Source organism: Pseudomonas sp. 6D_7.1_Bac1, from assembly GCF_025465945.1.
Taxonomy (GTDB): Bacteria; Pseudomonadota; Gammaproteobacteria; order Pseudomonadales; family Pseudomonadaceae; genus Aquipseudomonas.
Map to the genome: position 1 here is coordinate 1 of NZ_JANLNW010000020.1, position 55392 is coordinate 55392.

At 56.7% G+C, this 55392-nt stretch carries 55 protein-coding genes, 2 tRNA genes and 2 pseudogenes (1 of these 59 only partly in view); 20 read left to right on the top strand and 39 right to left on the bottom strand.

The annotated features are described in order from the left end of the window. Positions 1-431 precede the first annotated feature (431 nt). Positions 432-713, bottom strand: a complete 282-nt coding sequence (locus NTD87_RS05410; protein WP_262112418.1) for a DUF3077 domain-containing protein — start codon at positions 711-713, stop codon at positions 432-434. A 727-nt stretch (positions 714-1440) separates the two neighbouring features. On the opposite strand from NTD87_RS05410, the gene NTD87_RS05415 reads away from it, so the two are divergent. Together NTD87_RS05415 and NTD87_RS05420 are read left to right on the top strand one after the other, a co-directional pair. After that, positions 1441-1839 (top strand): carboxymuconolactone decarboxylase family protein, encoded by a 399-nt coding sequence (locus tag NTD87_RS05415; RefSeq protein ID WP_262112420.1) that lies wholly within the window; start codon positions 1441-1443, stop codon positions 1837-1839. 121 nt (positions 1840-1960) lie between these two features. Beyond that, positions 1961-2161, top strand: a complete 201-nt coding sequence (locus tag NTD87_RS05420; protein ID WP_262112421.1) for a hypothetical protein — start codon at positions 1961-1963, stop codon at positions 2159-2161. A gap of 77 nt (positions 2162-2238) precedes the next feature. Here NTD87_RS05420 and NTD87_RS05425 read toward each other — a convergent pair whose 3' ends face one another. Beyond that, positions 2239-2727 carry a SixA phosphatase family protein gene (locus NTD87_RS05425; protein ID WP_262112422.1) on the bottom strand — a complete coding sequence of 163 codons (489 nt, stop codon included), beginning with the start codon at positions 2725-2727 and terminating at the stop codon, positions 2239-2241. A 135-nt stretch (positions 2728-2862) separates the two neighbouring features. Next, a pseudogene (locus tag NTD87_RS05430) lies at positions 2863-3067 on the bottom strand (Arm DNA-binding domain-containing protein); the annotation flags it as partial. Positions 3068-3224: 157 nt separating this feature from the next. On the opposite strand from NTD87_RS05430, the gene NTD87_RS05435 reads away from it, so the two are divergent. The 4 genes and pseudogenes from NTD87_RS05435 to NTD87_RS05450 all read left to right on the top strand — a co-directional run. Beyond that, complete coding sequence (locus tag NTD87_RS05435; protein WP_262112423.1) at positions 3225-4958, top strand: hypothetical protein; 1734 nt, start codon at positions 3225-3227, stop codon at positions 4956-4958. 15 nt (positions 4959-4973) lie between these two features. After that, a complete protein-coding gene (locus NTD87_RS05440; RefSeq protein ID WP_262112424.1) occupies positions 4974-6170 on the top strand; it encodes a glycosyltransferase family 4 protein in 1197 nt (398 codons plus the stop codon). 154 nt (positions 6171-6324) lie between these two features. Next, entirely contained in the window at positions 6325-7344 is a 1020-nt protein-coding gene (locus NTD87_RS05445) for a hypothetical protein (protein WP_262112425.1), read from the top strand. Positions 7345-7651: 307 nt separating this feature from the next. Further along, positions 7652-7861, top strand: a pseudogene (locus NTD87_RS05450) (SDR family oxidoreductase); the annotation flags it as partial. 365 nt (positions 7862-8226) lie between these two features. Here the strand turns inward: NTD87_RS05450 and NTD87_RS05455 are convergent. After that, the gene (locus NTD87_RS05455; protein WP_030129314.1) at positions 8227-9105 is read right to left on the bottom strand and encodes a DUF5677 domain-containing protein; all 879 of its coding nucleotides are present in this window, start codon (positions 9103-9105) and stop codon (positions 8227-8229) included. A gap of 884 nt (positions 9106-9989) precedes the next feature. Here NTD87_RS05455 and NTD87_RS05460 point away from each other — a divergent pair. Then, complete coding sequence (locus tag NTD87_RS05460; RefSeq protein WP_262112427.1) at positions 9990-10547, top strand: sce7726 family protein; 558 nt, start codon at positions 9990-9992, stop codon at positions 10545-10547. Here NTD87_RS05460 and NTD87_RS05465 read toward each other — a convergent pair. From NTD87_RS05465 to NTD87_RS05535, 15 genes are all read right to left on the bottom strand, one after another. Continuing rightward, the gene (locus NTD87_RS05465) at positions 10533-11597 is read right to left on the bottom strand and encodes a beta family protein (RefSeq protein ID WP_262112428.1); all 1065 of its coding nucleotides are present in this window, start codon (positions 11595-11597) and stop codon (positions 10533-10535) included. The two genes, NTD87_RS05460 and NTD87_RS05465, sit on opposite strands and share 15 nt — an antisense overlap. Further along, the gene (locus NTD87_RS05470; protein ID WP_262112429.1) at positions 11590-12450 is read right to left on the bottom strand and encodes an ImmA/IrrE family metallo-endopeptidase; all 861 of its coding nucleotides are present in this window, start codon (positions 12448-12450) and stop codon (positions 11590-11592) included. The genes NTD87_RS05465 and NTD87_RS05470 overlap by 8 nt, the downstream gene beginning before the upstream one ends. Next, complete coding sequence (locus tag NTD87_RS05475; RefSeq protein ID WP_262112431.1) at positions 12447-13124, bottom strand: GNAT family N-acetyltransferase; 678 nt, start codon at positions 13122-13124, stop codon at positions 12447-12449. The genes NTD87_RS05470 and NTD87_RS05475 overlap by 4 nt, the downstream gene beginning before the upstream one ends. A gap of 458 nt (positions 13125-13582) precedes the next feature. After that, positions 13583-13858, bottom strand: a complete 276-nt coding sequence (locus NTD87_RS05480; protein ID WP_262112433.1) for a hypothetical protein — start codon at positions 13856-13858, stop codon at positions 13583-13585. After that, positions 13855-14835, bottom strand: coding sequence for an integrase domain-containing protein (locus NTD87_RS05485; RefSeq protein ID WP_262112434.1), 981 nt, complete (start codon positions 14833-14835; stop codon positions 13855-13857). The genes NTD87_RS05480 and NTD87_RS05485 overlap by 4 nt, the downstream gene beginning before the upstream one ends. Positions 14836-15735: 900 nt before the next feature. Further along, positions 15736-17064, bottom strand: a complete 1329-nt coding sequence (locus NTD87_RS05490) for a tyrosine-type recombinase/integrase (protein WP_024645034.1) — start codon at positions 17062-17064, stop codon at positions 15736-15738. A 164-nt stretch (positions 17065-17228) separates the two neighbouring features. Further along, a tRNA-Thr gene (locus NTD87_RS05495) sits at positions 17229-17304 on the bottom strand. Positions 17305-17442: 138 nt separating this feature from the next. Continuing rightward, on the bottom strand, positions 17443-17970 hold the full coding sequence (locus NTD87_RS05500) for a serine acetyltransferase (protein ID WP_262112437.1): 528 nt from the start codon (positions 17968-17970) through the stop codon (positions 17443-17445). A gap of 34 nt (positions 17971-18004) precedes the next feature. Then, positions 18005-18826: an FkbM family methyltransferase gene (locus NTD87_RS05505; RefSeq protein WP_262112439.1), complete on the bottom strand. Its 822-nt coding sequence runs from the start codon at positions 18824-18826 to the stop codon at positions 18005-18007. Positions 18827-19014: 188 nt separating this feature from the next. After that, positions 19015-20256 (bottom strand): nucleoside deaminase, encoded by a 1242-nt coding sequence (locus NTD87_RS05510; RefSeq protein ID WP_262112441.1) that lies wholly within the window; start codon positions 20254-20256, stop codon positions 19015-19017. Positions 20257-20568: 312 nt separating this feature from the next. Next, positions 20569-21798 (bottom strand): SAM-dependent methyltransferase, encoded by a 1230-nt coding sequence (locus NTD87_RS05515; protein WP_262112443.1) that lies wholly within the window; start codon positions 21796-21798, stop codon positions 20569-20571. Continuing rightward, positions 21779-22468: an ABC transporter permease gene (locus NTD87_RS05520; protein WP_262112445.1), complete on the bottom strand. Its 690-nt coding sequence runs from the start codon at positions 22466-22468 to the stop codon at positions 21779-21781. The genes NTD87_RS05515 and NTD87_RS05520 overlap by 20 nt, the downstream gene beginning before the upstream one ends. After that, a complete protein-coding gene (locus tag NTD87_RS05525; RefSeq protein ID WP_262112447.1) occupies positions 22465-23160 on the bottom strand; it encodes an ABC transporter permease in 696 nt (231 codons plus the stop codon). The genes NTD87_RS05520 and NTD87_RS05525 overlap by 4 nt, the downstream gene beginning before the upstream one ends. Positions 23161-23237: 77 nt before the next feature. After that, a complete protein-coding gene (locus tag NTD87_RS05530; protein WP_262112449.1) occupies positions 23238-23993 on the bottom strand; it encodes an ABC transporter substrate-binding protein in 756 nt (251 codons plus the stop codon). A gap of 13 nt (positions 23994-24006) precedes the next feature. After that, complete coding sequence (locus NTD87_RS05535; RefSeq protein WP_262112451.1) at positions 24007-24780, bottom strand: ABC transporter ATP-binding protein; 774 nt, start codon at positions 24778-24780, stop codon at positions 24007-24009. Positions 24781-25335: 555 nt separating this feature from the next. Here NTD87_RS05535 and gabP point away from each other — a divergent pair. Further along, complete coding sequence (gene gabP, locus NTD87_RS05540) at positions 25336-26727, top strand: GABA permease (RefSeq protein WP_262112452.1); 1392 nt, start codon at positions 25336-25338, stop codon at positions 26725-26727. A 72-nt stretch (positions 26728-26799) separates the two neighbouring features. Here the strand turns inward: gabP and NTD87_RS05545 are convergent, their stop codons facing one another. The 3 genes from NTD87_RS05545 to NTD87_RS05555 form a co-directional block, all read right to left on the bottom strand. Then, positions 26800-27252: a hypothetical protein gene (locus NTD87_RS05545; protein WP_262112455.1), complete on the bottom strand. Its 453-nt coding sequence runs from the start codon at positions 27250-27252 to the stop codon at positions 26800-26802. Positions 27253-27286: 34 nt separating this feature from the next. After that, positions 27287-28279: an alpha/beta fold hydrolase gene (locus tag NTD87_RS05550; protein ID WP_262112456.1), complete on the bottom strand. Its 993-nt coding sequence runs from the start codon at positions 28277-28279 to the stop codon at positions 27287-27289. A gap of 145 nt (positions 28280-28424) precedes the next feature. After that, positions 28425-28829, bottom strand: coding sequence for a hypothetical protein (locus NTD87_RS05555; protein WP_262112458.1), 405 nt, complete (start codon positions 28827-28829; stop codon positions 28425-28427). Between the two features lie 333 nt (positions 28830-29162). Between NTD87_RS05555 and NTD87_RS05560 the strand changes: the two genes are divergently transcribed. After that, positions 29163-29621, top strand: a complete 459-nt coding sequence (locus tag NTD87_RS05560) for a carboxypeptidase-like regulatory domain-containing protein (protein ID WP_262112645.1) — start codon at positions 29163-29165, stop codon at positions 29619-29621. 108 nt (positions 29622-29729) lie between these two features. Here the strand turns inward: NTD87_RS05560 and NTD87_RS05565 are convergent. The 5 genes from NTD87_RS05565 to NTD87_RS05585 all read right to left on the bottom strand — a co-directional run bounded on the left by NTD87_RS05565 (position 29730) and on the right by NTD87_RS05585 (position 33952). Then, positions 29730-29805: transfer RNA gene (locus NTD87_RS05565), tRNA-Phe, on the bottom strand. A 103-nt stretch (positions 29806-29908) separates the two neighbouring features. Continuing rightward, entirely contained in the window at positions 29909-30181 is a 273-nt protein-coding gene (locus tag NTD87_RS05570; RefSeq protein ID WP_008024947.1) for an oxidative damage protection protein, read from the bottom strand. After that, positions 30178-31245 carry an A/G-specific adenine glycosylase gene (gene mutY, locus NTD87_RS05575; protein ID WP_262112460.1) on the bottom strand — a complete coding sequence of 356 codons (1068 nt, stop codon included), beginning with the start codon at positions 31243-31245 and terminating at the stop codon, positions 30178-30180. Before mutY ends, NTD87_RS05570 begins: the two co-directional genes overlap by 4 nt. Further along, on the bottom strand, positions 31242-33470 hold the full coding sequence (locus NTD87_RS05580; protein ID WP_262112461.1) for an AsmA family protein: 2229 nt from the start codon (positions 33468-33470) through the stop codon (positions 31242-31244). The genes mutY and NTD87_RS05580 overlap by 4 nt, the downstream gene beginning before the upstream one ends. Before the next feature lie 83 nt (positions 33471-33553). Continuing rightward, the gene (locus NTD87_RS05585; protein ID WP_262112462.1) at positions 33554-33952 is read right to left on the bottom strand and encodes a PanM family protein; all 399 of its coding nucleotides are present in this window, start codon (positions 33950-33952) and stop codon (positions 33554-33556) included. A 272-nt stretch (positions 33953-34224) separates the two neighbouring features. Here NTD87_RS05585 and NTD87_RS05590 point away from each other — a divergent pair, with 272 nt between their 5' ends. From NTD87_RS05590 to NTD87_RS05620, 7 genes are all read left to right on the top strand, one after another. Then, the gene (locus NTD87_RS05590; protein ID WP_262112464.1) at positions 34225-35886 is read left to right on the top strand and encodes an OFA family MFS transporter; all 1662 of its coding nucleotides are present in this window, start codon (positions 34225-34227) and stop codon (positions 35884-35886) included. 265 nt (positions 35887-36151) lie between these two features. After that, entirely contained in the window at positions 36152-36745 is a 594-nt protein-coding gene (gene hisB / locus NTD87_RS05595; protein WP_019691294.1) for an imidazoleglycerol-phosphate dehydratase HisB, read from the top strand. After that, the gene (gene hisH / locus NTD87_RS05600; RefSeq protein WP_262112466.1) at positions 36745-37383 is read left to right on the top strand and encodes an imidazole glycerol phosphate synthase subunit HisH; all 639 of its coding nucleotides are present in this window, start codon (positions 36745-36747) and stop codon (positions 37381-37383) included. The genes hisB and hisH overlap by 1 nt, the downstream gene beginning before the upstream one ends. Continuing rightward, positions 37383-37640 carry a DUF2164 domain-containing protein gene (locus NTD87_RS05605; protein ID WP_008024930.1) on the top strand — a complete coding sequence of 86 codons (258 nt, stop codon included), beginning with the start codon at positions 37383-37385 and terminating at the stop codon, positions 37638-37640. The genes hisH and NTD87_RS05605 overlap by 1 nt, the downstream gene beginning before the upstream one ends. Positions 37641-37682: 42 nt before the next feature. Further along, positions 37683-38420, top strand: a complete 738-nt coding sequence (hisA, locus tag NTD87_RS05610; RefSeq protein WP_262112468.1) for a 1-(5-phosphoribosyl)-5-[(5-phosphoribosylamino)methylideneamino]imidazole-4-carboxamide isomerase — start codon at positions 37683-37685, stop codon at positions 38418-38420. Between the two features lie 9 nt (positions 38421-38429). Continuing rightward, the gene (gene hisF / locus NTD87_RS05615; protein ID WP_123424013.1) at positions 38430-39200 is read left to right on the top strand and encodes an imidazole glycerol phosphate synthase subunit HisF; all 771 of its coding nucleotides are present in this window, start codon (positions 38430-38432) and stop codon (positions 39198-39200) included. Positions 39201-39266: 66 nt separating this feature from the next. Further along, positions 39267-40022, top strand: coding sequence for a substrate-binding periplasmic protein (locus NTD87_RS05620; RefSeq protein ID WP_262112471.1), 756 nt, complete (start codon positions 39267-39269; stop codon positions 40020-40022). Here the strand turns inward: NTD87_RS05620 and NTD87_RS05625 are convergent. The 5 genes from NTD87_RS05625 to gpmI form a co-directional block, all read right to left on the bottom strand. Continuing rightward, on the bottom strand, positions 40003-41256 hold the full coding sequence (locus NTD87_RS05625) for a trypsin-like serine peptidase (RefSeq protein ID WP_262112472.1): 1254 nt from the start codon (positions 41254-41256) through the stop codon (positions 40003-40005). The genes NTD87_RS05620 and NTD87_RS05625 overlap by 20 nt on opposite strands. A gap of 106 nt (positions 41257-41362) precedes the next feature. Then, on the bottom strand, positions 41363-42163 hold the full coding sequence (locus tag NTD87_RS05630) for a divergent polysaccharide deacetylase family protein (protein ID WP_262112473.1): 801 nt from the start codon (positions 42161-42163) through the stop codon (positions 41363-41365). 1 nt (position 42164) lies between these two features. Continuing rightward, positions 42165-43484 carry a S41 family peptidase gene (locus NTD87_RS05635; RefSeq protein ID WP_262112475.1) on the bottom strand — a complete coding sequence of 440 codons (1320 nt, stop codon included), beginning with the start codon at positions 43482-43484 and terminating at the stop codon, positions 42165-42167. Between the two features lie 31 nt (positions 43485-43515). Beyond that, the gene (locus tag NTD87_RS05640) at positions 43516-44808 is read right to left on the bottom strand and encodes a murein hydrolase activator EnvC family protein (RefSeq protein WP_262112477.1); all 1293 of its coding nucleotides are present in this window, start codon (positions 44806-44808) and stop codon (positions 43516-43518) included. A gap of 231 nt (positions 44809-45039) precedes the next feature. Then, positions 45040-46569, bottom strand: coding sequence for a 2,3-bisphosphoglycerate-independent phosphoglycerate mutase (gene gpmI / locus NTD87_RS05645; RefSeq protein WP_262112479.1), 1530 nt, complete (start codon positions 46567-46569; stop codon positions 45040-45042). A gap of 151 nt (positions 46570-46720) precedes the next feature. On the opposite strand from gpmI, the gene NTD87_RS05650 reads away from it, so the two are divergent. The 3 genes from NTD87_RS05650 (at position 46721) to secB (ending at position 47939) form a co-directional block, all read left to right on the top strand. Further along, complete coding sequence (locus tag NTD87_RS05650) at positions 46721-47134, top strand: rhodanese-like domain-containing protein (RefSeq protein ID WP_262112480.1); 414 nt, start codon at positions 46721-46723, stop codon at positions 47132-47134. Between the two features lies 1 nt (position 47135). Further along, positions 47136-47390, top strand: a complete 255-nt coding sequence (grxC, locus tag NTD87_RS05655; protein ID WP_262112481.1) for a glutaredoxin 3 — start codon at positions 47136-47138, stop codon at positions 47388-47390. Positions 47391-47456: 66 nt separating this feature from the next. After that, entirely contained in the window at positions 47457-47939 is a 483-nt protein-coding gene (secB, locus tag NTD87_RS05660) for a protein-export chaperone SecB (protein WP_262112482.1), read from the top strand. A 224-nt stretch (positions 47940-48163) separates the two neighbouring features. On the opposite strand, the gene NTD87_RS05665 is transcribed toward secB, so the two are convergent. Next, the gene (locus tag NTD87_RS05665; RefSeq protein ID WP_019691309.1) at positions 48164-48619 is read right to left on the bottom strand and encodes a tRNA (cytidine(34)-2'-O)-methyltransferase; all 456 of its coding nucleotides are present in this window, start codon (positions 48617-48619) and stop codon (positions 48164-48166) included. Between NTD87_RS05665 and NTD87_RS05670 the strand changes: the two genes are divergently transcribed. Continuing rightward, on the top strand, positions 48618-49058 hold the full coding sequence (locus tag NTD87_RS05670) for a hypothetical protein (RefSeq protein ID WP_262112483.1): 441 nt from the start codon (positions 48618-48620) through the stop codon (positions 49056-49058). The two genes, NTD87_RS05665 and NTD87_RS05670, sit on opposite strands and share 2 nt — an antisense overlap. A 478-nt stretch (positions 49059-49536) precedes the next feature. Here the strand turns inward: NTD87_RS05670 and ntrC are convergent, their stop codons facing one another. From ntrC to glnA, 6 genes are all read right to left on the bottom strand, one after another. Then, the gene (gene ntrC / locus NTD87_RS05675; protein ID WP_262112484.1) at positions 49537-50973 is read right to left on the bottom strand and encodes a nitrogen regulation protein NR(I); all 1437 of its coding nucleotides are present in this window, start codon (positions 50971-50973) and stop codon (positions 49537-49539) included. Then, entirely contained in the window at positions 50970-52055 is a 1086-nt protein-coding gene (gene glnL / locus NTD87_RS05680) for a nitrogen regulation protein NR(II) (RefSeq protein ID WP_262112485.1), read from the bottom strand. The genes ntrC and glnL overlap by 4 nt, the downstream gene beginning before the upstream one ends. 253 nt (positions 52056-52308) lie before the next feature. Next, positions 52309-52935 carry a DUF4124 domain-containing protein gene (locus NTD87_RS05685; protein WP_262112486.1) on the bottom strand — a complete coding sequence of 209 codons (627 nt, stop codon included), beginning with the start codon at positions 52933-52935 and terminating at the stop codon, positions 52309-52311. After that, a complete protein-coding gene (locus tag NTD87_RS05690; protein WP_262112488.1) occupies positions 52932-53438 on the bottom strand; it encodes a DUF4124 domain-containing protein in 507 nt (168 codons plus the stop codon). The genes NTD87_RS05685 and NTD87_RS05690 overlap by 4 nt, the downstream gene beginning before the upstream one ends. A gap of 101 nt (positions 53439-53539) precedes the next feature. Then, a complete protein-coding gene (locus NTD87_RS05695) occupies positions 53540-54103 on the bottom strand; it encodes a chorismate mutase (protein ID WP_262112490.1) in 564 nt (187 codons plus the stop codon). A 132-nt stretch (positions 54104-54235) separates the two neighbouring features. Then, a protein-coding gene (gene glnA, locus NTD87_RS05700) for a glutamate--ammonia ligase (protein WP_262112492.1) crosses the window boundary here: on the bottom strand, positions 54236-55392 show its 3' portion. 250 nt of this gene lie beyond the right edge of the window; the window shows 1157 of its 1407 coding nt (coding positions 251-1407); the start codon falls outside the window, past its right edge; its stop codon occupies positions 54236-54238.

Sequence of the window (55392 nt, forward strand, 5' to 3'; positions counted from 1 at the left end):
GCAGCCTATAAGGCTGCTTTTTAAAAGAGGTCTCACCCGAGCGCTGATGTCCAGGTCATCAACGGGGTTCCTAACGCCGACTATTGCCACCTGAAGGCAGTCGGTTTCGCGCTCTTGGGCCGATTTTTTGCCACGGATGACGCTTGTGTCAACCTGAACGAGAGCCATGCGTCGGTAGCAATCAGAACGAGGAACGGCCACGCAGCGACATCCGATGTTTAACGAAGGGATCCTTACCAATGGAGTATTGATGAAAACCACTGACGTGCGTACTCCCAGCGCTCACCAGCGGAGTGCTGAAGAGCGCATCCTTTCGGAGTAAACCGCTCGTGCGATGCACGAGGCTCAAACTATTTGCAGGCAACGCAACTCAATTGACGAGTTTGTCGGGTCGCTTACTCGATTGCGCAGATCAGGTTCGGGTCACGACGTTACTGGCTGCGGTTGTGACCCGACGCGCCCAGCACCTTCAGCACGTCATCGATCACCGCCTTACTCATCTCCTGCAAATAATGCGACGCCCAGGCATAGCGGTCCGTACCGCGCACCATTGCCGCATATTCGGTCAGCAGTTTGGAGAGGTGGAGCAAGTCGGAAACGTGGGACAGAGCTTCGCGGATCGGGACGCCGCTGTTGACGCGGAATAGAGCTTGGTCGCAATGGATGGAGAAGGGCGTGAGGCCGGCGGTTGTCAGGTCTAGGGGGGTAGTCATTGGGCACCTCCGAGGGCTGGGAGGTGACTGGCGGCAGTGAATGTTTGAAAGTCGTGCGAGGGATTAGCACGGTGATTACAAATGCAGATTTTGGACGGATTTATGATGTGCATTGTCTAGCTCCTTGACTGTTGGGAGCCACTACCGTCCTTCCTACGGGATTGGGTGGCGGCCGTACGCGGGGTAGGAATACCGGGAATCAAGGCACCCGGCACACCCGAAGGTGTCCCGCGCACAGCCACCATTGCACGATATCGCGGACACAAAAAAAGCGCCTGCAATAGCTGATGGGGCGCTGTTGCGCCTTGATTAACTCGGGTTCCTACGCCCGTCCGCTGATTTGGCAGCGACGCCCAAAGGTTAGCGTGCGAGTGGAGGGTCCGCAAGCGTGGCGAAGTGCTGGCGGTGGCCGGCGAGTTTTAGGGATTTTTATGGCTTAGCAATAATTATTGGCCAGCCATAATTTTCATAATTTCGAAAAAGCCTGTTGGAGCAGGTGAAGGAGGCATCGGAAATGGGTGATGAGCCAACCCGCCAAGTTTGATAACCCCAGGTACTTAGCGGTACGTCATTGCGCCAAAAGAATCTAAATCCATCCTATTGTTTCTACGATGTTTAAGCATTCATTGCTGGCGTCGTCCTGCTGCCGGCTCTGGCATGGCCGCCAGCGAACTAAACTAGTTGTACCTTTGGAGCAGATGTCTCCAGAGAGGTAAGGAGGTGTCAAATGGCCATTCGTGATACCTATCGGGAAATTGAACAGACCCTGGGTCAGGTACCGGAGTGGATTAAGCAAATGCCGGAAGGCGGAGCGATCGGATTCTGGGCCGTGGCCCGGGATTTCTGGCTGGCAGATACCAAGATTCCTAATAAGTACAAGGAGCTGATAGGTCTGGCGGTGTCCGGGGCGACCCGTTGTAAGTATTGCGCCCTGTTCCATACCGAAGCCGCGCGCTTGTTTGGCGCGAGCGACGAGGAAATTTCCGAAGCCAGCTTTATGGGGTCGCTGACCATGATGGGCAGCACCTTTATAAACGCCCAGCAGATCGACTACGAGCAGTTCCGGCAGGAGACGTTGAGTATCGTCCGGTATGTCAAAGATCACTCACAATCCAAAGCCGCTTAAGCCGTTGCGCGAACCTGCCCTTCGCCAACTGACGAAGGATAAGTTGATTGCAATCACCGGCGATGGTCCGAGGACCACCGCTCGGTGGCAAGCGGCTGTACTGCGAGCCATCGGCGAACTCATGCAATACAGCGATACCGCCCGCGAAGAAAACCAGGACCTGCGTATTCCCTTCGCCAAAGCACTCCATGACCTCTATGCGGGACAGAAGTCCGACGCCGAGTTGACGGAAATGGTGTTGCTGATGCTGGAAGTGGAAAGCGCCCCCTTTCTCGACAAAGAGCCCCAGGCGGGAGCGGCATCCGGGAGCAATGACCCCTGAGAAGTGGATAGGGCCAAAGGAGTCGTAGCGATTGAATCACGACGCCCCCCTGATCTTGCGTCCATATAAGAATTTCCCTAGGACTTTTTTGGATAGTCGAGCGCGACTTGTGCGGGCTCGATCTCGCCGATTTCTGACCACGACTTCGTATCGAACCTGAACTCGGCGACGGCGCACGTTGGCATGTCGGTGATCTCGCTGGAGAGCTGCTGTGCGAGCTCGACCAACGCGGGATTATGGCCAAAGATCATCACTGATTTCAGCCGGTCGCCCAGCGTGCGGATGACCTCGAGCAGGTCATTCGCCTCGACGGCATACAGCCGGTCGTCCACGACGATGTCCTTGCGCCGGTAATCGAGCTTCCTGGCGATGATCTCCGCCGTCTCGAGCGCACGCACGGCCGGGCTCGACAGGATCAAATCGGGCTTCAGATCGCGCTTGGCCAAGCGCTCACCAATCTTGGGCGCGTCACGTCTGCCACGATCATTCAATGGGCGGTCTTTGTCGGGCTGCGCAGCGTCATCCCAACTCGACTTGGCATGGCGAATGAGAAATAACCTTTTCATACCGCCTCCGGTATCCGCGGAAAATCCGACCAAAGAGGTCGTAGTGATTAATCTAAATTAAATCACCACACCGCCTTATCGGGGGGCTCCCCCTGGTGTACTGACTCAGAAATATTGACTCGATGGCATGGACTCGTTGCCAATAATGAGCGTGCCTTCCTTGCCGCTGGGCATGGTGTACTTCAAGCGGCAGGTCTTCACGCCGTTGGGTTTGACGAAAAGGTACATGCCGCCGCCATCGAACAGTTTATAGGCGCGTTCGCGGGGTTTGGCCGTGGGGCATTTGCAGATCGGAGAGGGGGGATTTTGTTGGACCGCGATGGAGGGTCCTGGAACGAATAAAACCGCCAGACCGTTGCCGTTCCCATCGCTGGCAAACATACCTGCCGTCGTCTGTCACCCCTACTGAGGTACTTCACGTAAGCCGTTTCCATAAACTGGTCATCGTTGGGGGCTGACGTGGTCATCGATTCTGGTAACTGGAAGGATATCTCCTGATGCCGCAGATATCACAGAGAACGTCGGCAGTGTCTTCAGTTAGCTACAAGCTTTTGATTCTCATAGGGATGCCTCACCTGGCTTTTCCAAGCCCCAAGCAATCTACCAAACGTCACGATACGAAAGAAAATAATCTGTTCGACACTTTATTTAGTGGCGATTTGCCATATGCCTCGACGCCTACTACGCTCAGACTTCCACTAGGTAAAGGGTGCAATTTTATGAGCTTTTTCGATGACGCAATATCAACTATCGGCAGAGGACTTGCACAGACAGCAGCCCAATCTGTAAGCGACGCAACCGGCTTCGATGTAGGGGGGACTCTCAATGTTCTTTTTGGGAATGGTCAGACAGTTGGAGCTGAGACCCTCTCCCAGTTAGCTCAGGACATCCCAAGCAGTAATCTATCGCAGGCTGATATTGCGGTGCTGGAAAAAAGTGTAGATCAGCAAACTCAGATGATTAACGACTTGGGATTGCAAATCAGTTCCGTTGGAGCGGATATATCAAGCATCAAGGCGACAATTTCTGATCTGGAATCGAAAATCGCCAAGATAAACCAAGAACAGACATATCAAGAATGGCAGACTGTTGAAACAGCGCTCACTCCATTCATTGAACAGATTAATATTTCATATAAAGTATATGGCGAATACATTGCAAATGCTGTGGGTATGAAGACCACAGATGTCAGTGACCTCATTAATAACATTTTGGACGCGAACGTAGGGCCTCGTGACGCCTCGGCGACTATAAATGGGTACCTTTTGGACTCAAGTGGAGGGCGTGGTGCATTACAGCTCTGGTCCAATATGATCTCGGGGTTGGTTGCCGTCGGGCAACTCGACTATCGCGACGCAGTGGCTCGATATATGAACTACTACAAAAAGCTTGCCTACGCACAGCTTCAAGCGACTAACCTCTTAATGGAGGCTTACACGTTTCAGGGTAATACTCCGGAAGTCCAGAACGTCTGGAGCGAGTATCGGGGTTACTTGCAGGTGCAGGAGGCCGTCTTTATCCGCTGGCTGACTCCACTTATTGCAGCAGCGATCGCTGGCGGGTATTACCGTAGTCAAGGCGTGTCGTACTGGGGCTTCGGCGCTATCGACGCCATCAATCAATTGAATCCAAGTCTCCAGGCCCTTCCGGCTAACCCTCCCGGTACTCTCCATCCTGCAGTTTTTGGATATTATCAACCCTCCCCCGTTTTCAGGAAGGCGGAGGAGCTTCTTGCGTCCCTCTACGTGACCGAAACCACCGATAGGCGAGTGGTTGTCCATATGATGTATCAAGGTGATCCGGCGATTATGGGCGCCGTCGGGAATGTCACGTTGCATCTAACTCCGGTCAGCGGCGCGGATCCTGTATCGCCATCTCATAATCCTTCGTCGCCAGATCAAACGACGATACTTCCCGGATTAGCCATAGGCTCCGGCCCAGACCTTAACTATTATGACAATATCATATGTATGAAGCGTATTGTTTTTGAAAATAGTTCTGAGCAAGGTGTGCTAAATGACGATACTTATACAGTGCAAAACATAAACGGCATACCACCAACAGTAAATATTGAGACATATTATAGCGGCAGCCTAGACCTCCAGCCGCCACAATTCATTGATGCTGGACCGCTTAACTATGAAATGGCTATCAATGAACAGACCCCCTTCGCGTTCATGAACTTCCTTACCTACGTCATGCCGCAAGCGTTTGCTTCGATGGGCAATTGACACTTTAGGGGCGATATGAAAATTCTGATCGCTGGACTTTATATGCCAGGATCTGGGCTCACCTCGGTCATGATGCGGCTTGCGCTTCATATGGCCGAGCGGGCACATGTTTCGTTGTTGGGATTCGATCCAATCCTAGGCGATGCTCGAAACGTCAAGGTAGCAGGTATACCCGCACGGCTTGTAACCGCGAAAGCGGGTCGCATGATCGCCGAAGCTAGTTGGCTTGAAAGAACGATGTCGGAATGCCGACCAGATGTTTTCGTCGTCACGGGCCCCGCTAGCATGGCACGCAGTCTTCTTGACCAACTCTCGCGATATCGACCTCTTGTTCGAGTTGTTTATTACCTTCCGACCGAAGGTAGTATAGTATCAAGCGCGATCTTGAATGTTCTTACCCTGACAGATGACTGTGTCGTATTCACCGATAATGCGCGACGCGATCTTATTGCTCTTATGGAGTCAGCCGCACAAACCTCACTCCCGAGATTACATGTGGTTGGACACGGTGTAGACCATGACGCTTTTTGGGCTTCGGGACTTCGAGGCGATGTTGGTCCGCGTCATGTGGTACGACAATCATTCTGGTCTTCGCAGGATCCAGAGGAGTTTGTCGTTCTAAATGTTAATCGGCCTTACTATCGGAAGCGGCTGGATATCACCATCGCAGGCTTTGGCGATTTTGCGAAATTATACCCTCGATCGAGGCTGGTCTTGCACCCCGGCAGGCTTAACATCGCACAGCTGGACGAATTGGAGACGTGGAGGTCATCAAGCGGCGTACCGGATAGGATCACCGTTCTCCCGTACGAAGAGCCAATGTCCAGTGCACGTCTCAACGAACTGTACAATGTTTGCGATGTAGGCCTGACGACGGCAATGGGTGAAGGTTGGGGTTTGACGCCCTTCGAGCATGCCGCTACAGGCGCGCCACAGGTTGTTCCCGACCACACTAGCTTTTCTGAAAATTGGACGGGAGCAGCTTCAATGCTGCCGATTGAGGAGAAGCATGCAATCTTCTACGAATATGCGGATATGCATGCCACTTCGTCACACCATGTGTCTTGCGCTCTCGAGGCGCTAGCCGCCGACGGCGATAAGCGAAAGCTGATGGGCAGTCTAGCGAAGGCGAGGGCGCTCGATCCCAAGTTCTCCTGGGAACGGGTGGGCTCTCGTTTTTTCAGCATTCTAGAACAGGGAGTGGTTCAGTGAAATCTCGGAAACTGTTGAATGAACGCAACGAATATAGATAGCGGCCTTTGCAGAAGCATCACCGGGATGCTCCGTTGAACTTTCTGCGTTAGAGCACGAACGCTCGTAGAGTAAATACCGACGCAAATGATTGAACTAGGGAAGGAAGGACGAAATGGGACATGATGAGTATCCGTTTGACGCGCGTTCTGAACATTCGCGAGTACTGACTGTCGAATTGCCTCTGACGCGGTTCTTCCAGGATGGGAATATCAGCGTAATAGACCAAACCGTGACGGCGGTGCTGGATCTCAGCGCAGGGCCGGGCGTCTACAAAAGCGAACCGATCGAAGTTGGCACCTTCAAGGGCCTGCCAATGCAAGCAATGGTAAGGTTCAGCTACGACTACGACAAGGTCGAGGGCAAGCTCACGATCAGAGGTAATGACGACAAAACCACCGACCAGCTTAGCATCACTACTTTCCTGGGCGGGGCTTCCGGGCAAGTCCCCGGGGTCGACGCGTCTCTGGTTTATTTTCACACGCCGAACGACGTGGGGCAGAATCATCCGTTTCTTAATATGTGGGCGGATCATGTCGCTCGCCAGTTCAATTTCGCCGATGCCATGGTCGCGACGGCCCGGAGTTGCAATGACGCAATCACGAGTGCAGCTATCGAGGCCGGCTTGTCGAGCGTTCTCAAGATCGGTACTCCGCCGCTCGTAACTCTCGATAATATCGATGACTTTAAGCTCATGTTCGGCGAGCGGATCTCCGATGAGCTTCCAGCCGATCGGATCGCGCAAGTTATTCAGATACAGGCTATCGTCGATTCGACCTTTGTTGGCACCGTCGTTTGGCAACTCAACAAGACATTCGCTAATGTAGATGGAAGCACGCACGACCCGAAGCCTTCGGGGACGACATCTTGGATCGAATTATGGCGAAACAAATGTAACGGCGGCGCCAACACGTCAAAATGCTCGTCATATAACTCGTTCAGCTTGAATACGACATGGAAATGTACGAGCGAGCTTGTGGGCGGACATGTCATCACTGGCACAACGGCAGTTAAAAAGAAGAAAGGGGACACGGTTTATATTTTCCCGATTTGTTCTCGTCATAACGGGTCGGACCCAAATTATATGAAATCTCTTTACAACCCGGAGGGAGTGCAGCTGAATTACTGGCAATGATCAGTAATCCGGTCAGCGTCTGAGTGGCGTCGGCTGGAATACGGGGTTCTATCGGAGCAAGAAACTGCTTTGCAGTGAAGTAGCGATTTTTCTCGCGGAACTGGTCGATTCAGTGGCTGGTTCAGCCTGGTCCTCGTTCCAGAGTGGGGGGGCTTCAGAAGCGCGAATCCGCCACGTTCCAAGGAAAAAGGGGACACCCATTAGCCGGTCTCGAGTCAAGGCTAATGGGTGAGAATCATCTGGCCGGCCTCCCCACTTCCGTGAGGTGGGGAGGCCGGCCAGATGATTCTCAGATTTATTTTCCCCCAAGCGCGACAACCGTGTGAACGCGATCTCTCCCGGCTTCATCAAGTCCCCGATGCACGGTGAAGAAACCCATGAAGCGCTCGGGAGTTTGCACCTGGGCGGGCACATGGGCGAGATGAGCGATGTCGCCCAGGCAATCGTGCATCTGGACTTCGCCGGTTTCGTTACAGGCGAGATCCTGCACGTCGATGGCGGTCAGAGCACCGGTTACTTAGATCTGCTTTTCCAAACCCCAGAAACAACAAAGCCCTCGCATTTCTGCGAGGGCTTCGTTTTGTATGGTGCCGGCACCAGACGAACGGTATGTTTCGGCGAGACTAGGTTTTCCGGGCGTCTGGAGTTCGCTGGAAAATTCGGCGTACCCCAACTAGTAACTATAAATAAATCAGCTAGTTATGGCTTTCAGTGGAATCGAACTAGGGATTTTTTACGGTGTTAGCACATTGTCGACCGCACGTAAAATATCCAGAGCAGGATACGGCATGGTAAACCTCTAGAGTTTGAACGTTGCCGATTATTCCCATGGATAATCGGCAGGAGTTGACCCAAAGCAACCAGTCAGGTGCGTCTAATCAATCAGGGCGATTCACTCAGCGGTACACCTGCCTGTCGTGCAATTTTATGGATAGCGAGTTGTAGTTCGAGCCTGCATTGATATAGATCTTTATTGCTTTCACGCCCATAGGCCTTAACACATGCGAAAGCAGTGTCTACAAAAAATATACTTGCGATTCTGGTCATCATAGTTGAGTAAGCCCAAGCTTCCTTTCCTGCTTTTATTTTGTGCTCGGGTGAGGCTTGCATAAACATAAGCCACATAAGCGTGTCCTCACCAGTTATATGGCTTGCTCCGCTGAGGCGATGATAGCTTTCATAGTAATCAGTCTCGCGCCCAAGTATTTCAAATCTTTTATAAAGCGACTTAGGCCAGTCAGTCTCCGGGTTGGATATATCTATAGAACATTGAGTTTCGATTTCTTTAACGAATTCGTCTAATATGGTAATGACTTTTCTTCTTTCCTCTATCATGGTCGATATTTCTTCTGCGTCGGGTCCTTGTAGTATTTTCTGCTTCCATTCATTGAGTTTTCTATTGTGCTCATTCAGCCATGATTGAAAAAATTTGATCAATGTCGCTGAATCGCCTCTTTCGGCGAGGTACATAATGTTTATTGAGCCTTCTACAACAACCCTAGCTAATGCCTCCGCACTTGCTGGCGAACCTGTCGAAATAGCAACTAGCATTCCTTGGACGTGCTCGTATACACGACCAATCAGGTTTAAAAGCGAGTGAATCCGAAAGCCTTCATTGTTGTCTTTTGGCTCGTATTCTCCCAAGTAGTCATTAAGAATTTTATCTGCTTTGGCACACGACTCAATGGCTACTGCCGACTCAATAAGGTTTGCTTTTTTATCTATCTTAAAGGATTTTCTGAAGTTTGGTATGTAAGGCATTGTTGTGTGTAAATCCTGTAGGTTTAATTAATGCAGTTCTAAATGGAAGCGCTATCTAATTTTTGAGTGTAGCATTTTGTCGTCTGTCAGAAAATTTTGCACTAACTTTGAATCGTCTGCATCTTAATTCTTAGCTAACTCAGCGTCGTTAAGATTGGTTGCACAACTTATTAGTATTGGGGGGCTGAGGCTCAAGAAGAAAAAATGGGGACAGACCACGTGTTTCCTAAACAGGCATTGGCCCTAGAAGGGGCAGATTTATTTTCGATCTCTCATTCGTCGAATCATCAACGAGCGAGGTCGGCGAACGCCGTAGGGGATCAAGAAAGGCCCCCCGGGGAGGCCCGCGGCAAGCGCAATCACACCAAACCCCAGAAACAACAAAGGCCCGTATTTCTGCGAGTCTTTGTTTTGTATGGTGCGGCACCAGACGAACGGTATGTTTCGGGGAGGTTAGGTTTTCCGGGCGTCTGGATCTCGGTGAAAAACTTCGCGTACGCCAACTAGTAACTATTAATAAGTCAGCTGGTTACGGAATTGAGTGGAGTCGAATTCGGCTGTATTTTGTGTCACAAGATTTTATAATCTTCATAGATTATTAAATAGAAAAATTAATATCAGCTAGATCAAAAATTGTCTCCGAGAATCGCCAGGGAGGAAAGCGATCAAGCTCGCACGCTGTGCCGTTTTTTGAGAAAATATCGCTAAGCGTAACTCGTATAGCGCGATATAGAAGTTTTCTGGGGTTTTAGCTATATTTAGTTTAGCTCTGGACTTATATGTTCATATGCGTAAAGTCTATTTATTTGTTTTTAAAATTATCTAGGCTCTGCTATAGTAGACTGATTAAAGTGCTGTGTGCGCCAAAGTAAATTGAGGTGATTGTGCTGGGAGATATTCAAATTAGAACCGCCCTTTTGGCTAGGCTTGGTCGAATGTCGCACCGACCCAGCGCGCTAATTGAAGAGCTGAGAGTGCATAATGGAAGTGCGATAGCTGATGTGGTGGCTATTTACAAGGAGGCTCATTGTTATGAGATAAAAGGTGATGCCGATAAAATTGAGCGAGCAATAAGCCAAGCTGCCTATTATGATTTGGCGTTCAGGAAGATAACTTTAGTTACTACGGAGCGTCATGCGAATAAAGCTATAAGGATTATTCCAGCGCATTGGGGAGTGATGATTGCCAGGGAGGTAAGTGGTGTTGTGGTTCTGCGGGGGGCAAGATCTTCAAAAAATAGTCCTTTTTTTGATAAGAAGACTGCTCTCATGACTCTCTGGAGGACAGAACTTTCAGATGTCGCCGAAGGGCTGAATATACAGGTTGCTGCAAAGGCAAATAGGGATAATATTTCTAACTCCATTGCAGGAATTATGGGGAGAGAAGAGCTTAGCCTTGCAATTAGCGCTAAGCTCGCGCAGAGGAAGCTAGGGTTTTTGTAACATAAATGTGATGTGAGCATTTATAGTCGGATTCAGGATGCTGCTAGGCGTGACTAGGGTTCCATGTGAGTTGGCTTTATCGTTCAGATAATTGTCTCCCCAAGAGTATGGCGGTGTCCGATAGAAAGTTTTTGCCACCAGAATCTTCGCCATATCGTTATACTGCTGGTTCCCTCGCGGATGGTTTTTTAAGCCGTTACCTCTAATAACATATTGAAAGTCTTCAAAGGCATACAGGATTTTGGGCGCAGTAACGTTGCGCATGCTTTCTGGTGGAATGTCGATTTCCGAGAAATTAGGGCTTACGATAGTATAATCACCAAGTTCAATGTCACTTAGTTCGTGGTGGGCAATAACTTTTTTGTGTATGGCTAACTCACTTCTGGGTAAAGAGATCTCATGCCCGACTTCAAGTATTTCCTTGATTGATGCTGGTATTGAAGAACCGGTTATTATTATTTTTGAAAATGAATAATCGCGCTTTATAGCGACGATAAAGTTGATTAGCTCTCCCGCTCTTTTGGTCGTATCACATGTGCGGCAAATCCTATTGTCTAAAATAAGGATCATTGACGTGAAATGGGGAGGGCATTTTCTAACTAGTGTTTGTATTTCTAATTTGGTTGTAGCGTAGTGCTGAAAGTCTTCGGGCTGAACTCTTAGTGCTATAATATCTGATTTAATTTTGCCTGTGATTTTGGCGTTGAACACAGCATCATTTCGTTGTGGTGTTCTTTCGATGGCGATAACTGGGATGAACGTTGTGTCGGTAAATTTATCGATAATATAAATGTAGTTGTCTTGTCCCGAAATCGTTATTGCATCAGGGACATCGAAATTATCAAGGTAGAAGTTTCTATATTCTTTTAAGTGTGTTTTTATTTTTTTGTGCGTTCCGTCAATAGATTTTTTTAGGGACTGTTCATTCAGACCTTTTTTCATCGGGAAATCAAAGAAAGGAGCGATAAAAGGCTTCAGCGTAGGATGCAAAACCTTTAGGGCTCCGATCTCATTAGTTTTGGTTTTTAAGAATGGAGTATAGTTATTCATTTTTAAATATCAAATCCCTAGTGTTATATTCGGACACGATGTCGGAAAAGATTTCATATCGATTTAACTCGTGCCTAAGCATGCCTGCAATTATTGCTGGATGCAGTCCTTTTTCGTTTGCGTATTTTATTACGATCTCTCTGCGTAAATCATATTTTGGTTCACAGTTTCGCCATTCGTTTCTACTGACAAAAATTGTTTTGGTAAGTCGATCGGCTTCTAATTCAATTTCTTCGGTTGATGCTTCTTCAAAGTCATCTAGTATGGGTGTCTCTAGTTGATCTATGTGCAGGTGTATATGAGATAGCTCGTGCGTTAGTGTGAACCAGAAATTATCTAGCCTACTGTGTCTTAACGTCATGCCAATGACAGGATGGCCAGACTTTAATTTGAATACAGCTCCGTCAAGCTTCATTCCTTTAAGCTGCTCGTCAAATATAAGTATTATGCCGAGGCTTAATAGCGCGCTGGAGACTAAGCGGACATTTTCAGGGGCGGGACTCATTCGAGTGATTTGATAAATTTGGTCAGTGGAAATCGGCTGGTATTCAGGTACGGCTTGCAAGTTTAAAAGTAGCTGGGCTGTATGTTTTATGCGGGAAAGCCAATAGGAAGTGGTGGCGGTATTTGCATTGTTCGATTGTCTAAAGAAAGTTTCGCCTTTGTTGTCTGTGAGTAAATCGCGAAATAATGAGATGTTTTCACTACAAGGAGCATTTCTTTTAGTAGTTGATGATTTTACTAAGCGGATAACTTCGTCGTGGGCGTTTAGCGCGTTGATTAAAGCCTTTGGGTTTATTGTGCTTTCAGATGTTACTACAAAATCATCCTGTTCTTCATTTTTGTTGGTCATACTGCCCCCGCATATTGAGCGGCCTTGGCCTCTGCCATTTCAAAATAGTTTAGTTGATCTTTGTCTAGACTGGGGAAATGTTGCATTCCAATCCGTTCGTAATAGGTTTTTGCTTTTGGTAGTGAATGTAAGCTAAAACCGGGCCTGAGCCTCAATGCGTTACACGAGTAGGCTATCGCGGACTTTATTAAAATGCTGCCAATTCCGCTAAATTGTTTGTTGCTCATTGGGTTTTGCCGATTCCAGGGAGCTACGGCAAGATACTCGATGTAAAAAATATTTCCTTTGTCAAAAATACTTTGTTTGGGGTGGTAGATTAGACATGCCCCTTGAGGTTTCGAGTCAGCGGATAAGAAAAACCAATGATATTCGTCTGTCCGACATGCGATTGATTTTTTAAACCATTCCCAGTGGCTATCCTCAAGGCTTAGGTTGCTTATTTCAGTTTCTAATAGGTTCTCATCCTGACAATTGTCTCTAACGTGTCTGAGAAGTTTTATGTTGAACTCCCCCCATAATTTATCGCAAAGATTGCCGTGGGCGATGTCCCATCCATGATGGATTTTGAACTCTACTGAGCAGTTATTTAGATCAAGTAGATTACCCTTCTGTATGATCTCGTCTTCATTAGGCGGCATTGCGTCTAATAAACTTCTAATTTCATCTAGAGTCATTATAAATATCCGGCTGAGGAGCGTAGACTTTTGATTCTGCAGGGGGGTTGTAATTTTGAGGTGAATACAATTTTTCTGCTCTTCGTAAGAGGAGCATAGGTTTAGATGCAGAACGATTATGGCGGGATGTGAGTCGAATGTACTCTTTTTCGATAGCAACTAACGTATCGAAGTTTAATATTTGTTGTTGTATCGAGTTGATCATTTTTTAGCCTTTCCGTGGCAAACAATCGTTCAGGTGTTCCTGCTGTTCCTGCTGGGCGTTAGCTAGCATTCTAGGTCGAGCGTACTCCACATTTTAATTGCGTGCCATGTTTTGGCCATCATTTGATTCCGTTTTGCTGGCTAGGGAGGCATGCTTGCGTTTCTCAGAAGTGGGGGCGGATTGATTTTCTTTCGGTGTCCCGTCCTGAGTAAGATTTACACCCTCTGATCTATTGACAGGAGGACCCCTTCGCCTAGAGGTTGAACTGCCAGGATTTCCCTAAGCGAAAAGCGAGCAAATGCATGGTCAGCAGATAGTAATAGCGCGTCGATTCAGCGTGCGGGCTCAAGTGGTGGTTCAGAAACCATGCGAGATGCTTTTGCTGCCATGCCCATGGATTATCTTTGTGCCAGCGATCAGAGATCGCTGATTGAATGGCCTTCGCTTGACGAAGGTGACGCTGGCGCGTGGAGTGCGCCCCGGTCAGCACTCCTCTCAGAAACAGCTCCATATCGAATGCCGTGCTCATGTTCGACCACCAATATAAGCAGATACCACGTCGATACGACCGTGCCCCAGCTCATAGCTTATTTGTGCTCGAGCCTTCTGATCGAGGTTTCGGTCGAGTTGATAGCAATGGCCATCGTTGATGGGGGCGGGATGGTGGGTGATTTGCTCATAGCGTTCGCACGCATAGGCTGCCCGCAATTCGTGGAAGCCTTTGAGGTTTTGCTTATGGAGGATGTCCCGTGCGGGGCGGACGATTCTCTGCAAGAAATCGAGGTAGCTTTCGTTCGGCGCAAGCAGGTTGCAGCTACCGTCGGGCGAGACTTGATGGGCGAATGCTAGGACTTCGCGGATGTGATCGTTCATCATGATCCAGCGAGGTGCCGACGCGCCTGAGCGGCCACCTTTGGTGCCATCCTGAATATTGATCTTGCCGAAGTGTTCGGCTTCGCGCTTGAGACGCGGCAGGTCGGCCAGAATGGCCTCGCGCAAGCGCATGCCGGTGGTTCGCGCCAACTGCACGATGGCCGCGGCGCGCGGCTGCTGGTGTTCGCAAAGCACGTCGATGATCCGCTTCAGCTGTTTGCGGTCTTGGCCTTGCGGCACCGAGCGACGAACACTGGTGCGCTGCATTCCTAGCGCCTTGTTCGGACTCGGCACTTTCACATACTGATCACCGCGAAGCGCGGCCATGGTCCGATTCACACTGGATAACCGGTTTTGCGCGGTGGCGATGGCGAGCTCGCCTTGTTCAACTTGTTGGCGCAGATGTCCGGCATAGTCCAGTAAGGTCTGCCGATAAATCTGCCGCGCATCGTTAAGCCTGGGGCCATCCTCTGACCGACACCAGCGTACAAACGCCTGCCAACGATCACTGTGTGCCTTGACCGTGCCGTAATGCCCTCCGCCGAACATGTCTTTTAACGCCTGCGGCCCGGCATAACTCAATTGCCGGCCATAGCCAAAATTACGCCCATCACGTCTGCCCACCAATGCCATGATCAAACTCCTCTCGAGCCAACTCTTGAAACCATCCCCACGTCATCCCGCCAAGAATGTTGAGTGTTATCAGGGATCAAGGCCCCTGCGACCTGTGAGGGTTGTCCACTAACGCGGGACTGACGGCTCCTTACGACCAGGAGCTTGGGCATCTCATGATCTGGCCTCCTGGACACCGTTGCCGGTGGGCGGGTGGAGGTTGCGCTGGCTGACGAAACCAACGCCGCGAGATCCTGAGTCGGGTGAAGGCAGCTATGCGATGACCGGGGCATACCTGACTGTCAGTCAGGTGCAGTCCATTCCGTGGGCTGCGGCACCATCATCTGCATCGCTGTTGCTGGTGACTTCGGTGTTTGTCACGCCGATTGTCACGAGGGGAAATGCCGCAAAGCCTTGTACGAGGTGGGCTGCAGCAGCGGTAGGAGCGCCCGTCTCTTTCCGGAAGAAAGAGACGGGCGCAGGTTGGCGCAAGGAAATGGCCAAGCGGATAGGTTGCTGCAGGGCAGCTATGAAAGGGGATGAGTTGCCGCAGTGGGCACACTGGTAAAAGTAGGCATCCATCACATCGCTGTGACCGTGCGAGCCGCCGGACGCTAATCGCACTTTGGGAGAACCACCAGGTGTGGCGTAGCCTCAAAGGTTCTGGCTACCTGGGGTTGCTGTCGACGACAGCGCTTTGCCCGATCTTTTCTACGCCTGTGGATAATTCGGGTCAAGGCTCGAATTTTCGGGAGTTCTGCGGCTGTGGATGAAATTATCCACCGGTGGAAATCCGTGGTTTTCCACAGACAGTTGCGTGGGCTTTAGATTTTTTAAGTGAGGTCCATCCAAGCAGGGCGGCTTTGCAGCCCCGCTTGGATGGACCCGCGTGGAAGGGCGGACTGCGGTGATCTCATTGGCTTACCCACGTTTGGATGCGCCACGGCTATTTTGTAGGGCGGTGATGTTGTCGCCGACGGGGTGAGCGAATTCGTGAGGCGTCACATGCCCATGGCGGTTGGCGTCGATATAGTTGCTCCACCACGCCATGATCAGCCGACGCTGTTCGAGGAATTCGGCCTTGTGGATATACGCGGCGCGCACACGGTTGCGTTCCTTGTGGCTCATTTGTCTTTCGATGGCTGCGTCGGTCCATAACCCGGACTCTAGTAGGGCGCTACAGGCCATGGTCCTGAAGCCGTGGCCGCACACGTCCTTGCTGGTGTCATAGCCGACGTTGCGGAGCATGGTGTTCACCGTGTTCTCGGACATGGGCTTCCAGTACTTGTGGTCGCCCGGTAGCACCAACTCTGAGAAGCGACTGAGGCTGCGCAGGCGCTCCAGTATTTCGATGACCTGCGGCGATAGCGGAACCATTTGAATGTCGCCATTCATCTTGGTCCCACGTGTGGAGTTGCGTACCCCTTCAATGGGTGCGCGTGTATCGGGGATTTCCCACATGGCGCGTTGGAGGTCAAACTCACTCCATCGCGCGAAGCGCAGTTCGCTGGAGCGGACGAATACATGCAGTGTGAGCAGGACGGCGAGGCGCGTCAGCTCGCGGCCGTTGTAGTTGTCGATACGGTGTAGCAGTTCGGGTAGGCGGTTGAGGGAGAGGGCCGGGCGATGGACTGTGCGCGGCGCGTGAATCGAGCCTGCCAGATCCAGTGCAGGATTCATGGTGATCTGCCGAGCCCTTTTGGCCCCGCGCATGATGGTGGATAAGTAGTTCTGTACCCTTAACGCCACATCCATGGTGCCGCGTTCCTTGATGCGCTGGGTGATCTCTAGCAGGTCGTGGGTATCGAGTTCGGCGATGGGCCGTTGGCCGATCAGCGGGAAGACGTGGGTGCGCAGTCGGCTCATTACGGTTTTTGCGTGGCCTTCGGTCCAGCGACGGGACATGTCGGCGTGCCACTCCAGAGCAACGGTTTCGAAAAGCAGTGCCGCCCGCTGGGCTACGATCTTGGCCTTCTTCTTTTCTTCCATTGGGTCGAGGTTGTCGAGCAACAACGCCTTGGCTTCGTCTCGCTTACGTCGTGCGACGGAAAGGGTAACGATGGGGTAATTGCCGATGATGAGCGTACCTTCCTTGCCGCTGGGCTTGGTGTACTTCAAGCGCCAGGTCTTCACGCCATTGGGTTTGACGAAAAGGTACATGCCGCCGCCGTCGAACAGTTTGTAGGCGCGTTCGCGGGTTTTGGCCGTGCGGCATTGCAGGTCGCTGAGGGGGATCGCTAGACGTGGCATAGGGGTACGCGCTCCTGACCGGGAAATCGCAGTACCCCTAACATACCCTCGGGGAAGGGGGATTTTGTTGGATCCCGACGGAGGGTTCTGGAACGAACAAACCCGCCAAAGGGCGGGTTTTCGGGGCTTCCAGAGCATTCGGTGGAATGCAGTGGAGCCTAATGTGGTGCCGGCACCAGGAGTCGAACCCGGGACCTACTGATTACAAGTCAGTTGCTCTACCAACTGAGCTATACCGGCGTGTTGGGCGACGATTATAGCGATTGGCTGGGTTCTGTAAACCCCTGATTACTGACTATTTTTCAGCAGGCCTTGGCAAGGTTCTCGCCCTTGCGGGCGCGAGAGCGCGCAAGGGCGCTGCGGTCGACCAAACCACGGTTATCGCGCGTTATAAAAAGTGCTGTCCGCCGGGATGCTTTTGTTGACGAATGACATGGCCCCAATCGTGACGTTGTCACCGATTGAGAGGCTGTCGGCGATGATGCAGCTGTTCGCCCCAACGCTGACGTTGTCGCCAATCACCAGGTTGTACGCGTCCAGCCCCATAGTCTTTATGCCAATCGTTGTGTTTTGGCGAATGAAGAAATTTCGACCGATTTTAACGTAGCCGGTGATGACGACCCCAGGCAGGTGGCCGATACGGAAACCTGGCCCTATGTCGGCGTCGATGCTGATATCGACCCCGTACTTGAGATTGATTTTCCTCTCCATGCGCTTGGCATAGAGCCGCGAGAAACTATTTCCGCTATTCAGGTACTGGGCCAGCCTGAACCAGAATAAATACCGAAGGGTGTTGTTCCTTCTGATTCGTCTGAGGATATTGCTGATCAGCCCTATGCGGCTTCCCGGCTTTTTCTTGTTCGAGACTTCTGAGCGCCAGTGCTGGATCAAGGTGTCGAGAGTCATTGCGTTGTCTCCGCCCGATGTGGGGTCTGACGCGTCAGGCCCGCACCAGCACGTTCTTGAGTGTCTGAATCGCCCGCCACGTGCGGCTGTTGCGCAGTGCGTGGAGCTCGGCCTCGGCGCGGTCGGCGCGTTGGCGTGCGGCGTTGAGTTGATTTTCGATATCCATGACAGGGTGACTGAATTTGTGGCCTTGGCAGAACTGGAAGTTGTCCAGGTTGCACGGCGGGATGTCGAACGCAGGCTTGAGGTTCAGGTATTCCTCGGCCAGGTAGAAGGTGTTGAGACCGTCGAACATCACCGGGTGGTAACCGGCGTCGGTGACGATTTTTTCCCAGGTCTGGTCGCGGTTCCATGGGGTTTCGATGAGGATGATCCACGGTCGCCATTTGACGAAGTCCATGCCGCGCAGGACCGTTTCTTCGTGGCCTTCGACGTCGATTTTCAGGAAGTGGATCGGGCCTTTGACGTGTTCTTCGCAGATCGAGGCCAGGGTGCGGGACGCTACCGTCTGGGTCTGCACGTGCATGCCGGCGTCTTTGTGTTGCTGGGCGATGGCGGGGTCGAGGGTCGACAAACCGGTGTCGGCGACGCCGTAGAACGTCAGGGCCTCAGCGGTTTCGCCAGCGACGCATTGCAGGTTGATGTCTTTTGTCCGCTGTTGGCACAGAGCCTGGTGATACTCCTGAACGGGCTCGACGTTGATGCCGCTCCAGCCGTGGTCGTAGAACGCCCGGGTCACTGAGTCGTGGTTCGGATCATTGGCGCCGACATCGATGTAAAAGCCGTTCTCGATGATTTTCAGTGCGCGCCACAACCGGATGTCTTCGAAATTTTGTGCGTAAGAAATGAACGTCACGGTTTCTTCCTGATAGCTCGAAATACGTGGGAAATGGGCGTGCACGCTGTTTGTCGCAGCGGGGACCAGGTTCCGGAGTTTAGCGATCTTCGGTCAGAAAGTGTGCTGGCATAGCAGACAAATACGGGTGTGAGTGGCAGGCCCGTCGAGTGCTCGACGGGCCTGGTCTCGCGGATGGCGTCAGCCAGTTACACGCCGTTTTTAACGGCGTTGATCAAGGCCTGGCTCAGGACCTGCGCGGGAGCGACTTGCACGCTCTGGGTATAGAACGGCGGCAGGTTTTGGGCCAATTGCGACAGCTCTTGAGCCGTGGTGTTTCCTGGCAGCAACACGTATTGCAGGTTCGACGGGTAGCTTTGCGGCACTGGGCCTTCCATGGTCGAGCCGTATGCGCCGAAGGTCATCACCGCTTGGGGGGTGATGGGGTCTGGCGCGTAGAGGAAGACGAAGGTGCCGTATTTTGGGTGCGTCAGGTACTGCTCGGCCTGGGCACGTACCGCCGGGTCCGGGTCGTTCATCAGGGTCCAGCGCATGACCGCATAGCTGCGGGTGGTTTCCATGAATGCCGTGCGAATCGGTGACTGGTTTTCCACTCCACCCAGGCACACCAGCAGATTGCCGAAGGGATCAAGCAAGGCTACAGAGTTGAATACATTGGCTTGCTGGGCCGTTTTCAACAGGGGTGGCGCCAGTTCCGCGCCGGGGTCACGCGGGTTGGTTGAGGTTACGGTCAAGGCGTACGGACTCAATTTGGTCAATGCCTGGCGTACCGGACTGTTCGCTGGCAGCGTGGCCGGGTTTTTCAGCTGCGAAGGCTCAAGGCCGCTGTTGTTGCTCGCTTCGCGCACCGTGTTGACGCTGGCGGAGAAGATCGAACTGGTGAGGTAGTACGCCGCCGAGTCGATGGTCTGGCCGCCAAACACCGGGCTCATCGAGCCTTGATAAGGACGGCTGACAGGCGCGGCGACCGCGTAATAGGCCCAGGTTTTTTGCGCTTGTTGACGAATGTGCGGCGGCAACGACGGGAAGGTGAACTGGCTGTTGTAGTTGACCCCCGCGTAGTCATCGATCGCACTCACTGCGACGTTGAATCCGGCCGTGAGCAGAGCACCGGCGCACATGGCGCACGGGTCCAGTGTGGTCACGATGGTCAATTTGTCGGGCGACGGAAGCTTCAGCGATGCCGCTTTTTCATAGTACCAGTCCACCAATTGCCGCTCGCCATGGGCGGTCGGGTCATGAGGGAGGAAGTAGGTGGTTCCGCTCCCTGGAAAAGGCATTAACACGTTGTTGTGAAGTGCTGCGATGACTTCGCCCGTGGCGTTGTTGATGATGGCCCCGCCGACGGCGAAGGTTTTTTGAATGGCCGCGAGAATGGCCTGGTTGGCGACGGTATCGACTGCTTCCTGTGCACTGTTCAATGTGGTCATTTGTGTCCCAGCTCCTTGCTGTCCTGAGTGCCAGAGATTTCTGACGCCTGGCAACGATAGTTCAGGCAGAGGAGGTTGGTTATGACCTTTCGGTTTAACGCTTATGCACAACGGGGAGTTGTTTTGCCGCGTTTATGGCTGATTTTGTGGAGCAGTTCTCAATAAATCGCAACTGGCTGTTTTTTCGCCCGTTTTTTAACATGAACAAAAAATGACCAAGCGCTTTCATAGCCTAAAAGCCATGGATCCAAAGGCTCCTGGCAAGTTTCATCAACAGAGTTATCCACAGGCTGTTGATGGCTGTGGCGCAGGTTATGAGCGTTCGGCCAGCAGCATCAGGTTGCGCGGTGTCAGCGGGGTTTCGCAGAACACTCCCAAGCGAACCGCATAACCCTGTTCTTCGAGAAACAGCGCTCGGTCGAGTACCAGCCACAGCTCCAGCGGGCGCCGGAACAGACCGCGCAGCAGCTCCAGATTGCGCACCTGAGCCAGGCGTTGCCAACCTGCGGCTTCCAGTGCTGGCCAGTCTTGCTCGCCGACTGTGGATAAGTCTTTCAGTGCGGCCAGGTCGCGGCAGTAATCGACGAAGGGTTTATCCAGCCAGGCGCTGGGCAGCGATGGCGTTGGCAGGTAGTCGTCACAGTCGCGCAGTTGCCGTTGCAGCAGGTCGAAGGCCAGTCGGCGGGCCATGGACGTGTCGCGTTGACGTCGGACGCGGGCTCCGGCGGTGACGGTCTCGCTCAGTGGCAGCGCCAGATCGTCGAGGGACAGCTGTAGGCCAGAGCCTTTAGCCGCGTCGGACAGTGGCTGGTACTGGCGGGCGCTGATGCGGTTATAACAACAAGGCGCAATGGCCAGTTGTTTGCAGCCGGCCGCGCTGGCCAGTTGCATCAACCGCACATGCAAGTCACCGCAGGCGTGCAGGGCGACCGGCGTTTGATCGGCGTTCAGGCGCGCGGCCGCATCGGTGGCCATTACGTCTTGTTGAAGGTGATTGACCTCAAGGTGATGGTGTTGGCTCAGCGCCTGACCGCTGCTGATCAGCGCTGGGTCGTACTCCAGGCACGTCAGTTGTTGGCCGGCTTGCAGCAGGCGTCGTCCCAAATGACCTTTGCCTGAACACCAGTCCAGCCAGTGCCGGGGCTTTGCGGCAAATTGCAGGCAACCGGCGAAGGCTTCTATCTGCTGCCATTTGCGGCCCGGCACGTCGACGTTCAGCCGTCGGGTCGAAGGCTCCGTCATATGAGCCGGAAGCTCGCCTACAGCGCCGAGGGTGATGGCCTGCGCCGCCAGTCCTGGAAAAGGTGCGGGCGCCAGAAGCTGTTCGGGATGGTTGTGGCTGTTTTCCGCGTCTTCCAGTGAACGCTGGCGTAGCCAATCCGCCAGTTCTGGATATTCCGCTTCCCACGGCAGTTGCTGATGGGTAAACGGCCTCGGTCGCCAGAGCGCCTGGTATTTGGTCAGGAACTCGTCCAGCGCGTTGAAACGGGCGAGCAACTGCTCGCCCGCAAGCACCGGCCGATCAGCGGCCCTGGCAGGCATCGACGCGCAACCAGCGCTCCAGCAGCTTGAAGCCACGCACCAGGATGTAGGCCATCAACAGGTAGAACATGCCCGCCGCGAAGAAGATCTCCACCGGCAGGTAGGTTCGGGCAATGATGGTGCGGGCCATGCCGGTCAGTTCGAGCAAAGTCACGGTGCTGGCCAGGGCGCTGGCCTTGAGCATCAGGATCACTTCGTTGCTGTAGGCCGGCAGGCCGATGCGCGCGGCACGCGGCAGGATGATGTAGAGCAGCGCCTTGGGTCGCGACATGCCCAGCGCCCGAGCCGCTTCGATCTCGCCCGGCGGAATGGCCTGGATCGCCCCACGCAGGATCTCGGCGATGTAGGCCGCGGTGTGCAGGGTCATGGTGGCGGTGGCGCACCAAAACGGATCGCGCAGGTACGGCCACATCGCGCTCGCGCGGACCGCGTCGAACTGCGCCAGGCCGTAATAGACCAGGAACAACTGCACCAGCAAGGGTGTGCCACGGAAGAAAAAAATGTAGGCATACGGCAGAGAGCGCACGTACCAGAGCTTCGACGAACGGGCGATGCCCAGCGGAATCGCCAGCAACAAACCGAGGACGACGGCGATGGCCACCAGTTCCAGGGTCAGGGTCGCGCCCTGCGCCAGTTTCGGCAGCCATTTGAGGATGACTTCCCAGTTCATTGCGTGCTCCTCGCGAAGCCGCGAGCGGCGCGTTTTTCCAGCAGGTGCATACCGGTCATGGCCAGAATCGTCAGGCCCAGGTACATGAAGGCGGCGACCATGTAGAAGGTGAACGGCTGCTTGGTCATGGTCACGCCGTTTTGCGCGTGACGCATGATTTCTTCCAGGCCGATCACCGACACCAGCGCGGTGTCCTTCATCAGGATCATGAACAGGTTGCCCAGCCCTGGCAGGGCGATGCGCCACATCTGCGGCATGATCAGCCTGGTGAAAATCCGGAACTTCGACAGGCCCAAGGCTACGCCTGCTTCACGGTGACCTTTGGGGATCGCCAGGATCGCGCCACGGAAAACTTCTGTGGCATAGGCGCCGAAGCACAGGCCCAGGGCGATTACGCCGGCGGCGAAGGCATTGAGCGCGAGATCGGGGTTGCCGAAGAACTCGCCCAAGGCACGCATCAGGTTGACGGTGCCGAAGTAGATCAACAGCACCCAGAGCAATTCCGGGATACCGCGAACCAGGGTCGAGTAAGTGCCGCCAAGCCATTGCAAAGGCTTGTACGGGGAAGTCTTGGCCAAGGCGCCGAGCAGACCGAGCACCAGCCCCAGACACAACGCCGTGAGTGCCAGTTTGACGGTCATCAGCGCACCAGCGGCGAGCGCCGGGCCGAATCCGTAAAGATCGATAATCATGGATTTCTATTCAAGTTGCCGCAGGCATTGCCAAGGACCGGTACCGCTTCAGGCGGTGCCGGTCGGGCCAGTCAGAATCAATAGATGCTGAACGGGAAGTACTTGTCGTTGATTTTCTTGTACGTACCGTCAGAGACGATTTCTTTCAGCGCGGCATTCAGCTTGTTACGCAGTTCGTCCTGACCCTTGCGCACGGCAATGCCGATTTTGTCGCTTTCTACGACGGCGTCGCCTTTGAACTCGTAGTTTTTGCCTGCGTCGCTTTTCAGCCAATCGTAGTTGGCGTACTTGTCGGCGAGGATCGCATCGACACGACCGGAGGTCAGGTCCAGGTAGGCGTTTTCCTGCGTGTCATAGAGCTTGATGGTGACGTCGTCGCCGTAATTGTCCTCAAGCCAGGTGCCAGCCAGGGTGGCGCGCTGAGTGCCGATGATCTTGCCTTTGAGCGAGGCCTTGTCGGTTTTCAGGTCGACGTTTTTCGGTGCAATGAACTGTAGCTTGTTCGAGTAGTACGGGTCGGTGAAATCAACGGCCTGCTTGCGCTCCTCGGTGATCGACAGCGAGGAGACCAGGAAGTCGAACTTCTTGGCGTTCAGTGCCGGAATGATCCCGTCCCAGTCAGAGGTGACGACTTCGCACTCGACTTTCATCTTGGCGCACAGGGCGTCGCCGATGTCTTTGTCGAAGCCGACCACCTGACCGCTGGCATCTTTGTTGTTGAACGGTGGGTAAGCCGCTTCGATGCCCATTTTCAGCTTTTCGTCGGCCATCGCGTTGACCGAGAACACCAGTGTGGCGGCCGCGGCCAGGAGGATTTTTTTGTAAGTCTGCATGTAGGTAGCTCCGTTAGCGGTTGCTGGACATGAATTGTTTGCAGCGCGCCGAAAGCGGGTTTTCGAACACCTGCTGGGGCGATCCTTGCTCTTCTATGAGCCCCTGGTGCAAGAACACCACTTCACTGGACACCTGACGGGCGAAGCCCATTTCATGGGTGACCAACAGCATGGTGCGGCCTTCTTCGGCCAAGGCGCGGATCACGTTTAGTACTTCCTGAACCATTTCCGGGTCAAGCGCGGAAGTTGGCTCATCAAACAGAATCACTTTGGGTTGCATCGCCAGGGTGCGGGCAATCGCGGCACGTTGTTGCTGGCCGCCGGAGAGCTGCGCAGGGTAGGCATGGCGTTTGTCGGCGATGCCGACCTTGGCCAGCAAGGCTTCGGCGACTTCGATGGCCTCGGCTTTGCTCTGGCCGAGCACGCGGCGCGGCGCCTCGATGATGTTGTCGAGCACGCTCATGTGCGGCCACAGGTTAAAGTTTTGAAACACAAAACCGATTTCGCTGCGCAGGCGATTGATCTGTTTGCCGTCGGCGGCAACCAGTTCGCCGTTTTTTGCAGGCTTGAGCTTGAGCTCTTCGCCGGCCACCAGAATCTGACCCTGATTCGGGTTTTCCAACAGATTGATGCAACGAAGAAAAGTGGACTTGCCGGAACCGGAGGAACCCAGGATCGAGATCACATCGCCGTCGCGAGCGGTCAACGAGATGCCTTTAAGCACCTCAAGCTGGCCGTAGCGTTTGTGCAAGTTGCGGATTTCAAGCGCGGGCGCGGCCTCAGCCATGTGCGGTCCTCATTGTGTTCTGTTGTGCTTGTGCTGTTGGTCGGCGTTCCTGGCGAGGCGCCACGCTAGCATAGCGTTCGAATGGCGACCAACAGCCCCACGGGGCGTCGACGGGAAGTGTGTGAGCGGTTGTTGCATCAGCGCAGCAAACTGTCGCGCCATTAACAACCAAACACCCGTTTCAAGCCATGTCTGCGCGGGTGTCGCGTAAAAAAAGGCGCGATGGTGCCAGCTTTGGCCGGGTGTTGGAAGCGCTAACCGGACAAACGTTCCAGATCTGCACTTTTATTGTGCGTTATTGGTTTTTCGGTGTGTTTCTGGTGCGCGAATTCGTTCATGGAAGTGTGTGGCAGGGTAACGCTCTGGCTAAGTGCCATTAATTTCAATGACTTGCGATGACTGGTCAGTCGCCGTACAGCCCCCGGAAACGGGCGACGTGAAACATTTTGGCGCAATTATTGCGTGCAGAATCCAGAACGCCCCGTTGGCTTCTTTTTACGAGAAGGACGCCAAGCGGGATGGACGCAATCGCTTCTCCTTACAAAGGTAGTTTCAATGAGCAGTACCCAAAGCTCTAATGGCCTCGAACAGGGGCTCAAACCGCGCCATGTGACCATGTTGTCGATTGCCGGTGTTATTGGCGCCGGCCTGTTCGTTGGCTCGGGTCACGCCATCGCCGCCGCAGGCCCGGCCGTACTGTTGGCCTACGCTGCCGCCGGTATGCTGGTAGTGCTGGTCATGCGCATGCTTGGCGAAATGGCCGTTGCTTCTCCGGACACAGGCTCCTTCTCGACCTACGCCGATCGCGCTATCGGTCACTGGGCCGGTTTCACCATCGGCTGGCTCTACTGGTGGTTCTGGGTTCTGGTAATCCCGCTGGAGGCCAACGCCGCCGCGACTATCCTGCATGCCTGGTTCCCCAGCGTGGCCATCTGGGCATTTACCCTGATCATCACTTTGCTGCTGACAGTGACCAATCTGTTCAGCGTGAAGAACTACGGTGAGTTCGAATTCTGGTTCGCTCTGATCAAGGTCCTGGCGATCATCGGCTTCATTGTCCTCGGTGTCATGGCGGTCTTCGGCTTCCTGCCAAGCAGCCAGGTCAGCGGCGTTTCGCACCTGTTCGACACTCAGGGCTTCCTGCCAAACGGCATGGGCGCCGTATTGGGCGCCATCCTGACCACCATGTTTTCCTTCATGGGCACCGAGATCGTGACCATCGCGGCCGCGGAGTCGAAGAACCCTGGCCAGCAAATCTCCAAGGCCACCAATTCGGTGATCTGGCGGATTGGTTTGTTCTACCTCGTGTCGATCTTCATTGTTGTCGCACTGGTGCCGTGGAACGACCCGGTACTGGCGAGCGTCGGCTCCTATCAGACCGTGCTTGAGCGCATGGGCATCCCGAATGCCAAGCTGATCGTCGACATCGTGGTGCTGGTTGCTGTGACCAGCTGCCTGAACTCGGCGCTGTACACCTCATCCCGCATGATGTTCTCCCTGGGCAAGCGTGGTGATGCACCGGCCGTTTCCCAGCGCACCAACAAGAGCGGCACGCCGTACTGGGCCGTCATGTTGTCTACCTGCGCGGCGTTCCTCGCGGTGTTCGCCAACTACGTGGCCCCGGCTGCGGTGTTCGAATTCCTGCTGGCCAGCTCCGGCGCTATTGCGCTGTTGGTGTACCTGGTGATCGCGATTTCGCAACTGCGCATGCGCAAACAGCGCATGGCACGCGGCGAAAAAATCGCCTTCAGCATGTGGCTGTTCCCGGGCCTGACCTACGCGGTGATCGTATTCATCGTGGCGGCCCTGACCATCATGCTGTTTCAGGATGCCCATCGTGTGGAAATCCTTGCCACGGGGCTGTTGAGCCTTTTGGTGGTGGCTGCCGGTTTGTTTGTGGCTCGCCGTCGCAAACTGGAACAACGTGGCGCGGTCGTGTTGAGCTGATTCGCCCCGCGTAACGCAAAACGGCCGCTGTCAGGGATGACATGCGGCCGTTTTTGTTTTTGATGTAACGCTTTACGCGGATTTTTCGTCCTCGGCTTCCAGCGACTCGCGATAGCTGTCCAGCGCACTCCCGAAGTCGGTGATGAACTGCGGCTCTGTGAGCCAGGCCTGGGCGGCCTCGCGGTCCATGCCATCGGTCCACATGCGGTAGTCGATCAGCATGTCGGCGGCGAGGTGAGTGGCGGCCATGGCCTCGTTCTCGGCGTTTTCCATGTCCAGCAGTTCTGGATGGTCGTTGATGATCTCGCTGAGGTTCGACAGCAGGGTCAGCAGCATGTCGTTGCGGCTGATGGCCTCTGCTTCGCGCATTTTGCTGAACATCGCCAGGGTGTACTCAGGCATTTGCTCGCCTGGTGCGTTTGGGTCGTCATGCATGGCGATGGGTTTTCTGCCGCTGATGCGAATCTGCTTGGCTTTGATCTTGGCGCGTTTGGCGCGTTTCTGCTGCTTGTTCGTGGCGGCCATGTACTTCGTTCCGTATTCGTGTGGGAGAGCGCTGTCAGGTGGGTACGCTGCGTGGTACCAACCGTCCTGGCGTGTCGGGATGCAATTCGCCGTTCTGTAGCCAGGACAATGCAATGGGCCATAGTGTGGCTTGGTATGGGCTGCGAAAAAAGGCGAAATGTCCGACTTCCACTTCACCGATGTCTTCTGGGGCAATCCGTAGGTGCGTGTTGGCGCTGGCCTTGAAGTAGCCGAGCAGGCGCTCGATGGCGGCAACGGTGCCGTAGGGATCGTCGCTGAGGCTGATTGCTAGGGTTTGCGCGGTAACGGTGGCGAAGGGCAGCCCTTGGAGGGTTGCGGCGATTACGCGACCACTGGGGCGTTGTTCGTAGCGAGCGGCGGGAGTGCTCCAGTCGTGGACGACACCGGCTGGCGTATCTTCGAGCCAGCCGAGACGTTTACCGGGGAAGTAGCCGTAGAACCTCGTCATCAGCGGCATGACCAGGTGCCACTTGATGAACATCCGCCAGCGGCTGGCCGAGGCGTAATCTCGCCAGTAAGCGAACTGCGCGCCCACGGTGACCAGGCGCCGGATCACCTGCCCGGAAGCCGCCAGCCCTGCCGCGCAGCCACCGAAACTGTGACCGATCACATCGATAGGTTGACCGGGAAACTCTCGTGTCGCCCGCTGCAGCATGGCTTCGAAATCCAGCGCGCCCCAGTCCGACCAGGACGCCTTGAACCCGCGCAGTGAGGCGGGTCTGGATTCACCGATACCGCGGTAGTCGTAAGTAATGACGTCGAAGCCGTTGGCAAACAGGTAGTCGGCGAAACGAAAGTAATGCCGGCAGCGCACCGAGGTTGCTGCGTTGATGATCACGACCGGGCGGTTGGCATCCAGAAGGGCGTGTCGCCAGGTAAAACCAGCGAGGACAACGCCATCGGCCGCCGGTTCTTTGAATGATTCGCTGGGGCCGGTGGTTGGCAGCGGCAGTTCAATCTGGGTAGGTGACGACGGTGTCAGAATGGGCGTGTTCGACGGATCCATTGGATGAAGCCCTGGGCGCGGTTTGCTGCCAACGATAGTCTTCAAGTCGCGGAGGAACAATCTGCGGGCGGTTTTTAGTGGTGTAGCCACAACAAAGAACGGCCACTGTCATCGCTGACAGCGGCCGTTCCTTGGAGTCGCAGAATTACCGAGGCGATTTCACCAGCGCTTCGGAGGCGGCCACATAGTCAGCCTGGAACTGCGGGCTTTCGATCCATGCCAGAGCTTTGGCCTCGTCCGCTTCGGTCGACCACTGGCGATACTCGATCAGTGCCGCGAGGATGAAGTCGGTGGCGCCTTCTTCGCCTTCCTGTTCCAGCACCAGTTCCAGCAGCGGGTCTTCCAGGAAAGCAGTGCACAGCGCTTGCTGGCTGGTTTTCTCGGCGGTGCGCATTCTTTCGAACATTTCGGACAAGTCCACCGACTCAAAATCGATGCGCTCATCGTTCGGGTCCAGTTCGACCGGAGCAGTGGCGCGCTGCACGCGATTTTGTTTGGCCTTGGCTTTGGCGCGTTGGGTTCTTTTGTGCTGCTTGTTCGCCGATGCCATGGGCTTCGATCCTTAGTTCAGGAGCAAGGGGAGGGCGCTATTGAAGCGCAGGTCGGCGAATTTCCCAAGGGTGGATTGTTCGATTGTCCTTGATAGCGGCTTGACGGGCGAACTGGCTGACAACCGGCAGTTGTATCGGTGGCAGCTTTCACAACCAATTGATCTAAACGAACGGTCTGCAAGGGAAGTCTTAAAAGTGAAAGCAGTGCACTAACCTGTTTTCGGCTTGGGCCGTGATGCAGGGGATAGCACCGGGTGTCACCGTTTTATGGCATCGGCTTCATGGGTGGCATCGAATTCGTTGGACTCGCTACGGGTCCGGGAGTCGTCATCATGAGATCCTTGCGTTTACTTACGCTATCAGGCGTTGTTCTGGTCGGGCTTACCGGCTTGCTTGCCTCCAGTGTTCAGGCGGAGGTCTGCCGTGGCCCAATTGATCCGTCGGGCGTGCAACTGGAGCAGCAACAACAGAACGGAGTGAACTTCATGTTCGGTGGTATCGGTTGGGATGAATCGTGCGCAATTCAACGGATCGGGGGTTATAACCTGCACATGACTTTTTCAACTGGACGGGCCAATGAGTACGTGCCTGACGTCAAGGTGGCCATTCAGGGTCCAAAAGGTCATGAAGTGCTGACGCTGGATGAAGCGGGCCCTATTGTTTTGACTCGGTTACCCGCTGGCAAGTACGTCGTCGTGACAGAGCGTAATGGTCACGAAGTGCGTCACACGATTGATCTCAGGGACGGTGGCGTTCGTACCCTGAACATCCACTGGAGTGATGCGAGCTGACAATAGAGTTTGCAGGTCAATTAAAAAAACGCAGGCAACAAAAAACCCGCACGAGGCGGGTTTTTTGTGGGCTTTCACGTGATGTTGACACCACATGAAAGCTGAATGTGGTGCCCAGAGACGGAATCGAACCGCCGACACGGGGATTTTCAATCCCCTGCTCTACCGACTGAGCTATCTGGGCAACGGGGCGCATTAAACGGGTTTTTCAGGGGGTCGTCAAGCAAGTTTTCAAAAAATATTTAATTATTACCGTCGCTTACGATCCAACCCCCATTTTTACGGGATTACTCGGCAGGTGGAACGTAGCCTTCGGCCTTGGCGTATTCCTCGCCGGAGAAGTACTTGTCCATCTCGCCCTGAAGATACTTGCGGTCTTCGGCGTTCATCATGTTCAGGCGTTTTTCGTTGATCAGCAGGGTCTGGTGTTTTTGCCAGTCGGCCCAGGCCTTGGCCGAGACGTGGTCAAAAATGTCCTGGCCTTTGGCACCCGGGAATGGAGCGCGCTCCAGGGCGGGCAGTTCTTCTTTGTACTTGCGGCACATGATGGTGCGGGTCATGACGACTCTCCTGCGTTCAATACGTCGGCCGCGCGCTTCAGCAGCTTTTTCACCGGAGCGGCAAGACCCAGGCGCGGCGGGGTGGCGAGGTTATACCAGAGCCAGTCGGCCTCGGCCACGTGATGGCCGACCTCCTGGACCTGGACCAGCCAGGGTTCGATAGCCAGTTGGAAATGGCTGAAGGTGTGCACCAGGCTTTGCAGTTCTACGGGCTTGCCCAGTTCCAGCGAGTGTTGCAGCGCCAGATGTTCCAGATCGTCGAGGTCGTCGAGTTCCGGCAGGCTCCACAAACCGCCCCACAAGCCCGTGGAAGGGCGGCGGTAAAGCAGAATGGCGCCGTCGCGGTTGGCGAGCATCGGCATCAGCGTGCGCTTCTGTGGCACGGTTTTGCGCGGTTTGGGGATCGGGTAGCGCGTCTCCAGACCGAGCATGTGCGCTTCGCAGCCCTTTTCCAGTGGGCACAGCAGGCAACTCGGCTTGCTGCGGGTGCAGAGCGTGGCGCCCAGGTCCATCATCGCTTGGGTGTAGGCGTTGACCCGATCGTAAGGCGTGAAGCGCTCAGCGTTGGCCCACAGCTGTTTGGCAACCTTTGGCTCGCCGGGGTAACCCTCTTGCGCGGTAAAGCGTGCCAGCACCCGTTTGACGTTGCCGTCGAGGATCGGCGCGCGCAGGCCCATGCTCAGGCTGGCAATGGCGCCAGCGGTGGACAGGCCGATGCCTGGCAAGTCAGTCAGCTTTTCCACATCCCGAGGAAACTCGCCGCCGTACTCGGCAACGACGATCTTCGCGGTCTTTTGCAAGTTGCGAGCGCGGGTGTAGTAACCCAGCCCGGTCCACAGATGCAGCACTTCATCTTCCGGTGCGGCGGCCAGGGCTTCGACTGTTGGCAATGAAGCCATGAAGCGGTCGAAGTAGTTCAGCACGGTGCTGACCTGGGTCTGCTGCAGCATGATCTCCGAGACCCATACCCGATACGGGGTGATGCCCTGTTGCCAGGGCAGGTCGTGGCGGCCGTGGCGGTCGTACCAGTCCAGCACCGCCGTTGAAAACTGCTCGGCTCTCATCGTTTGAACAGCCCCTTGAGGGTATTTTTCAGTTCTGGACTGACTTTGTCGCCAAGCTTCTCTTCGAGTTTCTCACCGAGCTTGTCGCCAGCCAGTTTGCTCGCCACCTGACCGAGACGTTCACTGTCCAGGCGGCAGGCCTTGGCACCGAGTTCCAGCGGCCCACGGCAGCGCAATGGCCACTCGATACTGGCGTAGCGCTCGTTGACCTGGCAGGCAGGGTCCGGCATGTCGCTCTTGTCACCTTCGACGATGACGCCAACGCGGTAATCCATGCCCAGCACGCGCAGGTCGACGTCACCGCTACCGCTGACGATCATGCCCGGGATGCGTACTTTCAGGTCCGGATTACTGGCCACGCCATTACGCAACGTCAGGTTGCCCTTGAACTCCTGGAAGGGCGTGTCCTTGCCGCGCGGTTCGCTGCTGAGGGATTTGTGGTTCAGGGTGGCAATGCCTTTGCACAGTTGTTGCTCGAGGTTGGCGTTGAGTAGCACGCCGTTGTTGAGCACGAAGCTGGCAGTGCCGTTGAGGCTGTCGATCAGCGTTTTCTGGCTATTGCCGCTGGCGGTCAGGTTGCTGTTGAGCGTTACCAGGCCTTTGACCGGCGGGGTTTTCCCTTGGCTTTCGAGAATCTTTTCCGCCGGGACCCGGCTGATCTGCGTATGCATGCTCAGCAGCGGTACGGGCTGGCGTACATCCAACGTGCCCTTGGCGTCGAAGTTGCCGTTGTAGAGATCGCCACGCAGGTTTTCCAGGGTCAGCAGGCCACCTTGGGCAGTAGCTTTCAGCGCTGCGTTCTGGATCGGCAGCTTGCCGAGGGTCAGTTGGCCGAAGGTCAGGTCAGCGTCCAGATCCAGTTTGCTCAAGCGCTCCGCTGGAATCAGTTTGTCGCTGCTCCAGGCCCCTTTGGTGGGGGCGTTCGGCAACGGCGTGCTGCCGACGCCGGCCAGCGCGTCGGCCTCGGTGCTTTTGACTTCCGACTGGCGGGCCACTGTGGCGCTGTTGGCTTCGGCGGATGTTGGCGGCAGATAGCGATCAGCGTCGAAGGTGTCGCCCTTGAGCTGCACGCGCAACGATTGCTTGGCAAAATCCTCGACGGCGATACGCCCGCTGAAGCTGCTGTCGTCGACTTTCAGGTTGATGTTGTCCAACACCACGCTGGTCGGGGTGCCCGCCAAACGGCTGACCAGCTCGACTTTGCTCAGGCTGTCCTCGGCCATGGCCGGGAGTTTCTGACCGATGCTGTCGACAAATTTCGCCAGGTCGAATTGGGCGATCGACACGCCGCCGCTGATCTGCGGGGTTTTGTCCAGGTCGTTGACTTTCAGTTCGCCCAAGGCGCGCAACTGGTTGGCGGAGATCTTGATCCCGGTCCACTCGGCGACGTTCGCCGCTTTATCCAGCGACAGTTGACCTTGAGCTGAAAAGGTCACGGCTTTGCCTTGCAGCGGTTCACCGGTGATTTCGCCGGTGAGTTTCATGTCTTCGAACTTGTAGCGCTGGAGGGCGCGTTCGAAACGCAGATCGCCGTTGAGTTCGGTACGCACCCGCACATCCGGCTGGTTGCTGCTCAGGAACGCGGTGAGCTTGACCTGAATGTCGGTCGCGTCGTGCACCGGGCCGGTGCTCAGTTGGATGCTTTCGGCGCTGAACTGCCTGCCGGTGCGCTCATCGTTGTATTCAACCCGAGCGTTGTTCACGGTCAGGCTGTCGATGTCCAGACGAACCGGTTGGGCCGGTTTTTCCGGGGCGGCGGGTATTTCGGCGGTCGGTTCGCTGGTGCCGGTGACCGGCGCATCTGCCTTGGCGGCTACAGGTGGGACCTTGCCGATGTCTTCCCAGTTGCCGTGGCCATCCTTGTCGCGGTTGAGGCGCAGGTTCAGGCCCTCGACGCGGACATCGCTCATCTGCACTTCACGGCGCAGCAACGGCAGCACCCGCACGGACAGGCCGAGCATTTGCAGGTCGGCAAACGGTTGGGTCGGGTTGGCCAGGGTCGCGACGCTGGCTTCGTGCAGTTCAAGGCCGAGCCAGGGGAACAGGCTCCAGCCGATATCGCCATTGAGCGTCAGCTCGATGTGGGCCTTGTCGCGGGCAATCTGGCGAATCTCGTCTTTGTAGTCGTTGGGATCGAAGAGGTGGGTCAGGGCAAAGCCCAGCGCCACAATGATCAGCAACAGCCCGAGAAGCACCAGACCCAGGATTTTGCCGAACGCTTTCATGGGCGAGTCCTTGTAATGAGTCAATGTCGAAATTTAGCCAGGGAGTATAGCGCCCCGAAACCGACGACTGGTCACTGATCGCTCTAGAGCACGTCCAGCGGCAGTTTGAGCTTGGCGGCCAGTGCCTGGGCTTCGAGGTGCCCGGCCGGGGCCAGCAGGTGCAACGCCGCCCCCGCGAGCTCGGCCATTTTTTGCGCTTCGCTGACCAGTCGCTCAGCGACACCACGGCGACGGGTGATTTTTCGCACGCACAAATGGGACAGCTGCCAGATGTCCTGCTGCCGGTGCAGGCGTGCCGCACCGAGCAGTCGGTCATTGAAGCGTCCGGCGATCAACGAACCGTCGCGCAAGCCGTGTTCAATCAGTTGCCGCTCATCGTTGAACGGAGCAAACAGCCACTGCGGGGCGTCGTGGTAGATCTTCTGCAGATCCTGCTGATCCTGATAGCTGGGTTCGTTCAGCGACTCGACGACGATGGGCATAGGGTTTCCTGTGAAAGGGTGGCCGGGCATGACCCGCCAACGGGTGAAACGGTTTTTTAGTGCGTGATCGGAACAGATGTCACATAAAAGGCGGTATCAGTCTGGTTTTTCTGTCGCGAGCAAATGGTAATCTTCGCCGTTCGTCGGTCCCTCTGCGACCTGTTGTCGCGCCCGAACAGAGCTCCACTCAATAAAACGGCCATGCCTGCGTGCAATAAGGCCGTGGGTGAAGAGTGTCTGGCGAACGATACTAATAATTGGGGGAAACACAAATGAGCACGAGCACCGAGGCGGGTATTCTTCCCGTCCAGTCAGCGTTCCTGTCCAAGGAGCGGATCATCGCCAGGCCCGGTTTCAACCGTTGGCTGGTTCCACCGGCCGCGCTGGCCATCCACTTGTGCATTGGCATGGCCTACGGCTTTTCGGTGTTCTGGTTGCCGCTGTCCAAAGCCCTGGGCGTAACTGCCCCGGTGACCTGTTCGGCGGACATGAGCTTCATCGCGCAGATCTTTTCGTCCCAGTGTGACTGGCCGATCTCGATGCTCGGCTGGATCTACACCTTGTTCTTCATCTTCCTTGGCTGCTCGGCAGCGATCTGGGGCGGCTGGCTGGAACATGCCGGGCCGCGCAAGGCCGGTGTTGTCTCGGCGCTGTGCTGGTGCGGTGGTCTGCTGATTTCCGCGCTGGGGATTTATACCCACCAGATCTGGCTGATGTGGGTCGGCTCCGGCGTCATCGGTGGTATTGGCCTCGGTCTGGGTTACATCTCGCCGGTCTCGACCCTGATCAAGTGGTTTCCGGACAAGCGCGGTATGGCGACCGGTATGGCGATCATGGGTTTCGGTGGTGGTGCGATGGTCGGTGCTCCGCTGGCCGCTGCGTTGATGGGGCATTTCGCTTCGCCGACGGGCGTGGGTGTGTGGCAGAGCTTTCTGGTGATGGCCGCGATCTATTTCGTGTTCATGATCGGTGGTGCGCTGTCGTACCGTGTTCCGCCGACCGGCTGGAAGCCTGAAGGCTGGACCGCGCCGGCGAAAAAAACCGCAAATGCGATGATCACTCACCGTCACGTGCACGTGAACGTCGCATGGAAAACTCCGCAGTTCCGTCTGGTGTGGCTGGTGCTATGTCTGAACGTGTCGGCGGGTATCGGCATTCTTGGCATGGCTTCGCCGCTGTTGCAGGAAGTGTTCGCCGGTAAATTGCTCGGCAACGATCTGACCTTCGGCCAGTTGGACGCTTCGCAATTGGCGTCGATCGCGGCAATCGCAGCGGGTTTCACCGGTTTACTGAGCCTGTTCAACATCGGTGGCCGGTTCTTCTGGGCATCGTTCTCTGACTACCTGGGCCGCAAAAACACCTATTTCGTATTCTTCGCCCTGGGTTTTGCCCTGTACGCGCTGATCCCGAACCTCGGCCATCTGGGTAACGTTGCACTGTTCGTTGCGGCGTTCTGCATCATCCTGTCGATGTACGGCGGTGGTTTTGCAACGGTTCCGGCGTACCTGGCGGACCTGTTCGGCACGCAAATGGTCGGAGCGATTCACGGTCGGCTGCTGACTGCCTGGGCTGCTGCGGGCGTGCTCGGTCCGGTGTTGGTGAACTACTTGCGTGAGTATCAGTTGAGCATCGGCGTCGAGCGTGCTGCGGCTTACGACATCACCCTGTACATCCTCGCCGGCCTGCTGGTGCTGGGGTTCCTCTGCAACCTGCTGGTACGTCCGGTGGCAGACAAGTACTTCATGACGGATGCGCAACTGGCCGCCGAACAGGCGCTGGGCCACGACAAGGGCGCTGACAGCACCACCGTGCTGGAGTGGAAAGCTACCTCGGGTAGCGTGCCATTGGCCGTTGCTGCGTGGCTGGTGGTGGGTATTCCGCTGGCGTGGGGTGTCTGGGTGACGTTGCAGAAGACTGCCGTCCTGTTCCACTAACAAACGCAATACCCCTGTGGGAGCGAGCCTGCTCGCGATAGCGGCCTGACAGTCGACAGCGATGTTGAATGTGGAGGCCTCATCGCGAGCAGGCTCGCTCCCACTTTTGTTTTGCGGTTTTGCAACGAAACCGCTTGTACTGACATGTATATCCCCGGCGGCGTTGGGTTCAGCCCGTCAGGGATATCACCTCGCGTGTTTCTGTTTGGCGCCCGCGCCCCTATAATGGTTGCCTTTTTCGCCCAATGATTTTGCGGAGCTGGTGATGGCCGAACGTAAGGCGTCTGTCGAGCGCGACACTCTGGAAACCCAGATCAAAGCCTCGATCAACCTGGATGGCACCGGAAAGGCCCGATTCAATATCGGTGTTCCCTTCCTTGAGCACATGCTGGACCAGATCGCCCGTCACGGGCTGATCGACCTGGATATCGAGTGCAAGGGTGACCTGCATATCGACGACCACCACACGGTGGAAGACGTCGGCATTACGCTGGGTCAAGCCTTCACCAAAGCTATCGGCGACAAAAAAGGCATCCGTCGTTACGGCCACGCCTATGTGCCGCTCGATGAAGCGCTGTCGCGCGTGGTGATCGACTTCTCCGGCCGCCCGGGCCTGCAGATGCACGTGCCGTATACCCGCGCCACTGTCGGCGGCTTCGATGTCGACTTGTTCCAAGAGTTCTTCCAGGGCTTCGTCAACCACGCCAACGTGAGCTTGCACATCGACAACCTGCGTGGGCACAACACCCACCACCAGATCGAAACCGTGTTCAAGGCTTTCGGTCGCGCATTGCGCATGGCTGTCGAGCTGGATGAACGCATGGCCGGGCAAATGCCGTCGACCAAGGGCGTTCTGTAATGCAGACGGTCGCGGTTATCGATTACGGCATGGGCAACCTGCACTCGGTGGCCAAGGCCCTCGAGCACGTCGGTGCCGGCAAGGTGCTGATCACCAGCGATGCCAACGTGATTCGCGAAGCCGACCGGGTGGTTTTCCCCGGTGTGGGCGCGATTCGCGATTGCATGGCGGAGATCCGTCGCCTGGGCTTCGACTCGCTGGTGCGTGAAGTCAGCCAGGACCGTCCGTTCCTCGGCATCTGCGTGGGCATGCAAGCTTTGCTTGAGCGCAGTGAAGAAAACGACGGCGTCGACTGCATTGGCCTGTTTCCAGGCCAGGTGAAGTTCTTCGGCAAAGGTCTGATTGAGGACGGCGAACATCTCAAAGTCCCGCACATGGGCTGGAACGAAGTGAAGCAGACGGTGGATCACCCGCTGTGGCACAACATTCCGGACCTGGCGCGTTTTTACTTCGTGCACAGCTACTACATTGCCGCCGGTAACCCGCGGCAGGTGGTGGGGGGCGGTCACTACGGCGTCGACTTCGCCGCAGCGCTGGCCGATGGTTCGCGTTTCGCCGTGCAGTTCCACCCGGAGAAGAGCCATACCCATGGCCTGCAATTGCTGCAGAACTTCGCTGCGTGGGACGGTCGCTGGTAATGGCCGTCAAGAAGAAGCCGCCGATCCTTACGCTCACCCCTGAGCAAGAGAACGAGGCCAATCACAAGATCAAGCGTTTCATGGAAGACCGCTTCGAACTCGATCTGGGCTCATTCGAGGCGGCTGAAATTCTTGAGCTGTTTACCCGCGAAATTGCTCCGCACTATTACAACAGGGCGATTTTCGATGTGCAGACACACCTCAAAGAGAGGTTCGAAAGCATCGAAAGCGACTTGTGGGCGCTCGAGAAAAACTGATTTCCGAGCCAAGCTGAACATTCGAATTTGAAGGTTTGCCAGATGCTGATTATTCCCGCTATCGATCTTAAAGACGGTGCCTGCGTTCGTCTGCGCCAGGGCCGCATGGAAGATTCCACAGTGTTCTCCGATGACCCGGTGAGCATGGCTGCCAAGTGGGTGGAGGGCGGTTGCCGTCGTCTGCATCTGGTCGACCTGAACGGCGCCTTCGAAGGCCAGCCAGTCAACGGCGAAGTGGTTACTGCGATTGCCAAGCGCTACCCGAACCTGCCGATCCAGATTGGCGGCGGTATCCGCTCGCTGGAAACCATCGAGCACTACGTCAAGGCCGGCGTGAGCTACGTGATCATCGGCACCAAAGCCGTGAAGGATCCGGCGTTCGTTGCCGAGGCCTGCCGGGCATTCCCGGGCAAGGTGATCGTTGGTCTGGACGCCAAGGACGGCTTCGTGGCCACCGATGGCTGGGCTGAAATCAGCACCGTGCAGGTCATCGACCTGGCCAAGCAGTTCGAAGCCGACGGCGTGTCTGCCATCGTTTACACCGACATCGCCAAAGACGGCATGATGCAGGGCTGTAACGTGTCGTACACCGCAGCGCTGGCGGCCGCCACGCGGATTCCGGTGATCGCCTCCGGCGGTATTCACAATCTGGGTGACATCAAGTCGCTGCTCGACGCCAAGGCGCCGGGCATCATCGGCGCCATCACCGGCCGGGCGATTTACGAAGGCACCCTCGATGTCGCTGAAGCGCAAGCTTTCTGCGATGCGTACAAAGGCTGAGGACTCACCATGGCGCTGGCCAAACGTATCATTCCTTGCCTGGACGTGGATAACGGCCGGGTCGTCAAAGGTGTGAAATTCGAGAACATCCGTGACGCCGGCGACCCGGTGGAAATTGCCCGTCTCTACGACGAGCAGGGTGCCGACGAGATTACCTTTCTCGACATCACCGCCAGCGTCGATGGTCGCGATACCACGCTGCATACCGTCGAGCGCATGGCCAGTCAGGTGTTCATTCCGCTGACCGTTGGCGGTGGCGTGCGCACCGTGCAAGACATCCGCAACCTGCTCAATGCCGGTGCAGACAAGGTCTCGATCAACACCGCGGCGGTGTTCAATCCAGAGTTTGTCGGCGAAGCGGCGCAGCATTTCGGCTCGCAATGCATCGTTGTTGCGATCGATGCGAAGAAGGTTTCACTGCCGGGCGAAACCCCGCGCTGGGAGATCTTCACCCACGGCGGTCGCAAGCCTACCGGGCTGGATGCGGTGGAGTGGGCGAAGAAGATGGAAGGCCTGGGCGCCGGCGAAATCCTGCTGACCAGCATGGACCAGGACGGCATGAAAAACGGTTTCGACCTGGGCGTCACGCGTGCCATCAGCGATGCACTGGGGATTCCGGTGATCGCCTCTGGCGGTGTCGGCAATTTGCAGCATCTGGCTGATGGCATTCTTGAAGGCCACGCCAGCGCGGTGTTGGCGGCGAGTATTTTCCACTTCGGCGAATACACCGTACCGGAAGCCAAGGCTTATATGGCGCAACGCGGTATCTGCGTTCGATAAAGGCCAGTGGACAGCATGGCGGGCTCAGGGCAAGCTTGGGCACGCCATGGATTCCGGTAAATCGTCATGTTCAAACGTCTTCTTCTCGTACTCGCCAGCGCCTCGTTGTTACTGGCCGGCGCGGCGCGTGCAGCAGAAAAACCCGACACCGACCTGGTACTGCTGACGGAAAACTTCCCGCCTTACAACATGGCGAAGAACGGCAAGAACTTCGCTCAGGAAGACAACATCAATGGCATCGCCGTGGACATCGTCCGCGAGATGTTCAAACGTGCCAACATCACCTACAGCCTGACGCTGCGTTTCCCTTGGGAGCGAATCTACAAGCTCGCCCTGGAAAAACCCGGTTACGGCGTGTTCGTCATGGCGCGACTGCCGGACCGCGAAAAGCTCTTCAAATGGGTCGGCCCCATCGGCCCGGATGACTGGATCATGCTGGCCAAGGCAGACAGCAAGATCACCCTCGAATCGCTGGCGCAGGCGCGCAAGTACAAGATCGGTGCTTACAAGGGTGACGCGATTGCCGAGACCCTGGCCAAGCAGGGGCTCGCTCCCATCGTGGTGCTGCGCGATCAGGACAACGCAAAGAAACTGGTCAACGGCCAGATCGATCTTTGGGCCACCGGCGACCCGGCCGGGCGTTATCTGGCTCGTCAGGACGGTGTGACCGGGCTCAAGACCGTGCTGCGTTTCAACAGCGCCGAGTTGTACTTGGCGCTGAACAAAGACGTGTCGGACGAAATCGTCGCCAAGCTTCAGGCCGCGCTGGACCAGTTGCGCAAGGAAGGCGTGGTGGACGACATCATGGCGCGGTATCTCTGATGGCGTTCAGTGCATTTCGAGCGGTTGGCCTGCGATCAATAAGGTAAACCGCCCACGTGAATGCATTTCGTAAAAATGCTGTGGTAATGGGCTGTTCTGCGCTGTTGACGCCAATGATACACAGCACGTGGACGCCGGTTTGAGGCCCTATGGTCCGGTTGATATAAGGCGAGGCGGAGTCAAAGGTCGCACTGTAATGATCCGGTACATGGCAATCTTTTGCGTTGCGTGTGGTTTTGTATCGATAGAACGGTGCGCTGATTGAAAACCTGTAATTCCAGGTTGGCAAAATACTTTTCTGAACAGTGCTCCGCTCCACGTAGACGTGGCTTCGTATGCTCCAGGGCTCTTCGATAGCGATTTCCACAGGCTGCAACAAGCAGTTTGTCGAGTTGCCGTCGAACACACCATTGATAAAACAGTGGTGCAGAAAGTTGGCAGAGTAACTGTAGTTGTAGGTGCTTGCCTCACAGGAGTCGCTGTAACTGCACGCTGACCGGTCTGTTCCATCGGCAGCCAATGCGTACTTGCTGACGATGCTGGTGATATCACTGTTGCTACGATCCAGCATCGGGCTTCCGGAGCTGCCGCCGCGGATTGCGTCGCATCGATTTCTGAATGCCTGGGGAAACACACCTGGATGCCCGATAAAGCTACCGGCCGATTGTTCCGAGCAAACGCTCATGCGCAGGCCTTGTTCGTTGAACCCTGGTGGAGCTCCGATGTTCAGCACGTCGCGACTCTCGTCGCTCTGCTGGGCGGCAAGTTTGAGTGGTTTGACACCTGCATTGATGAGGCTTGCCAGTGAGCGCTCAACCTTGATTACTGCGAGATCGGTGCCGACAGTGCTGCTCCAAAGGGCGGTGCGTACCGGGTAGGTGATCTGCCGCTCAGGCTCGTCATAAAAGTAGTTGAAGGTGATGTTCGCAACGATGGGCACGTTGGTGCGTGCGGTACCGTATTCGTAGAGCACGCAATGACCGCTGGTGATCAGATACGCAGGCCCTACGGCTTTGCCTTGGCTGTTTCGGGTGTCGAGCAGGGAGGCGGTGCATGAAGCGCCGGAACTGAAGGTCAGGCGTCCTATACCGCTCCAGAGTGAGTAGCGCTTATCGCTGTTTTGCAGTGCCTTTGAGGCTGATTCGTTGGCGGCACCTTCTCCCAGGTCCCGTGCTTGCAGGCAGGTACTGGCGATAAGCAGGCAGTAAAGGGCTAGCGGGTTCATGTATTTCATGGCCATTCCTTGGTGATGAAATTCAAAGCGAGCCTTATCCTGGCACGCGCTTGAGTACCTGGAGGCATAGATAGTTATGGTGTTGCAGAAAGCTGAAGGTCGAGGCTCAGCGGACCGTCTGAGGGGAGGGGCGGTAGTTTCCATCGGTGCCATGCGCCGCAGTCGCTCGATTGCCACGCAGGCCGATCATCGACTTGATGTCGATCCACTCAATGCCCTGAGCCTTGAGCTTGGGTAGTTCACGCTCAAGCACCGCCAGGGTTTGTGGATAAGGATGGCCGATCATCACCGCCGAGCCTTGTTTGCGGGCGAGATTGATGGCGGTCTGTAGCTGAGTGAAGATCGCGGCCTCGGTGCGCTCATCATCGAGAAACACATCCCGTGAGACGCTGGCCAGACCAATCTTCTGCGCCTCGGCGGCGGCGACGGTTTGAGCGCTGGTGCGGCTGTCGACAAAGAACTTGTGTCGACGTTGCAACTCACCCATTAGCCAGGCCATGGCGGGTTGCTGAGCGGTCATGCGGCTGCCCATGTGGTTGTTGATGCCGCTGGTATAGGGCACGGCCTTGAAGGCGGCATCAAGACGCTTTTGCAGTTCTTCGATGGGCAGCTCGGGATGCCAGGCGAACGGGCCGGTGGCCGGGTCCATGGGCATGTGCAGCATGACGATCTTGCCAGCGCGGTGGGCCTCGCGGGCAAATTCGGCAGCGTGGGGTGTGTCGGGCATGATTGCCGTGGTCACCGGCCCGGGCAGCGCCAGCACGCGGCGCTCGCGGGGCAGGTTTTGCCCCAGGTCATCGATGATCAGGCTCAGGTAAGCCTTGTGTGGCGCCGCCGTCTCGGCAGGCGCCGCGTGGGCAGCGCTCGCCAGACAGCACAGCAGACTGAAAATGACCCGAAGGCGCATCTCAGTGGCCGCGGGTGATGCTCAGGCCCTTGAGCAGGCTCAGTGCCTGGGCCAACTGGTAATCGTCATCCTGTGGCATTGGTTTGGCTTTGCCTCCAGACTTGGTTGGTTTGTCGGCGCCGCCGTTGCCATTGCCCAGGTGACCTTGCAAGTCGGCTTCCTTGAAGTATTCGCCGTCCTGCTCGTTGGTGATCTTGGCCTTGCGCACTTCGATGTCCGGCACGATGCCCTGCGCCTGAATCGAGCGCCCGTTCGGCGTGAAGTACAGCGCGGTGGTGATCTTCAGCGCACGGTCGTTGTTCAGCGGCAGCACGGTTTGCACCGAGCCTTTACCGAAACTGGTGGTGCCCATGACGACTGCGCGTTTTTGGTCCTGCAGGGCGCCGGCGACAATTTCCGAAGCCGAGGCGCTACCGCCGTTGATCAACACGACCATTGGCACCGCTTCGCTTTGGTCCTTGCCGGTGGCAGAGAAGCGAAGTTCGGAGTTGGCGATGCGGCCCTTGGTGTAAACGATCAGGCCTTTGGTGATGAAGTGGTCGACCACTTCCACCGCAGCTTGCAGCACGCCGCCAGGGTTGTTGCGCAGGTCAAGCACGATGCCGCTGAGCTTCTTGCCGTTGTCCTTGCGCAACTTGGCCAGGGCCTGGGAGACCTCTTCGCCGGTCTTGACCTGGAACTGGGTGATGCGGATGTAACCGTAGCCCGAATCCAGCAACTGGCTCTTCACGCTCTTGACCTGGATGGTCGCGCGGGTCAGCGTCACGTCGAATGGTGCACCGCCGTCGCGCACCAGGGTCAGGGTGATCTTCTCGCCGGTCTTGCCGCGCATCTTGTCCACGGCTTCGGTCATGCTCTGGCCGCGGGTAGGCTGGCCGTTGATCTTGACGATGAAGTCGCCCGCCTGGATGCCGGCCTTGGAGGCAGGCGTGTCATCGATCGGCGAAACGACTTTGATGAAGCCGTCTTCGGCGCCGACTTCAATACCCAGACCGCCGAACTCGCCGCTGGTGCTTTCCTGCAACTCGGCAAAATCTTCCGGACCCAGGTAGGCGGAGTGCGGGTCGAGGTTGCTGAGCATGCCCTTGATGGCATTTTCCAGCAGGGTCTTGTCGTCTACCGGTTCGACATAGGCAGCCTTGATCCGGTCCATGACCTCGGCAAAGGTGCGCAATTCTTCCAGCGGCAATGGCGCCTTGGTGGTCGCGGCAGTGCCCGCAGGCGCAATCGCCGGGGCCGGTTGAGCGGCAAACGCCAGAGGCGCACCGATCACCAGGGCGATCGTCAGGGCCAGCGAATTGAGGCGGGACAAATGCAGCATGTCGAACGAACTCCTAATTTAGGTCCGGCGCCTATCCTTGCGCGCGGCACCATTGTGCTGGATCACTCGGGTGACCCTGCTGACGAATAGCGAAATACAGCGCAGGTGTGTCCTGACCACCACTGTTACCGACAGTGGAGATGGACTCACCGGCCTTGACCACGTCACCGGCCGCTTTAAGCAGCGTCTGGTTGTGGCCGTACAAACTCAAAAAACCATTGCCGTGGTCGAGGATCACCAGCAAGCCGGCACCGCGCAACCAGTCGGCGAACACCACGCGGCCACCGTGTACAGCATGCACCTGGCTGCCGGCGGAGGCACTGATCATCACGCCGTCCCACTTGGTTCGGGCATCGTCACCACGGGTTTCACCAAAACGCGCAAGCAGTCGGCCATCAACCGGCCAGGGAAGTTTTCCGCGGGCCGAAGCAAAAGGTCCGCCGAAGGACTCGCCAGCGCTTGAAACCAGTGCGCCGGGTGTCGATTTGGCGGGTTTGCGTGGGGCATCAGTGGCTTCAGCCTGGGCCTGAGCCTCACGTAAACGCTTTTTTTCGGCTTCCTGCTGGGCGATCAGCGCTTTTTGTCGCGCTTCTTCCGCCTCACGGGCCTGGCGGGCCAGGGTTTCTTCGATGGTTTTGAGTACTTTAGACAGGTCGGCCTGATCCTGCTCGCGGGCCTGCAACTTCTGGTCGCGGGCTTTCACGTCGTCGTTGAGCTTGGCCAGCACTTGCTGACGTTCCTTGCGGACGTTGTCGAGTTCGTCGCGCTGGCTGTCGAGGCTGCTTTTTTGCACCAGCAACTGAGCTTGTTGCAGGGCGATGTCCTGCTCGACGTTGGCCAGTTGGCGCAGGGTTTCATTGAAGTTCTTCAACTGCTCCAGGCGCGCCTGGCTCAGGTAGTCGTAATAGGTGAAGGTGCGGGCGAATTTTTCCGGGTTCTGCTGGTTGAGCAGCAGCTTGAGGTACTCCTGACGGCCGCTCTGATAGGCCGCGCGGGCCTGAATGGCGATCAGTCGTTGCTGTTCAATGCGCGCGCTCTGGAGTTTTTTTTTCTCACCATCGAGTCGCTGTATCTCGGATTCGCTTTTCTTCAGCTCTTTTTGCAGGGCATCGACCTGCTTCTCGAGCTTGCCCATTTCGGTCTCGGTGCCTTTGAGCTCCTTTTGCACGCCGGATTTTTCTTCCTGCAATTTGCCCAGCAGCTTTTTCAGCTCGGCAATATCCTGACGCGTGGCGTCCAACTGTTGTTGGGTTTGCGCGCGCTCGTCGGCAAACGCCGGATGGAGCAGGCAGGTCAAAGCAAGGGCAATCAGGGCGCGGAGCATAGAGGCGGGCGACACCAGGGGGAAAAAGACAGCCTAGTATGCCCGGCCAAGGCTGCAAAAAAAACGTCCAATTGGGGCTGTGTGATAACCGGACTGAAAAACACCGAAAACCAATGTGGGAGCGAGCTTGCTCGCGATGGCGTCTTAACATTCAACAGTAATGTTGGGTGTCAGATTGCCATCGCGAGCAGGCTCGCTCCCACAGGGTTTAGCAGCGTTTGAAAGACTCGATTACACCAGAATCGAAGTGCCAGTCATTTCTGCAGGCTTCTCCAGCCCCAACAGCATCAGCATGGTCGGCGCCACGTCTGCCAGTACGCCGCCTTCGCGGATCTTGAAGTCGCGCTTGCCGAAGTAGATGAACGGTACCGGCTCGGTGGTGTGAGCGGTGTGGGCCTGACCGGTGGATTCGTCAGACATTTGCTCGACGTTGCCGTGGTCGGCGGTGATCAGCGCTTCGCCGCCGACTTTTTCCAGTGCATCGACAATGCGGCCGACGCACAGGTCCAGGCATTCAACGGCTTTCACGGCGGCATCGAACACACCGCTGTGGCCGACCATGTCACCGTTGGCGTAGTTGACCACGATCACGTCGTAGCGCTGGTTTTCGATAGCGTCGACGATCCTGTCAGTGACTTCCGGTGCGCTCATCTCTGGCTGCAAGTCATAGGTCGCGACTTTCGGCGACGGGATCAGGATGCGTTCTTCGCCCGGGAACGGTTCTTCGCGACCACCGGAGAAGAAGAAGGTCACGTGGGCGTATTTTTCGGTTTCGGCGATGCGCAGCTGGGTTTTGCCGTTTTTCGCCAGATAGTCGCCCAGCACGTTTTCCAGGCTGCCTGGCGCAAAGGCCGACGGTGCAGGAATGCTGGCCGCGTATTGGGTGAGCATGACGAAACCAGCCAGTTTCGGCTGGCGAGCGCGCTCGAAGTCCTTGAAGTCGTCTTCGACGAATACCCGGGTCAGCTCGCGGGCGCGGTCGGCACGGAAGTTCATGAACACCACGGCGTCGCCGTCTTCAACCAGGACCTTCTCGCCAATGCTGGTGGCTTTGACGAATTCGTCACTTTCGCCACGCTCGTAAGCGGCTTGCAGGCCTTGCTGGGCGGTGGCGGCGTTGAATTCGCCGTGACCGTCAACGATCAGGTTGTAGGCCTGGGACACGCGATCCCAGCGGTTGTCGCGGTCCATGGCGAAGTAGCGGCCAATGATGCTGGCGATCCGGCCTTTGCCCAGGGTCTTGAAGGCTTCATCCAGCAGTTCGATCGACGACTGGGCGCTTTTCGGCGGCGTGTCGCGGCCGTCGAGGAAGGCGTGCAGGTAGATCTTCTCGGCGCCGCGCTTGAAGGCCAGTTCGGCCATGGCAATCAGGTGATCCTGGTGGCTGTGAACGCCGCCATCGGACAGCAGGCCCATGAAGTGCACGGCTTTGCCGGCAGCAACGGCTTTATCCACAGCGGCGCAAATGGTTGGGTTCTCGAAGAACTCGCCATCGCGGATCGCTTTGGTCACACGGGTGAAGTCCTGGTACACCACGCGGCCGGCGCCGAGGTTCATGTGGCCGACTTCCGAATTGCCCATTTGCCCGTCCGGCAGGCCGACGTCCATACCCGAACCCGAGATCAGGCCGTTCGGTACGGTGGCGTACAAACGGTCGAGGACCGGCTTCCTGGCCGCGAACACGGCGTTGGATTCCTGGCTTTCACTGTGACCGAAGCCGTCGAGAATAATCAGGACCAAAGGTTTAGGCGTGGTAGTCATGGATTCCACTCTGGCTTAAGTTAAAGGGGCGATGGAAAAAGGGAGTGGCAGTTTAAAGCGAAGTTCCGACCGCGTCACCGCCGGACGGGGTTTGGCCCACCATAGTGGCTGTGTATACTGGCCGACATTTTAACGCCCTGGAACCTCCTTGATGGTTGCTCACCTGATTGAATTTGCCACTAACCACTATCTGCTCGTCGGTATCTTCGTCGTACTGCTGGCGTTGTTGATCGCCCGCGAGATGAGCCGCGGCGGCCGCAGCCTCAGCACTGCTGAGTTGACTGCGCTGGTCAACAAGGACGAGGGCGTAGTGGTCGATATCCGTCCAAGCAAGGATTTCGCCGCTGGTCACATTGTTGGCGCGCTGAACATTCCACAGGACAAACTGACCGCTCGCGTGGGTGAACTGGAAAAGCACAAGGCCAAGACCATCATCCTGGTCGACGCCCTGGGCCAGCACTCCGGAACCCACGCGCGTGAGCTGCTGAAGTCCGGTTTCATCGCAGCCAAGCTGTCTGGCGGGATCTCCAGCTGGAAAGCTGACAATCTGCCGCTGGTGAAATGATATGAACAACGTCATCGTCTATTCCAGCGATTACTGCCCCTTCTGCTCGCGAGCCAAGTACCTGCTCGAGAACAAGGGCGTAGCCTTCGAAGAGATCAAGGTCGATGGCAAGCCGCAGGTGCGTGCCGAGATGGCCCAGAAAGCCGGACGTACGTCCGTGCCGCAGATCTGGATCGGCAGCACCCACGTGGGGGGTTGTGATGATTTGTTTGCTTTGGACCGCGCCGGCAAGCTCGACGCGCTGCTCAAGGCCTGACTGTCGCACCCAAGAGCAGCCAAGAACAGCAAACCCTACAAGACCCAAGATCAGAAAGGATCTGAGATGACTGACCAACAGAACACTGCTGTTAACGAAGAAGAAACTGCACCGCAATTCTCCTTGCAGCGCATTTACGTGCGTGACCTGTCGTTCGAAGCTCCGAAAAGCCCGGCGATCTTCCGCCAGCAGTGGGAGCCGAGTGTTGGTCTGGACCTGAATACCCGTCAGAAAGCGCTGGAAAATGACTTCCACGAAGTTGTGCTGACCCTGTCGGTTACCGTGAAGAACGGTGACGAAGTGGCGTTCATCGCTGAGGTTCAGCAGGCCGGTATCTTCCTGATCAGGAACCTCGACGAAGCCTCGATGAGCCACACCCTCGGTGCTTTCTGCCCGAACATCCTGTTCCCGTACGCTCGCGAAACCCTGGACAGCCTGGTGACCCGTGGTTCGTTCCCGGCTCTGATGCTGGCTCCGGTGAACTTCGACGCCCTGTACGCGCAAGAACTGCAACGCATGCAGCAAGACGGCGCACAGACCGTTCAGTAAGCGTTCGATGCAGCAACGAAAAAAAGCGCCTTCAACGGCGCTTTTTTCATTGTCACTCCGTAGCAGCTGTCGAGCTTGCGAGGCTGCGTTCGGCGGCGTAGCCGTCGTAGAGTCAGAGCGTGAGTTCTTTCAGGAATACCTCGCGTTCAGGGTTTGCGAGGACTGCGTCCTCGAACGCAGCCTCGCGGGCTCGGCAGCTGCTACGAGCGCTTGAGCGCTGGGTGCTACTTGAAGCCGAGCTGGCGCCAGCCTTCGTACACGGCCACCGCCACGGTGTTGGACAGGTTCAGGCTGCGGCAGCCTTCGCGCATCGGCAGGCGCAGGCGCTGTTCGGCAGGTAGCGCATCCAGCACCTCGGCTGGCAGGCCACGGCTTTCCGGACCGAACAGGAAGGCATCGCCCTCGGCGAAGCTGGCGTCGTGGAATGGCCGCGAGCCCTTGGTGGTGAAGGCGAACAACCGCGGATGGCCAAGGCTTTCCAGACAGCTGGCAAGATCTGCATGGCGCTGCAGGGTGGCATACTCGTGGTAATCGAGGCCGGCCCGGCGCAGGCGTTTGTCATCCATCTCGAAACCCAGCGGCTCGATCAAATGCAGGTGGCAGCCACTGTTGGCGCACAGCCTGATAACGTTGCCGGTATTCGGCGGAATTTCTGGTTGAAAAAGGATGACGTGAAACATGCACGGCTCCGAAGGTAAAGATGGGCGGCATTCTACGCCTGAAGTGGACCCGCGACCGAAGCTATTCCCTCGGGTGATGGCCTCATTGGCGATCGTCGGTGTCATGGTCGGGATGATGATCGGTCGTCTGACCACGCCGGACCCCACTGAATTACAGCAGGTTGAGGTTGAACCTGATGGCTTGGTGGTGTGGTTCAACAATGAACCGAAGATCCACGGCGAACTCATCGACGGCAGCGTCGCGTTGCTGTTTGAAGCCGAAGGCAAGGCGCAGAACGGCCAGTTGAAGCTCAACGACAAGGACGTGAACTGGCGGGTGCGTTTGAGTGATAAGGGTTTGTTGCTGACGCTGGTGGCGGCCCGTCCCCTGAGGGGTGAGTGGGCCGGCAATGAGGTCAATGACCGCTGGCGGTTGGAGATCCATCTCCAGGAGCAATAAAAGAGGGAATCCCCGGCCTGCCTGTACCAAGGTTCCCAAAACGGGAGGGGTTCGTCGCGGTCTGCGTGATGAACCCTGGATGTAAAGAGGGGAATCCCCGGCCTGCCTGTACCAAGGTCCCCGAAACTGGGTAGTGAATCGAATCACTGATTGGACTATTGCAGGGCGCGTGCCAGGTTTTAACAAGTTGAAGCAAAAAGCCCGCGTGCAGCGCTGAAAGCCCCATTGTTCGGGGCTTTTGTGTTTCTGTGGTTTGAGTTTTATTGCGGTTGCTGGCGGGATTTCGGGTCAATTGCTGTGCGCGATTGCGGGTCACGGTGCATTGAGGCGGTGCACGCAGGCCCTAAAAGCATCGCGAGCAGGCTCGCTCCCACAGTGGGTTTTTGGTATTCCGCCCATTGCGTGAACACCATCGAACTCTGTGGGAGCGAGCTTGCTCGCGATTGGATCTGGAGATCAGCGAATAGCTAAAGGGTGCTTAACCCTCATCCCCTTCATCATCATCCCCGCCATCGACCTTCATCCCCAATTCCTTGATCTTGCGGGTCAAGGTGTTGCGGCCCCAGCCCAGCAGTACGGCGGCGTCGCGGCGGCGGCCGGCGGTGTGTTTGAGGGCGGTTTCGATCATGATCCGCTCGAAGCTCGGCACTGCGCTGTCGAGCAGGCTCGACTGACCGCGCGCCAATGCCTGGTCGGCCCACTGACGCAGCGCTTGCTCCCAGTTGGTCACCGGCGCCGAGTCCTGCGGCAGGCTCAGCAGCTCGGGTGGCAGGTCGCTGATGTGCACTTCGCGACCCGAAGCCATTACCGTGATCCAGCGGCAGGTGTTTTCCAGCTGGCGCACGTTGCCTGGCCATGGCAGGTTCTTCAGGTATTCCTCGGTTTCGCTTTTCAGCAGCTTCGGCTCCACCGCCAGTTCTTGCGCGGCGCGGGCGAGGAAGTGCTTGGCCAGGGTCGGGATGTCTTCGCGACGGTCCGACAGGCGCGGAATGTGGATGCGAATCACGTTCAGACGGTGGAACAGGTCTTCACGGAATTTTCCGGCGTGCACCAGGGTTTCCAGATTCTGGTGAGTCGCGGCGATGATTCGCACATCGACCTTGACCGGCACATGGCCGCCAACGCGATAGAACTCGCCATCGGCCAATACTCGCAGCAAGCGAGTCTGGGTGTCGGCCGGCATGTCGCCGATTTCATCGAGGAACAGGGTGCCGCCATCCGCCTGTTCAAAGCGCCCGCGCCGCAGGTTGGCCGCGCCGGTGAACGCGCCTTTTTCGTGACCGAACAGCTCGGACTCCATCAGGTCCTTGGGGATCGCCGCCATGTTCAGCGCGATAAACGGCGAGGCTGCTCGCGGGCTGTGACGGTGCAGGGCATGGGCTACCAGTTCTTTACCGGTACCCGATTCGCCGTTGATCAGCACGGTGATGTTGGAGTGGCTCAAGCGCCCGATGGCGCGAAACACTTCCTGCATCGCCGGTGCTTCACCGATGATTTCCGGGGTGCGGGTCAGGATGGGCGCAACTTCCAGGCCTTGCTGTTCCTGGGCGTGCTGGTTGGCGCGCTTGACCAGCGACACCGCTTCATCGACGTCGAACGGCTTGGGCAGATACTCGAAGGCACCGCCCTGATAGGACGCGACAGCGCTGTCCAGGTCGGAGTGCGCCGTCATGATGATCACTGGCAGCCGAGGGTGTTGCTCGCGAATCCGTGCCAGCAGGTCCAGACCGCTGGTGCCGGGCATGCGGATGTCGGAGATGATCACGTCCGGCTGCTGGCGCGCCAGGCGGCTCATCACGCCATCGGCGCTGTCGAAGCTTTGCGTGGTCATGCCTTCCTGTTGCAAGGCTTTTTCCAGGACCCAACGGATAGAACGGTCGTCATCGACGATCCACACGGTTTCACTACGGCTCATGTCGATGTGGCTCCTTGTTCCAGTGGCAGAAAGATCGAGAACGTGGTGTGGCCTGGATGGCTGTCACATTCGATCAGGCCCTGGTGCTGGCTGATGATGTTCTGGGTAATGGCCAGACCGAGTCCGGTACCGTCCGGGCGGCCGCTGACCATGGGAAAGAAGATGGTTTCTTGCAGATCCGCAGGAATCCCCGGGCCGTTGTCGATGATTTCGAGCTTGGTCACCAGACGATGGCGCACGTGGCCGATGGTGAACTGACGCATGGCGCGCGAACGCAAGGTGATGCGGCCCAGGCGCAGCTCGTTCTGGCTGCTGATGGCCTGCATCGCGTTGCGCACGATGTTCAGCACGGCCTGGATCATCTGTTCCCGGTCGATCAACACATCCGGAATGCTCGGGTCGTAGTCGCGCACCAAAGTGATGCAGCCTTGGCTTTCGGCTTCCACCAACTGACAGACGCGCTCGAGCACTTCGTGGACGTTGCACATTGCTAGCGACGGCAGCTTGTTCGAGCCGAGCATGCGATCGACCAGGTTACGCAGGCGATCGGCTTCTTCGATGATGACGTTGGTGTAGTCCTTGAGGCTTTCTTCCGGCAGCTCGCGGGCCAGCAACTGAGCGGCGCCGCGAATCCCGCCCAGCGGGTTCTTGATCTCGTGAGCGAGGCCGCGCACCAGCATCTTGCTGGTTTCCTGCTTGGACAACTGCGCTTCTTCTTTGGTGATGCGCAACAAGCGGTCACGCGGGTGCACTTCGAGCAACAGCAGCGTGTCGCCATTGCTCAGGATCGGTGTCACCGCGTAGTCGACGGTCAGGGTCTGGCCGGTCAGGGCGGTGAGCATTGCTTCGCGCTTGGTGAACGGGTGCGCCTGTTCGACGGCCTGGCGCAACGAGTTCAGGGCTTCGGTCGACTCGGTGAACAGCTCGCTGATGAATTGCCCATGGCTGCGCTGGCCGCTGATGGCCAGGAGCATTTCCGCCGCGGGGTTCATGTACTCGAGGCGCAATTCGGCGTCGAGCAGAATGGTGGCGGTGGTCAGGTTGTCGAGTAGTAAGCGGTGCAGTGCGTCGCTGATGGTCATTAGGACCTCTTTTGGAGCAGGGCAACCCAGGGCCGATCCTGGATTGCGCGCGCGGGTAACGCGCTGATGCAAGGAAAATGCAAAAACCAAACCAAGGCTCCGAAAAGAAGCAATAAACCCCTGAAACGGGCGTTTTAAGCTCGATTGCGTGGCGTTATGCCAGCTACATCGGGTACTTTCGAACCAAAATGGGTTGATAAGTGGGTAGGGTGCAACTCATCGCACCAATATAGTGCGCAAACCTGAAAGGTGTTCAGAAGAAAGAAAAGATCCCGACTTTTTCTTCTTCAGGCTTGTTGGCGAGTGGACATTCCGGGCGCTGACCGTAATCGGTCAGGGTGCAAGGTTTGACCTGACGCTTCTGCGCCAGGGAGATGCGCAGCATGTGGAATGGCTGATTGGCCGTACGTTCGACGATCCGCCCCTGTTCGTCGAGGATTTCCACGGCCAGGTAATGGCTGCCGCGATCAATGTTGCTCAACGCGAACACTGGGCTGGGAGCGGGATCGGCGGTCGGTTGGCCGTCCAGCAGCAGCCGATAGCGATGCCCACGTTGCAGGGGCGGTTCGTTGGTGACGCTGACGATCAGCTCGCCGGCGTTGCTGCGCACCGAGGCGTCAGGTTCCGGTACGAGCACGCGCAGCATGTCGTAGCGAAACAGCGGTTTTTCCTCGGCTTTCTTCGTAGCCACTCGCTGCGCTGTGTTGGTGGGATTGGCCGACATACGATTCCCCGGCGTTATCGGCACTTGCTTGGCGTTGCCGGAGCGCGGTTGATCGGTGAACACCCGAGTGCCTTGGGCATCGACGTAGGTGTAGACCTCGGCCAACGCTGGCAGGGCGAACAGCCACAGACACACGACGCCTACCCAGCGCCTCATGGGGTATGGACCCGCTGCACGGTGAAGGTGACGGTCGGGCTCTGCTGCACCACGTTTTGTCCGGCGAGCACCTGCACGGCGAGGCTGTGTTTACCGCGATCGATGTTCACCAATTGCAGGTGCGGCACGTTGCTCGGCTGGCCATACGGTTGACCGTCCAGCAGTAATCGAAACTGATGCGGCCCTTGCAGGCGTGGCTGAATCTGCACGCCAACGGTGAAGGTGCCGTTGTTGGCGCGCAGGGCCTCTTCGTTGGGCAGGCCGGTCAGTTCCAGCACCGAATAGGCGGAATTTTTGTCAGCGCGCGGGGCCGGTCGCTCGGGTGCTATCGGCGGTTGGCGTTCGACGCTGTTGAGTGGCGGCAACTCGACGGCCTGGCTCTTCACGCCATCGGGCGGCTGATTGCTGTAGGCGGTGTTGCCGCTCGCGTCGGTGTACCTGTAGATCTGCGCGGCGGCGGGCAGGGCGATCAGCGCGAGCAGGTATAACAACGATGAGCGCATTGCAGGCTTTCCATTGGCCGTGGGGCAGGTGTCCCGCCGTGTCCATTCATGGCGATCAGGCGCTGAGCATAGAGCACATCAGCGCGTGTCGGCAGGCAGGTTCAGCGGCTGGCGCCGCACAACTCTGCGGTCGCGCGTACCAGCGCAAGCTCACGCAACGGCACTTGGGCGGCGGCTTTATTGGCCTTGGCCAGCCATAGCGGGCAGTGTGGGTCTTTACGATACGGGGTGAAATCGGCCAGTTGTTGCAGCAGGCGTTTTTGTAACAGATCGAGTTGCGGGCGGATCAGGCCATCGAGATCAGGGCGAGGGTCGTTGGGCGCTTTACCTTGTGCGTGCCAGTCGGACAAATGCGCGTACTGCACCAGTTTGTTGGCTTCAATCTGCGCCGAGAAGAACTGCTCGACGGCTTCATTGCTCAATTTATAGTAGGGTGCCTCGGCGATGGCTGCGGCAATGACTTCACGTTCCCGTTGGCGATCCTCGACAGGCTTGCCGCTGTCCCACTTGCTCAGTGCGACCTTGTCGGCAAGCGCCAGGCGCTCCTGGATGGTGCTGAGCAGCGGGTTTAGGGCGGCAGGCGCCGGGGCAGGGATCGGGGCGGCAGCGCAGGCTGTGTTGGCAAGCAGGGCACTGAACAGTGCAAGGCATAAACGTAGGCGCATGGGGTGTCTCGTCTTCATTCCGTGGAGGGGCATGATGCCTATAACAGTAGGCCCGATGACAAGTGTTCGCCCACAAAAAAGGCCTCCGAAGAGGCCTTTTCACGTTACGCCGCGTACCGCGGCGTTTCTGGATCAGCAGCTGTAGTACAGCTCGTATTCCAGCGGGTGTACGAAGGTACGGACCTTGATTTCTTCTTCGCTTTTCAGGGCGATGTAAGCGTCGATGAAGTCGTCGCTGAAAACGCCGCCTTTGGTCAGGAACGCACGACCTTTGTCCAGCTCTTCCAGGGCTTCTTTCAGGCTGCCGCACACTTGTGGGATCTCTTTCGCCTCTTCAGGCGGCAGGTCGTACAGGTTTTTGTCAGCGGCGTCGCCAGGGTGGATCTTGTTCTGGATGCCGTCCAGGCCAGCCATCAACAGTGCAGCGAAGCCCAGGTACGGGTTGGCTGCTGGATCCGGGAAGCGTGCTTCGATACGGCGAGCGCGAGGGCTGGACACGTAAGGAATGCGGATCGAAGCGGAACGGTTGCGAGCCGAGTAGGCCAGCATGACCGGAGCTTCGAAACCTGGGACCAGACGCTTGTAGGAGTTGGTCGACGGGTTGGTGAAGCCGTTCAGGGCCTTACCGTGCTTGATGATACCGCCGATGAAGTACAGGGCGGTGTCGGACAGGCCGGCATAACCTTCGCCCGCGAAGGTGTTCTTGCCATCTTTGGCGATGGACAGGTGAACGTGCATACCCGAACCGTTGTCGCCGTACAGTGGCTTAGGCATGAAGGTCGCGGTGCGACCGTAAGCGTCAGCAACGTTGTGTACGCAGTATTTCAGGGTCTGAACTTCGTCAGCCTTGGCTACCAGGGTGTTGAACTTGACGCCGATTTCGTTCTGGCCGGCAGTCGCCACTTCGTGGTGGTGAACTTCGATGACCAGGCCCATTTCTTCCATGGCGTTGCACATGGAGGTACGGATTTCGTGGTCGTGGTCGAATGGCGGAACCGGGAAGTAGCCGCCTTTGACGCCTGGACGGTGGCCTTTGTTGCCGCCTTCCACGTCCTGGTCGGACATCCACGAACCTTGTTCGGAGTAGATCTTGAACATGGAGCCTGAGATGTCGGACTTGAACTTCACTTGGTCGAAGATGAAGAACTCAGGCTCTGGACCGACGAAAACGGTGTCGCCGATACCGGTGGACTTCAGATATTCCTCGGCGCGCTTGGCAATGGCACGTGGGTCACGGTCATAACCCTGCATGGTCGAAGGCTCGATCACGTCGCAAACCAGGATCAGGG

What these genes read in the sequence shown, in the direction of transcription:
- NTD87_RS05665 (WP_019691309.1), bottom strand. Translation starts at nt 48,619, where the DNA reads ATGTTTCACGTCATCCTTTTTCAACCAGAAATTCCGCCGAATACCGGC.
- gpmI (WP_262112479.1), bottom strand. Translation starts at nt 46,569, where the DNA reads ATGACTACCACGCCTAAACCTTTGGTCCTGATTATTCTCGACGGCTTC.
- NTD87_RS05510 (WP_262112441.1), bottom strand. Translation starts at nt 20,256, where the DNA reads ATGACCACATTGAACAGTGCACAGGAAGCAGTCGATACCGTCGCCAAC.
- NTD87_RS05410 (WP_262112418.1), bottom strand. Translation starts at nt 713, where the DNA reads ATGACTACCCCCCTAGACCTGACAACCGCCGGCCTCACGCCCTTCTCC.
- NTD87_RS05590 (WP_262112464.1), top strand. Translation starts at nt 34,225, where the DNA reads ATGAGCACGAGCACCGAGGCGGGTATTCTTCCCGTCCAGTCAGCGTTC.
- NTD87_RS05685 (WP_262112486.1), bottom strand. Translation starts at nt 52,935, where the DNA reads ATGAGGCGCTGGGTAGGCGTCGTGTGTCTGTGGCTGTTCGCCCTGCCA.
- NTD87_RS05515 (WP_262112443.1), bottom strand. Translation starts at nt 21,798, where the DNA reads ATGCCTGCCAGGGCCGCTGATCGGCCGGTGCTTGCGGGCGAGCAGTTG.
- NTD87_RS05585 (WP_262112462.1), bottom strand. Translation starts at nt 33,952, where the DNA reads ATGCCCATCGTCGTCGAGTCGCTGAACGAACCCAGCTATCAGGATCAG.
- NTD87_RS05500 (WP_262112437.1), bottom strand. Translation starts at nt 17,970, where the DNA reads ATGACTCTCGACACCTTGATCCAGCACTGGCGCTCAGAAGTCTCGAAC.
- NTD87_RS05455 (WP_030129314.1), bottom strand. Translation starts at nt 9,105, where the DNA reads ATGCCTTACATACCAAACTTCAGAAAATCCTTTAAGATAGATAAAAAA.
- ntrC (WP_262112484.1), bottom strand. Translation starts at nt 50,973, where the DNA reads ATGAGCCGTAGTGAAACCGTGTGGATCGTCGATGACGACCGTTCTATC.
- NTD87_RS05425 (WP_262112422.1), bottom strand. Translation starts at nt 2,727, where the DNA reads ATGAAAAGGTTATTTCTCATTCGCCATGCCAAGTCGAGTTGGGATGAC.
- NTD87_RS05520 (WP_262112445.1), bottom strand. Translation starts at nt 22,468, where the DNA reads ATGAACTGGGAAGTCATCCTCAAATGGCTGCCGAAACTGGCGCAGGGC.
- NTD87_RS05470 (WP_262112429.1), bottom strand. Translation starts at nt 12,450, where the DNA reads ATGACCAACAAAAATGAAGAACAGGATGATTTTGTAGTAACATCTGAA.
- NTD87_RS05440 (WP_262112424.1), top strand. Translation starts at nt 4,974, where the DNA reads ATGAAAATTCTGATCGCTGGACTTTATATGCCAGGATCTGGGCTCACC.
- hisB (WP_019691294.1), top strand. Translation starts at nt 36,152, where the DNA reads ATGGCCGAACGTAAGGCGTCTGTCGAGCGCGACACTCTGGAAACCCAG.
- NTD87_RS05570 (WP_008024947.1), bottom strand. Translation starts at nt 30,181, where the DNA reads ATGACCCGCACCATCATGTGCCGCAAGTACAAAGAAGAACTGCCCGCC.
- NTD87_RS05545 (WP_262112455.1), bottom strand. Translation starts at nt 27,252, where the DNA reads ATGGCCGCCACGAACAAGCAGCAGAAACGCGCCAAACGCGCCAAGATC.
- hisH (WP_262112466.1), top strand. Translation starts at nt 36,745, where the DNA reads ATGCAGACGGTCGCGGTTATCGATTACGGCATGGGCAACCTGCACTCG.
- NTD87_RS05490 (WP_024645034.1), bottom strand. Translation starts at nt 17,064, where the DNA reads ATGCCACGTCTAGCGATCCCCCTCAGCGACCTGCAATGCCGCACGGCC.
- NTD87_RS05465 (WP_262112428.1), bottom strand. Translation starts at nt 11,597, where the DNA reads ATGAATAACTATACTCCATTCTTAAAAACCAAAACTAATGAGATCGGA.
- NTD87_RS05435 (WP_262112423.1), top strand. Translation starts at nt 3,225, where the DNA reads ATGCCGCAGATATCACAGAGAACGTCGGCAGTGTCTTCAGTTAGCTAC.
- NTD87_RS05415 (WP_262112420.1), top strand. Translation starts at nt 1,441, where the DNA reads ATGGCCATTCGTGATACCTATCGGGAAATTGAACAGACCCTGGGTCAG.
- grxC (WP_262112481.1), top strand. Translation starts at nt 47,136, where the DNA reads ATGAACAACGTCATCGTCTATTCCAGCGATTACTGCCCCTTCTGCTCG.
- gabP (WP_262112452.1), top strand. Translation starts at nt 25,336, where the DNA reads ATGAGCAGTACCCAAAGCTCTAATGGCCTCGAACAGGGGCTCAAACCG.
- NTD87_RS05690 (WP_262112488.1), bottom strand. Translation starts at nt 53,438, where the DNA reads ATGCGCTCATCGTTGTTATACCTGCTCGCGCTGATCGCCCTGCCCGCC.
- NTD87_RS05445 (WP_262112425.1), top strand. Translation starts at nt 6,325, where the DNA reads ATGGGACATGATGAGTATCCGTTTGACGCGCGTTCTGAACATTCGCGA.
- mutY (WP_262112460.1), bottom strand. Translation starts at nt 31,245, where the DNA reads ATGAGAGCCGAGCAGTTTTCAACGGCGGTGCTGGACTGGTACGACCGC.
- NTD87_RS05620 (WP_262112471.1), top strand. Translation starts at nt 39,267, where the DNA reads ATGTTCAAACGTCTTCTTCTCGTACTCGCCAGCGCCTCGTTGTTACTG.
- NTD87_RS05630 (WP_262112473.1), bottom strand. Translation starts at nt 42,163, where the DNA reads ATGCGCCTTCGGGTCATTTTCAGTCTGCTGTGCTGTCTGGCGAGCGCT.
- NTD87_RS05635 (WP_262112475.1), bottom strand. Translation starts at nt 43,484, where the DNA reads ATGCTGCATTTGTCCCGCCTCAATTCGCTGGCCCTGACGATCGCCCTG.
- hisF (WP_123424013.1), top strand. Translation starts at nt 38,430, where the DNA reads ATGGCGCTGGCCAAACGTATCATTCCTTGCCTGGACGTGGATAACGGC.
- NTD87_RS05670 (WP_262112483.1), top strand. Translation starts at nt 48,618, where the DNA reads ATGCACGGCTCCGAAGGTAAAGATGGGCGGCATTCTACGCCTGAAGTG.
- NTD87_RS05485 (WP_262112434.1), bottom strand. Translation starts at nt 14,835, where the DNA reads ATGGCATTGGTGGGCAGACGTGATGGGCGTAATTTTGGCTATGGCCGG.
- NTD87_RS05695 (WP_262112490.1), bottom strand. Translation starts at nt 54,103, where the DNA reads ATGCGCCTACGTTTATGCCTTGCACTGTTCAGTGCCCTGCTTGCCAAC.
- NTD87_RS05650 (WP_262112480.1), top strand. Translation starts at nt 46,721, where the DNA reads ATGGTTGCTCACCTGATTGAATTTGCCACTAACCACTATCTGCTCGTC.
- NTD87_RS05550 (WP_262112456.1), bottom strand. Translation starts at nt 28,279, where the DNA reads ATGGATCCGTCGAACACGCCCATTCTGACACCGTCGTCACCTACCCAG.
- NTD87_RS05530 (WP_262112449.1), bottom strand. Translation starts at nt 23,993, where the DNA reads ATGCAGACTTACAAAAAAATCCTCCTGGCCGCGGCCGCCACACTGGTG.
- NTD87_RS05525 (WP_262112447.1), bottom strand. Translation starts at nt 23,160, where the DNA reads ATGATTATCGATCTTTACGGATTCGGCCCGGCGCTCGCCGCTGGTGCG.
- NTD87_RS05420 (WP_262112421.1), top strand. Translation starts at nt 1,961, where the DNA reads ATGCAATACAGCGATACCGCCCGCGAAGAAAACCAGGACCTGCGTATT.
- NTD87_RS05560 (WP_262112645.1), top strand. Translation starts at nt 29,163, where the DNA reads ATGAGATCCTTGCGTTTACTTACGCTATCAGGCGTTGTTCTGGTCGGG.
- glnL (WP_262112485.1), bottom strand. Translation starts at nt 52,055, where the DNA reads ATGACCATCAGCGACGCACTGCACCGCTTACTACTCGACAACCTGACC.
- NTD87_RS05640 (WP_262112477.1), bottom strand. Translation starts at nt 44,808, where the DNA reads ATGCTCCGCGCCCTGATTGCCCTTGCTTTGACCTGCCTGCTCCATCCG.
- NTD87_RS05535 (WP_262112451.1), bottom strand. Translation starts at nt 24,780, where the DNA reads ATGGCTGAGGCCGCGCCCGCGCTTGAAATCCGCAACTTGCACAAACGC.
- NTD87_RS05625 (WP_262112472.1), bottom strand. Translation starts at nt 41,256, where the DNA reads ATGAAATACATGAACCCGCTAGCCCTTTACTGCCTGCTTATCGCCAGT.
- NTD87_RS05480 (WP_262112433.1), bottom strand. Translation starts at nt 13,858, where the DNA reads ATGAGCACGGCATTCGATATGGAGCTGTTTCTGAGAGGAGTGCTGACC.
- NTD87_RS05580 (WP_262112461.1), bottom strand. Translation starts at nt 33,470, where the DNA reads ATGAAAGCGTTCGGCAAAATCCTGGGTCTGGTGCTTCTCGGGCTGTTG.
- hisA (WP_262112468.1), top strand. Translation starts at nt 37,683, where the DNA reads ATGCTGATTATTCCCGCTATCGATCTTAAAGACGGTGCCTGCGTTCGT.
- NTD87_RS05475 (WP_262112431.1), bottom strand. Translation starts at nt 13,124, where the DNA reads ATGACTCTAGATGAAATTAGAAGTTTATTAGACGCAATGCCGCCTAAT.
- secB (WP_262112482.1), top strand. Translation starts at nt 47,457, where the DNA reads ATGACTGACCAACAGAACACTGCTGTTAACGAAGAAGAAACTGCACCG.
- NTD87_RS05555 (WP_262112458.1), bottom strand. Translation starts at nt 28,829, where the DNA reads ATGGCATCGGCGAACAAGCAGCACAAAAGAACCCAACGCGCCAAAGCC.
- NTD87_RS05605 (WP_008024930.1), top strand. Translation starts at nt 37,383, where the DNA reads ATGGCCGTCAAGAAGAAGCCGCCGATCCTTACGCTCACCCCTGAGCAA.